This is a genomic window from Helicobacter apodemus (genome assembly GCF_000765745.2).
GTDB classification, from domain to species: domain Bacteria; phylum Campylobacterota; class Campylobacteria; order Campylobacterales; family Helicobacteraceae; genus Helicobacter_D; species Helicobacter_D apodemus.
The window spans coordinates 1-57,671 of sequence record NZ_JRPC02000007.1 but is presented as its reverse complement, the minus strand read 5'-3'; the positions used below and the strand labels follow the sequence as shown (position 1 = coordinate 57,671).

Here is a 57,671-nt window from a genome sequence, read left to right as displayed (position 1 = left end):
CTCTAGCTCAACAATATACTCTCTCTCATCCTTTAAATTCCAACAACTCTCAAAACAAAAATCCCAATAACATTTTTTTATCAAAGTTTTTGATCGCAAATCAATCTCTAAATAATGTCCTGCTTCAAGTAATTTAATATCCGTAAAAAAAGTTTTATTAGTAAAAATATTTTGAAAAGTAAAATATTCCAAAAGTGCTTCACAATCTACTTGTGGATTACTCTCACAATAAGCTAAAATAGCCTTATTCTCACTAGCAAAGATTAAATTGTTTTCATTATCTAATTGATAATAAAGGGGTTTAATTCCATATCTATCACGTATTAAAAAAAACTTCTTAGCAAAATTATCATAAAGTGCTAAAGCAAACATTCCATTAAACTTATTAATACACTCAATCCCCCATTTGGCATAGGCATAAATAATAACTTCTGTATCACTTTGCGTATAAAATTGGTAACCCAATTGCTCTAACTCTGTGCGAATTTCTTTAAAATTATAAATTTCTCCATTATAACTCACCCAAAGATTTTTAGACAAATCACTCATTGGCTGATGCCCTGCAGGAGTCGTATCAATAATAGATAATCTACGATGCCCAAGAAAAATATCCCAATCGTGAGCATTAATCTCTTTAATACTCATAGCTTCCTGAATAGGAGGCAAAAGGGGAGAAAGAGTTTTAAACTTCTCATCACTAAAAGCCTGATAAAAAGAAATTTTTGAACTATGATGCAATCCTGTATGAAAAAATAAATAACCTGCATCATCTGGACCTCTGTGCTTAAGTAAATTAACCATTTTTACAAGATTATTGGTTTTAATAGTTTTGTGCTTTAAAGAAACCACTCCAACAACGCCACACATTAACCAAATACCTTTTTGAATGAATTTATTAAATAATCAAACTCACTCTCACTCATTTGTGGATACAATGGTAAAGATATAGAGAGCCTATCAGCCGCTAAAGAAGTCAAGTAATCATCTTCTTTAAAATAATATTTATCACAATAATATTTTAAGGTATGCACTGCGTGCGTACCTTGTCTTGTAGAAATCCCTAAAGATTCTAATTTTTGCATAAAAATATTTCTTTTTTTATTATATTTAGCAATCATTTCTAAGGTTAATCCCTCATAAGAAGGGGAAAAAAGAACTACATAACTTTGATAGCTGTGTTTAAAATTTTCTGGCGTTTGCGGCAAAAGCAATAAAGGAAAATCGGCTAAAGCTTCATTATACCATTGTGCGATTTTTCTTCTAGCTTGCATAATCTTTTGTGCTTTATTCATTTGTGTTACACCCAAAGCCCCCTGCATATCAGTAAGCCTATAATTGTAACCTAAGATATTAAAATTAGGAAGTAAAGAACCACCTTCTTGAAGATGTCTCTCTAAGTCTGATTTACTTGCTCCATGATCTCTTAAACATCTTACTTTTTCTGCAAGAGTTTGAATACCAGTAACTAGCATTCCTCCTTCACCTGTGCTAATTGCTTTTCTAGGATGAAAACTAAAACAACCACAATCACCAAAACTTCCGCCATGTTTCGTCCCAATCCAAGAATCAAAACCACAGGCACAATCTTCAATAACTTTTAGCTTGTATTCCTTAGCTAACTCCATAATTTTAGGCATATTTGCACATAATCCAAAAAGATGCACAGGCATTATAGCCTTGATATCATTGTTATTAACAACAATATCTTCAAGCTTTTGAATATCCAAATTAAAACTTCTTAAATCAATATCACAAAAAATTGGAGTAGCCCCAACATATTCGATAGCATTTGCAGAAGCTACATAAGTAAAAGAAGGGACTATTACCTTATCACCCCTTTTAATTCCCAATGCTATCAATCCCAAATGCAAAGCCGTAGTACAATTACTAGAAGCAACTGCATAAGGTATTTTTGTATAGGCAGAAAATTTTTCTTCAAATTCTTTCACAAAAGGACCTTGCACAACCCAACCGCTTTGCAAAGGCTTTATTATTATTTTCTCTTCTTCATCATCAAAGTAAGGCTTACTAATAGGGATCTTCATTTTTTCTCCATAAAATTTTATTAAAATTCCTTTTTTTGTAAAATCTTAACAGCAAGACTTTTGTCGCTCATCTTGCTTCAATATAGCGATTCTTAAAAGGATTTTGCACATCATCACACAAACATTTCATAGATAGGATTCTCTAAATTCATAAACACATTATACTCACTATACCAATCCTTTAAGTTTTTAGAAAACTCTAAACTATAAAATCCTGCGAAAAAACCATCATTTTGCAAATAACCCTTTTGTATAATATGATAAGCCATACCGCTACTTGAAATACTACCTATACATATAGACTTAAACTCACTTGAAGAAAATCCACCATTTAAAATAATATCTCTTAAAGATAAATATTGATTTTGTAAATCCACTACAAAAATCTTTCTATCAGAATCAACTAATATCCATTGATTACTCACAAAAACTTCATTTATTACATACCCACGATACCTATTGTTATAGCAATTTAATCCTATAATACGACACAGGATTTTAAGAAAATACAAAATTTTAAAAATACTCGTAGCAATAGAACCACACTCCATCAGTAGATTGCTAAAAACTAGTCTCTGCATCCACTCACTTAAGATACAATTATGGTCTGTATATCCATACATAAATATCCTCAATAGTACAACAAAAAGCTCAAGAATCTTTTCTTGATATACAATAACTTGGAATGAAAGAGAATTGCTATATTATTCATAAAAAAATACAAAACACTAATCATCAATCTACTTTATGTATTAATTTTATTAATTAAAAATTTTATGCACTATTTGCCCATTTTTCTTATTCCACACCTCACCACAAGTATGCCCACTCCACTGATCACAAGGGAAGCATTTTGAATCTGGGTATTCCTCTCGTATTTTTTTCATAACTTCACTATGCCACACTTCTTTAATACTAGCCTCATTCAAATTAATTTCTCTACAAGTTTCCCAAATATGATTACAACGACTAAAATACCCATCACTGCTTACAACAAAAGTATGCACTAATTTTGGGCAAAAATGACGCTTTTTGCCTCTCTCTTTTTGAGTTTTTCCAAACTCTCCACCAATAGTATGTTGCTTATACAATCTAATACTATCAAAACCGAGTAAAATTGAGCTACTAGCACATTCATCAAGATATTTATTGGTTGTCTTTTCAGTATCTACAAAAGAGATTTGAAAAGTCGTTTGACAATTTTTAGGCTTATTCTCTATTAGGGACAAAGCATTTTTATATCCAATGTCTGTATGAATACTAAAAGTTATAAATTCACATTGATAAAATATTTTACAATTTTCCTTACTCATAAAATGCCCGTTGGTAGATAAATGTATCTTTAAACCCTTGTCTATAGCATATTGTAAGAGTATAGAAAACTTCTTATGCAAACAGCTCTCCCCCCTCCAAAAAGGAAGAATAGTTGCTTTTGGGTTCTCTACAACAACTTCATCAATCAATTTTTTAAAAAGACCTTCCTCCATAAATCCATCTTTATCGCCTATATAATGTCTAGGACACATAAAACAAGCAAGATTACAAAGCGGAGTAAGCTCTAAAACAATACGAGAAGGAAAAGATTGAATCATATCTCGCCTAATATCTGTTGAAAATATTAAATAAATACTCTCTACAGTTCATAATAATTTTACTTCAAGAGTTTTAATTATACCATATAATTACAAAAAATAAGTCTCAACTAGTCTCTAAAATTCACCCCTTAGCTATAGCTAAAATTAATAACTTCTTTATTATTGTATATTTTAAGATATTACTAAATGTATCATTTTAAATTTCAATAGAGGAAATAAAACAAGATTTTCAGAAATAATTAATATATTTTTCTGTAAAGTTTCGGCTTTAAAATTATATGACTATAAGGAATTTATTAATGAAAAAAATGATTTTTATCTCTTTGGCAGCAACAACTTTACTCTTTGCAGAAAATACAGAAATGTTTAATCCAAAAGATTCTAAACATATTACTATCAAATTAGATATGCTCAATAAAAGTGAAAGTACACCAATAGGCGAAGTTGTAGCTGTGCAAACAAAATATGGTGTCGCATTCTATCCAAATCTAACAAATTTAGAACCTGGTTTGCATGGTTTCCATGTACATGAAAAACCAGATTGCGGAGCAACAGAAAAAGGCTTAGGCTTGAAAGCAGGAGGGCATTGGGATCCTAAAAAAACAGGAGGGCATTCGTTTCCTTGGGACGACAAAGGACACAAAGGAGACTTACCAGCACTCTATGTTGATAAAGATGGCAAAGCAACCAATCCTGTTTTATCACCAAAAATCAAGACACTCGAAGAATTAAAAAATCATGCTTTAATGGTGCATATTGGGGGAGATAACCATCATGACTACCCAGCTAAACTTGGTGGTGGTGGAGCAAGAATAGCTTGTGGAGTAATCCAATAACACCAGGGATTTGCTAAACAAATCCCCTACCTTTTATGGATATTCTAAACTCTACCCATAACTCTCAATAAAAAAGAAAATATTTTTATCTCATTTTAAAATATTCTGAAAATCTCTAGTGCTAAATATTTGCTGAACCCTATGCAGTTCTTGTAACTCTATAGCAATAGCTTTTGCAATCTTATTCCTAAGTTTAGAATTATCAATCAATGAGGATAAAAACTCTATATATTGGTGAGGGGTATAAGCAAAAGTTTGACGGAATACGCCTGCACTATTACCGCCATCTTCTTCAAAAATATCAGGATATTTAGGAAGAAATACCGCATAAAGATCATTATAAATTTCACTATCTTTATAATAAGGTAAAAGCCTAAAAATAGGTTTTTTGACGAATACCCACGCACCCCCAACAAGATCAAGAGACTTTTCCTTAACTTCTAAAGTTATATCCGTTAAAATTTCAACATTGCAATCATCTTCAACCTCTAAAATTTCACATTTTAACTTTGGGAGTTTTGATAATACTGATCGGTTTTTCTTATGGTAAAGTAATACTATATCATCTAAATCCAATAATTCCCTGAAATTTTTTAAATTCTCATCTATTGCATCCACATTTTTAATATAAGTTAAAACTTTAGTAGAATATTTTAAATCTACAAGCTCTTGAGGATATTTTTGCTCTTGAAATTTATCATAATATCCTCCTAAATCAAGGCATATCCACGCCTTTCCTTTTGCCATAAATTCACTTAAACTCTCTCCTTGTACCAATGGAAAAGTATCACAAAATATATCAATAATATACCCATAAATATGCGGATCTACAAAGCCGGGCATAAAAAATCTCTCACTAATACCTAATTTTTCTACTTTCTCTCTCATTACTGGGATATTCCCTGTGCCTGCTGCAATAAAAATAGTATTAGGATGCTCTTTCATCACTTCAGCGATACATTGCAAATATCTATCACTATCGACCTTTACAAGCCTTCCAATAACTCCAAGCACTATGGTATCTCTTGCAATAGGATATTTAGCTTTTTCTGCATCTATTGCCTCTTTGGTTCGTGGAGGATTATAAAACTTGTCTCTATCCATAGGCACAGCAATTAAATCAAATTTATAGGTTCCATCTAAAGCACAATGGGTCATTCTCTCATCAATACCCACTATATCATATCTACCATTACCATGACTCCAAAAAATTTGCTTAGGCGCACTTCTAGTAGCAAATAAAAAATCACTAGCGTCCATACCCACCGTAGAGATTAAAATATCAATCCCCTCATCAAGAATAGCTTGTCTTAAAAGCATAGCCCTTTGCAAATGGGAGTAATAATAAGTATATTCGCCAACAAGCTTAAAAGCAGGGGAGATTACGGGGATACCTATTTCACAAAAACTTTGCATAATGGATAAAGAATCTTGGCTTTTTTGGATATAAGACATAGAAAAAATAACGATCTCATATTTTCCCCTAAAAGCTTCATCTTGCATTAATGCCTTACATAAAGAATATTCCACCTTATAAGGAGAATTTTCTACAATTCTATCTTTTAAGATCCCAATGCGAATCTTTCTGCCCTTGCTATTATCGATTTTTTCTTTACATTGTGGCAAAGTTTTACCATATTCTACAAAATAAGGTTCAATAAGTTTTATAACCTCATCATTATATTGTTGCCAATCCTCTTGATTTTGTGCGGAATTTCCAAATTTATGGTAAATATAAAACTCCATATACATCGCTAAATCAAGATTCCCCATCTCTAAAAACTTTTTTAAAGTTCCTAACCAGCAAGGATAATTATCTACCCATTTAAGATTATTTAAATAATGTTTCACATTCCAAAAACAATGCATACTCCATAAAAACACACTTTTTTTATGCAAATCATCTAAACTCCAATAATACTCCCCTTCTAAGGCTTCTCTTTGTATTTTTAAAATCCAATCAATGGGAACTTCATAATAAAATAAAAAGCTTGTAACAAAAGGGTCTAGTTCTATCATATAGTTTTCACGAATACTTAAATAAATAATATTAGAAAAAAAGCTCTCTATGGCTTTCTCCCTTTGTCCATTAAGCAAATAAGCAACACTTAAAAAATCTATAAATAAAAGCCGCTCATAATCTGATAAGCTCGTATCCCTTATATAAGTGATACACATTTGTATATATTTATCAAATCTCTCATCCCTTAGAGCCTCATCAAAGATTCCATAAGCCCATAATAAATCTCTCTCTAAAACATCACCTTTTAATAAAACTATTTCTAAAGCTTTATTCCGCAAAAGAGTAATAATTTCCGTTTTTTTTGCCACATCTAATGTTTTTTGCCATTCTTGCCCAAATGCACGAATAAGCATTGAGATTTCTTTTAACTCTTGTTTGTTCGTTGCTACCTCTAAGCGAGTGAGAATTTCTTGTGTTTGCATTGATAATCTTGCCATTTTTGTATTTTTAGTAAAAATTGAGATATTGTAACAAAACTTTAATAATGCTTCCTTTAATTCTTAATTTCTTAAAACTTCTTCTTGTCAACTCTCATAATTATCCCACCAATAGCTTAAAAATAGAAATAAAATAAAAAATGGAATGGCTATTGCTTATTATGTCTTTGAAAAATATTTTTGCAAAGGATGCACAATGAGTTTTAGGATAAATACAAATGTTAATGCACTCAATGCACATACATCTGGTATTGTTAATAACAGAAATATGTCAGAAGCACTTGAAAAATTAAGCACCGGTTTAAGAATCAATAAAGCAGCCGATGATGCTTCAGGTATGGCAATTGCTGATAGCTTACGTTCTCAAGCATCAGCATTAGGACAGGCAACAAGAAATGCTAATGATGCCATTGGTATGATTCAAACTGCCGATAAGGCTATGGATGAGCAAATCAAGATTCTAGATACCATTAAAGCCAAAGCTACACAAGCAGCTCAAGATGGTCAAACCACCACTACAAGAAACGCTCTTCAAAGTGATATTTTACGTCTGTTAGAAGAATTAGACAATATCGCAAATACTACAAGCTTCAATGGTCAGCAAATGCTCTCTGGTGCTTTTACTAATAAAGAATTCCAAATTGGGGCGTATTCTAATACAACCGTCAAAGCTTCTATTCAACCAACACAATCCCACAAAATAGGGCATGTTCGCTATGAAACAGCAGCGGAAATGTCTGTAAGTGCGGGTGCGGGCAGCCTTAATGAAGTTACATTAAAATTCCTCAATACTGATGGAACTAATAATTACTCTATAGAATCTATAAAGATTTCTACAAGTGCTGGAACAGGTATTGGGGCTTTAGCAGAAGCTATCAATAAAAACTCGGATGTTTTAGGCGTTAGGGCTTCCCATAAAGTTATAGGACAAGGAGCACAAGCTATTGGTTCAGGGACTATTAGAGGATTAGTGATTAATGGAGTTGCCATTGGGGATATTAATGATGTTCAAAAAAATGATAATGATGGAAGGTTAATTAATGCCATTAACGCCCAAAAAGAAAGAACAGGCGTTCAAGCCTCTTTAAGCATCTCTGGAGCTTTACAACTTACAAGTAGAGATGGTAGAGCCATTTCTATGCGAGCAACAAGTGGTTCTTCCATCATTGGTGGAGGCTCATTTGCCGGTATTTCAGGGACAACTCACGCTATCGTTGGTCGTTTAACGCTTATTCGTTTAAACGCTAGAGATATTCTAGTCTCTGGAACAAATTTCTCCCAAGTAGGTCTTCACTCTGGTGCAGCAAATATTCAACAAAATTCAGGATTAGCCCAATATACGGTTAATCTAAGAAGCGTTAATGGGGAATTTAATGCCAATGTCGCTTCGGCTATTGGAGCTAATGCTAATACCTCTATGGGGGTAGTCAATGCTAATGGGATTGGAGCAGGAGTTACAAGCTTAGTAGGAGCAATGGCGGTTATGGATATGGCACAATCTGCACAAGAACATTTAGACAAAATTCGTGCGGATTTAGGTTCAGTGCAACAACAACTTGTCGTAACTATTAATAACATCACCGTAACGCAAGTTAATGTTAAAGCAGCAGAATCTCAAATCCGTGATACAGACTTTGCAGAAGAATCATCGAATTTCTCAAAAACAAATATCCTAGCACAATCAGGAAATTTCGCGATGGCACAGGCTAACCAAGTACAACAAAATGTTCTTAGACTCTTACAATAACTCCTAAGCTCTTTTGAGCTTAGACGCCCTACCCAAGGATTCCTATGACTAAATATCTCAACCCAAGATTTGAAAAAAACCTTAAAGCTCTTTATCAAAAAAATCCACTCCTAGCAGCCCAGCTTGAAATCTTAGAACCCAATAAAAAATATGAGGTTTATATCGGTAAAGACCCCCTTAATATTAATATTTATGATAAAGAAAATAAAATTGCTCTTTTTCATAAAGAACCTTTGGTAGAAACACAAGAAAAAATACAAGAGTTTGAACCCTTTAAACTTTATCCTTTTTTGTATTTTTTTGGTATTGGAAATGGAATCTTTTTTAAACTTTTACTCCACGAGAAAAATATTCAAAAAATTTTTATTTTTGAACCGGAATTAGAAATGCTTTATATCGCACTAAATTTTGCAGATTTTGAAGAAGAAATCTTAAGTGAAAAATTAATGATTTTTTGGACAAAAACAAGCAATTTTGGAGTTTTAGACCAATATCTAGTAAAAGATGGGCAATGGATTTATTCTAAGATTTATAACTTACATATTTTTAATAGCTATTATGGCAGATATTCTCAAGAATGCCTTGATATTAACGCTATTATCACAAGAAGTTTTGAACATCATGTGATTTCTGTAGGGAATGATTCAACAGATGCACTTATTGGATTAAACCACCATATTTTAAATCTTCCAGAGCTTATTACCACACCCTCTTTTAGAGAGCTACTTGATAATATCAAAAATACTAATACCGCAATAATTGTTTCAACAGGACCTTCACTCCATAAACAATTACCCCTTTTAAAAGAATATGCCCCTTATATCACTATTATAAGTGTGGATGCCTCTTATCCGATTTTAACCAAATATGGCATTAAACCCGATGTTGTAACAACCCTAGAAAGAGTAGAGCTAACTGCGGATTTTTATCGTAAAACACCGCCACAATCCCAAAAAGATATTATTTTTGCCATTACAAGTATTGTTGATAGTGCCACTACCAATGCCATTACACAGGGTATCAAAACTTATAGTATGCGTCCCTTTGGTTATACCCGTTTCTTTGATTTAAAAGAATATGGTTATGCAGGGATTGGTATGAGTGCGGCAAATATGGCTTATGAAATTGTTGTATTAGCACGATTTGAACGATGTATCTTTATAGGGCAAGATTTATCATTTTCACCCGAGGGAAAAACACATTCTAAAAACTCTCTCTTTGGTGAAAAAGAGGAGCAATACCAACAAAAAGAAAATATTTCAGAAAAACTCCTTATTCCAGCTTATGGAGGAGATGGATATGTAGAAACCACTCCTGTGTGGAAAATGTTTTTAAACTTTTTTGAAAAAGATATTGCAGAAACCCCCTATGAATTAGAGATTATCAACGCAACAGAAGGTGGAGCTAGAATCCAAGGAACTAAAGAAATACCCTTTAAAGAAGCCTTAAAACTACTTCCTAAAAATAAGAAAAAAAGAATTTCTTTAAAACCCCCAACAAAAGAACAGATCAAAGCTAACGAGAAACTTATTAAAGCTAAAATTAAAGATTTTTTAGATTATGGCTATAAAAAGAAAAAAGTTGTTGAAAAGATCTTTTTAAAAGTGATGCAAATGACAGAAGAATTAGAGCAATTAAATAAAAAAAATAAATTAGAAAAAATCAATTTTAAAAAAATGGATAAGTTATTGGAAGAAATTGATGATATAAAAAATCTCTTTTTAGAGGATAAATTTATTAAAATATTTTCTGATGCGGTGCAATCTTACATTGTGCATCAAGAATTAGAATTTGCAAAAATCGCTACGCGTCCAATGAGAACTGCTATTGATAGGCAAGTTAAACAAATTGATTGGCTCTATGCACATAAATTTTGGCTTTTCTCACTTGCAGGAGGAATGGACGCCACCTTAGAAATTACTAAAAAATCCGCTAAAACTTGGATGAAACTTCCTGCAAAATATCAAGATTTAAAACAAGATTTCACTACTTAAGGGGTGGATTAAATCTTACCATATACTCTAGCCATCACAGCACCTTCCCTTAAACCCTCATCTATTACTAAGACTTCCTTAGACCCTAAAACTTCCATAAAAGATAAGAATAACAAAATCCCAAAAGGCACAACATCAGCCTTAAAAATTCCCCACAAAGTTTCCCTCTCCTCTTGGCAAAGCAACAAAAACTTCTGTAATTGCTCCTCAAAATCACTCCTTTGAAGTTCCATCCCAAAAATCTTTTTACTATCATAAACCTTTAACCCAAGCTTCATTGCACACACACTCGTAGGTGTCCCGCTATTAGCCACTAAAAATTTAGCCACTCTGCCCTCTTTAGCGTTTTGTTGCATAAAATCCCTAATAGGGCTTATAATCTCCTCTTTATGGGCTAAAAGATTTTCTATGCTCCCATACCGCTCTTTAACACTTACAATCCCAACAGCAAAACTCTTAGCAAAGATTCCCTGTGGGGTGCAAAAAATAAATTCACTGCTTGCCCCACCCATATCAATAAGTAAAAAACATTCTTGTTGGTATTTCAAAGATTTTTGTGATAATGCTAAAACCGCTCTTTGTGGTGCTAAAGAAGTAATAAAAGATTCCTCCTCCCCAGAAATAACCTGAAAGCTAATCGCAGTCGCTTCTTTAATAGAGCGTAAAATAAAATCTCTATTTTTAGCCTCCCTTAATGCTTGCGTGCTAAGGGCTATGACCTCATCATTTGGAGTAATATTTAAAACTTCCTTAGCCTTTTTTAGGGCTTTAATAATCCGCCCTAACGCCGCTTCCCCTATGACTTTATTCTCTTCTAAACCCTCTGCAGTGCGTATAGTCTCCTCATATTCCCCTAATACCTCAAAATCTTTATTCATCCGCACACACCGCAAAGAATTGCTCCCCAAATCTATCCCTATATATTCTTTCATTAGTTTAACTTCGGCATTAAAAAATAAAAAACATGTTGATTTTCTTGGTATTCATACATAAATTGCATATTATGCAATTCTAAAATCCTACTAACAATACTAAGCCCAAGTCCATAACCTGCTATTAATTCGTGCTTTTTATCCCTATAAAAAGGTTCAAAATACTCTTGTATATCCCTTTGCAATCTCTGCCCTTGATTGCTAACTGCTAGAATAAATCCTCTCTCACTCTCTTTAGCAATAACCCTAATCTTACCGCCACTTTTATATTTTTTCGCGTTTTCAACAAGATTTTTCAAAGCAATGGCTAAAAAATCTAAATCTCCATAAATTTTAAAGTTTGTAGAGATTTCTAAATCCAAATCTTCTTCTTGCAAAAATGAAGCTTCTAAGACTCTCAAGATTAAAGTTTCTACAAAAAAATCTTTTTTATCTAATAAATCCTCTCCCTCTTGAACCTTCTCAAAAGTGAGTATTTGGCTAACAAGCGCATCAAGATTCCTAATGCACTTAATAACGATGGATTTTTGCGGATTTTGTGGCATTAATTCTAGGGCTAATTTTGCTTTGGATAGAGGTGTTTTTAACTCGTGCCCAATATTACGCAAAACAAATTCCCTTGTAATAATAAGCTTTGAAATCTTTATAGTCATAGTATTAAAACTTTTTGCTAAAAGTGCTAATTGTGGTTCTTTGGGAATGGGGACTTTAATATTATAATTCCCTTTTGTAAATTCCTCTAAAGAGAATCGCAAGATCTTCATAGGATGTAAAATAGCTAAAATTATCGCAAAAGTTAAAACCAAAACGAAAAAATCTAACAATATCCATAAATTCGCATCACTACCAATAAATTCTTTAGAAAAATTTTTCTGTGCGATATAGGTATTCCCTGAATATTCCAACATAAAACCATAATTTTTTTGATATCTAAAAATCTTGATTAAAGTTAAATTATTACCATAACCATAAACAATATGTGCATCAGCTTCCATATTTTCTATTCTTGAAAACCCATAATATTTTACAAAGGATTCTACAAGTGTTGTATTGCCATTAATAAATTCAATCATTGATTGCTGGGCTAAAAAGGCAACTTGAGAAATAATGCTTTCCTCATTTTGCCTTAAACTTGCTAAACTAGAATAATAAGCAATCATAGCGTTTAAAATCATAGAAATGCAAAATAAACTATAAATTTGCACAAATAAAGAAGGCATGAATCTAGAAGTTGCTTGCATTTTCACTCACAGAATTTATACCCAATCCCCCAAACAGATTGGATATATTTTGGGGCTTTAGCATCATCCCCTAGTTTTAATCGTAAGTTTCTAATATGGGTATCAATACTCCGCAAAGAAGAATTACTATCAATGCTTGAAATAGCTTGTGCTAAAGATTCTCTAGAATAAGGCTTCCCCTTATGTGTAAGCAAAAGACTTAAAATTTCAAATTCTGCTGGAGTTAAATCTAACAAATAACCTTGCAAACTCACTTTATGCTTAATTATATCTAACTCTAAATCCTTATAAATAATCACAGCATTTGTAGAATAACGTTTTAAAAGTGCATTGATTCGCACAATCAATTCTAAAGGTTCATAAGACTTTGCCAAATAATCATCAGCTCCACATTCAAAGCCTAAAACCTTACTGCTAATATCCCCTCTAGCAGAGGACATAATAATAGGCAAATCATTAATTTTGCGTATTTTTTTACAAAGCTCTAAACCATCCATTTGGGGCAGCATAATATCTAACACCGCTAAATGAAATTTCTCTTTATTCTCTAGCATCTCTAAAGCTTTATTAGGATTATCTGTAGCGACTACTTCCATACCACTTTGCTTAAGATATTCTATAAGCAATCTTTGCATTTCCAAATCATCTTCTACTAATAAGATTCTATACATTACTTCCCTCTATAAATTCTTTATAAGACCTATTTAAGTTTATCGTTAGAATTTTAACATTACATTTTAAAAAAATAAATACCTCCTTTAAAAGAATCCATAAAATCTAATTTTCCCAAAACTAAAATAATTTGTAATTTTCTTTATGGTAGAATCCCCAAGATATTAAAGAAATATAAAGCTTATACTAAAAGGTATTCTATGCTTCGATTTGCACCAAGCCCAACGGGTGATATGCATATAGGGAATTTACGCGTAGCCATTTTTAATTATATCTTAGCACAACAAAAAAATGAAAAGCTGCTTTTAAGGATTGAAGATACAGATACAGCAAGAAATATCAAAGATAAAGATAAAGATATTATGTTCTTGCTTACCCTCTTTAGGGTTAAATGGGACAACCTTATCTATCAAAGTCATAACTTAGAGCATCATCGGCGATTAGCAGAATATTTAATCGCTCAAAATAAAGCTTTTTATTGTTATTGCACTAAAGATTTTTTAGAACAAAAACGGCAGGAAGCTAAAGCTAAACACCAAGCTTTTCGCTATGATGATAGCTGGGCTACACTGCATAAAGCAAGCAACAACAATCCTGTTGTCCGACTAAAAAGCCCTAAGAAATCCCTACATTTTCAAGATATTATTAAAGGACATATAGAATTTGCAGGGGATGAGATTGATAGCTTTGTTATCTTAAAAGAAGATTTAACCCCAACTTATAATTTCGCTTGTGCTGCAGATGATATGCTCTATGATATAGATTATATTATACGAGGGGAAGATCATGTAAGTAATACGCCTAAACAAATATTAATCCATCAATACCTTAATTACTCTAAGCATATATCCTTTGCACATTTACCTATTTTGCTAAACAATGAAGGCAAAAAAATGAGCAAACGCGATAATGCTTCAAGTGTGCGATGGCTACTTGATGAGGGATTCTTACCCCAAGCTATTGCTAATTACTTAATTTTAATAGGAAATAAGACTCCCCAAGAAGTCTTTACGCTAAAAGAAGCCATTGCTTGGTTTGATATTTCCAAAATAGCTAAAGCTCCCGCAAGATTTGATTTAGACAAATTAAAGTTTTTAAATCGTGAGCATTTTAAACTTAGTAATGAACAAGATTTAGCCCTACTTTTAGGCTATAAAGACTTAAGCATTGGGGCTTTAGCAAAGCTTTATTTACAAGAATCTAGCACGCTTAATGAATTGCGTCAAAAAATTGATAAAATCTTTATGAAAAAATCACTTCTTTTAAAAACAGAAAATCCAGAATTTAAAGAAGAGATTCTTGTTTTACAAAATATCCTTTTAGCAATGCTAGAAACTAGTAATCAGCAACAAATTTCTTATGAGGATTTTAAAAAGGAAGCTATGCGACTATCTAATCTTAAAGGCAAAGCATTTTTTAAACCTCTAAGGTTTTTATTAACCGGTTGTAGCAATGGACCAGAACTTAGTGATTTATTCCCTATTTTAAGATTTTTTTTACAAGATATTTTAAGGAGATAAGATGATTTTAGGAACTTTTATTGAAGCAGTTGCACAAATTTTAAGTATGATAATAAATATTTATGTTTGGATTGTTATTATTGCTGCTCTTGTTTCTTGGGTGAGACCCGATCCTTATAACCCCATAGTGCAAATTCTTTATAAACTCACAGAACCGCTTTATGTAAAAATTCGCTCTCTTATCCCCACTATTATTGGAGGGATAGATTTAACTCCACTTATTGTAATTTTAGTCTTACAATTTATTAATTTATTTTTTATCAAATTACTTTTTAGCCTCGCAAGAAGCCTCTAAAGGAATAATAATGAAAAAGCTCTTTATCCTTTGCCCTTTCTTTTTTATCTTTACTTATGCTAACACCATTACTTTAGATTATCTCAAACAACAACCCAATGGAATCTCTCGTGATTTTTATATTTGGCTTTATTTACAACAAAATATTACCCCCCAAGAAGCTTTTGAAGCCTATGAACTTGCTAATAGAAAAAACCAACAACTCTTTGGACTTTATTACAAAAAAGGGGACAATAAAGCACTCTCTTATAAAACGCGTTGTGAACAAATGAATCTACAAACACTCCTTAAACAAGATTCCCAATGCATCGCTAATGCACTTACACTCAAAAAAGCAGAATCTCTTGATAAACAAAGCTTACTAAACTTAGCAAAAAAACTCTCCACTACACATTCTACCCTCTCTAAAAACCTAGAGATTCTTGCTTCTAGCAATGCTTTTAATCGTCTAATACAAACTAATGCTAATAACTTTGCAGATTTTTACCTCAATGTTAGCCCAAACTACCGCACTAAACTCAATCAACCCCTACCTACAAATATCTTAAAAGATTATCTCAAATCCCAAAACCCACTCTTTCAAAAGGTTTTAAGACAGGCTATTTTAAATCCCAATATGCAGAAATTTAATAAATCCTTAACTTCTATCAACCCTCAAGAAATTCTACCCTATATTGATGCTGAAGCTGCTTTTTATTTGGGATTAAATGCTGCAAAATACAATAAAAATCAAGAAGCTTTAACACTTTTTAATCATTCTGCACAAAGGGCAAAATATCCTTTTTATAAAAATCGCGGAATTTTTTGGGCTTATCTTATTAGCCAAGATACGCAATATTTAGACACTCTAGCACAATCTAAAACTTTAGATATTTATTCCCTTGCAAGCTTAGAGCTTACCAATGCTAAAGCTCAATTTACAATTGTTCGTGATATAGACACAAACAATACTTTTGCACAATGGAATACACAAAACCCTTTTGAATGGCAAAGAATTAGAGATTCTTATAAAACTTCGCAAGATAAGGCTAAGCTTTTAGAAAAAGTCAATTATGCCGATACAAAAGCACATTATATTTGGCTAAATAAACAACAAGAGACAGAATATTTCTTAATGCCTTATAGAGAAGTTTTTTCTGCCTTCTCTCCAGATCAACAAGCTCTTTTATACGCATTGGGGAGACAAGAGAGCCTATTTATCCCCACAGCTATCTCAACTTCTTATGCATTAGGGCTTATGCAACTTATGCCCTTTAATGTAACAGCCATTGCTAAAGAATTAGGAGAGAGTGATAAGGTTAGCTATCTTGATATGTTTAATCCTGCTATTAATGTGCCCTATGCGGAATATTTCACGCGTCCTTTGGTGCGTGAATTTAAACATCCCCTCTTTGTCTCTTATGCCTATAATGGGGGACCAGGATTTACGCGTAGGCTTTTAGAGAAAAACTATCTTTTTAAGAAAAATAATCCCCTTGATCCTTGGTATAGTATGGAAATGATTCCCTATGAAGAGACAAGAACTTATGGTAAAAAAGTCTTAGCTAATTATGTAATTTACCAACAAGGTTTTGGTAATGATATAAAATTGCTAGATTTGTTAGAAAAAACCCTCATCTATTAAGTGCTAGCATCACTTAAAACAAATGCCATTAGCACCCTACCTCCAGCCTCCTCTATGCTTCTTTTTGCCTCTTGAAGTGTCAATCCTGTTGTAATAATATCATCAACTAAAATAATCTCCTTGCCCCTAAGATTCCTGTATAAAACAAAATCTCTTGGATTATCTTGACGAAATTTTAAATCTCTCCCTGCATAAGAGACTTCATTGCTTGCAATAAGGGTATGAAAAAGGGGTTTTATCCCTATCTTTTTTAAATGTTTTAAAAAAATCGCATTATGCGCATATCCCTTCAAACCTATTTTATCATCAACACCCACTCCATAAGTATTAAAAGGAACTTTTAAAGAATCTTGCAAATAAGCAACTGCCCTATGGGATAAAACCTCATAAATTCTATGCCCTATGAGATGATATTTTGCTTGTAGTAAATACTGCATATGCAAATATTCATAAAAACTATAAACCCTAAAGTTAAAAGGAAGCTGACGCATTTTTGGAGAGATATTAATTCTATCACGACAAATAGAACAAAGAAAGCTAAAACACCATTTGCCACAGAGCAAACACCGCATTATTCCTCGATAAAAGTGATAATTTTTTGCGTAATTTCCTCTCTTGGTAAAGAGCCATCTAAAATCAAAGCTTGCAAAGATAAATCCTGAATAACACATTTAAATCTTTTTTGAGATTCTAAGAGCTGCTTTAATCCTCTTAACTCTATCTTATCATTCTTTTTATGGCTTAAACGTTTTTTTAATTCCTCTTCTTGTAATTCTAAAAAAACAACTTTATTGGGTAAAATCCCCTGTGTAGCAAAAAGGTTAAAGGTTTTTAAAACCCTCAAATCAAAGTCTTTAGCATAAGCCATACCAGAAATAAGGCTTCTATCAGAGATAACAAGCTTATGAAGATTAGGCTTTATAACCTTAGCAATAAGTTCGGCTCTATCGGCTAAGAAAAGTAACATCTCCACCCTACTATCTAAAAAAATAGAATCTTCTAATAAAATCTCTCTAAGTTTTTCCCCAATCTCTGTTGCTCCTGGTTCAAAGGTAAAAACTGCTTCTTTAAAAATATTTTTTAAAGCCTGTATTTGTGTGCTTTTACCACTTGTATCAATCCCCTCTAAGGCAACATACATTGATCTTCCTTAATAAAATCTCTAACAGATTTTGGAACCAAATGAGAAATATCTCCATTATGCAATAAAATAGATCGAACAACCGTAGAGCTAATAAAGGCATTTTGTAAAGAGGGCATTAGATAAATAGTTTCTAAAGTTTCATTTAAAGAGGCATTGGCATAGCCCATTTGTAACTCATATTCAAAATCACTTACCGCCCTAAGACCTCTTATGAGAATATTTGCCTCCTGATCCCTAGCAAAATCTGCCACAAGATTATTAAAGCTTAATACCTCCACCTTACAACCAACCTCTACGCCCTCTAAAGCAAGATTGACCATAGCAAAACGTTTCTCTATACTAAAAAAAGGATTCTTACTCTCTGATTTTGCCACAGCAATAATTAATCCATCAAACAATAAAGAAGCTCTCTTAATAACATCTAAATGCCCATTGGTAATTGGATCAAAAGTTCCCGGATAAATCGCAATCTTTTGCATTTACGCAACACTCCACTCTAAAGTTTCTCCAGCTAACATCGGCACTACACCATAGCACTCCTGCGGGATTATCATAGGTTTTTTACACAACCTAACATTCTTTTTACTTAAAGGTAATTGATAAATTTTACTAGCATTATAGCTTATAAAAGTTTCTAATTTCTCTAAAGCCCTATTAGATTCAAAAGTTTGCACTAAAAGAGGCAATAAAATAGGTGCGCTAAAAATACCCGCTGCACCCTTTTGCTCTTTTGCGTTTCTTAAATGAGGAGCTGAATCACTCCCAAAAGAAAATTTTGAATGTCCGCTTAGGGCTACTTGTAAAAGGGCTTCTTGATCTTTTTTAGTTTTTAAAATAGGCTTACAAAAATAATGCGGGTTTAGCATACCTCCAGCCACACTGTCTAAACTTAATAACATATGGTGCAAAGTGAGTGTAGCAAAAAGATTCTCATACTTTTCCACTAAAGCAACAGAGCGATAATCACTTAAATGTTCAAAAATAATTCTAAGTTTTGGAAAACTCTTACCTAAAACTTCAAAAACGGGATGAAACTCTACCTCTCGTTCCATAACAAACCCATTACTCTCCCCGTGAATACTTAAGACCATACCCAAGCTCTCAGCAATCCCTAAAATCTCTAAAATCTTAGAATCCAAAACCTCTTTAACACCACTCTGGCTACCTGTAGTAGCACCTTTTGGATAAAGCTTTAGAATAAAAATCCCTAATTCTTTAGCCTTTCTTAATTCTACCTCTGTAAGGGAGGGGGTAAGATAAAGGCTCATAAGGGGCATAAAATCCTCAATCCCTTGCTTCTTACAAGCTTCTAAAATTCTCTGCTTATACGCTACTGCTAAATCCACACTTACAATAGGCAATTCTAAATTTGGCATAACTAAGGCTGAAGCAAAATTTTGTGCGGTATATTTTATAATATTTTCCAACATCTCTCCATCACGTAGATGAAGATGCATATCAAAGGGCGATTTTAAAGTCAATGTCTCCATACTTATCCTTTAATTATTTCTAATAATTCTAGCAATTTTTGTTGATAAACCTCTTTGAGTGTAGGACTTTTTGCTTCAAAACGCGTTACAAGCATGGGCGTAGTATTACTAGCCCGAATTAACCCCCACCCTTCCTTAAAAATCACGCGAATACCATCAATAGTAACAATATCTATTATTTCAGGAAAGTCTTTAGGGGGATTTTTAAGTGATTCTTTAAGTTTATCCATAAGTAGAAATTTCTCCTCATCAGAAGCTGGTATTTTTATCTCATCAGTTGCATAAAGCTTAGGGAGACTAGCAAGAATCCTATCAAACTCCATCCCCTCCTCTTTTAAAAGCTCTAAAACTCTCAAAAGCGTATAAGTAGCATCATCATACCCAAAATATCTATCATTAAAAAAGATATGCCCACTTACTTCAAATGCCATATGGGCATTAGCTTCTTTTAATTTGACTTTTAAGTTACTATGCCCGGTTTTATACATAATGGCTTTGCCTATCTTATTAATGCTTTCATACATATTTAAAGAGCATTTCACTTCCCCAATAACAACAGGATTAGGAATCTTATGGGCAAATATAATGGCTAATTCATCACCTTTATAAACCCTCTCTCCCCTAACAACTGCCAACCTATCACCATCACCATCTAAAGCAAACCCAATACCTCCATTTTTAGCAATATTTTTTTTAACATCCTTCAAGTTTTCTTCTTCACTTGGGTCTGGATGATGATTAGGAAAGTTTCCATCAGGTTCAAAATAAAGCCCCTCATAAGGAATTTGTAATTTATCAAAAATCCCCTTAATCCCAATGCCCGCCACTCCATTTCCACAATCAATACAAAGCGGCATACAAAAGCCCTCTAAATGCTTAAATTCTTTTGCTAAAAATTCTACATATTTATCTAATACATTCAACTCTTTAGGTTTTGTAGCTATAAACTCTAAAGGCTTTAGAGCATTAAACTTCTCCTTTAGAGCATAAATTTCCTCTCCAAAAAAAGGCTTCTTTAAAAAAGTTGTTTTAAAGCCGTTATATTGCGGGGGATTATGCGAACCTGTAATCATCACATTACCATCTAAAACTAACCCATTAAAATCACAAAAAAGCGAAAAATACCCAACAGGGGTTGGAATCTCTCCTAATCCATAAGGGACAGCACCACTTCTAGCTACTCCACTACAAAACCAATCAAAAATTTGTTTAGAATGCACTCTAGCATCATAGCCAATACCTAGATTCTTTCCACCCTGTTTTTGTAATTCTACCCCTAATAAATAACCAATCTTAACGGCATTTTCTTCATTTAATTCTTTTTCAAAAATACCCCGAATATCATATTCCCTAAAAATACTTGATACGCTCATATTTCACTCCCTAAATCAATCTCTTCTCCTGCAATATACAAAGCCTCTGCGGTCCTTGCTTGTAACAACAAAGAAAGGGCAATTTGTTCTCTTGCTTCTACCCTAAACACTGCAAAATCTGGTTTATAACCCACTTGCAAACTCCCTACCTTCATATTACAGCTCTTCCCTGCATAATAAGTAACACCTAAAAGCAATATTTTTGCAAGCTCTTCTACATCATATTCTTTATAAGCATATAAAGCTACCCTTAATTCATCTAAAAGAGAGAGAGAATCATTAGAACTTTTACCATCGGTTGCAAAAATAGGATTTATGCCTAGCTCTTCACAAAGTTTTAAATCCAATAAGGTATTATTTAATAACCGATTAGATTTTGGGCAAGAAATTAAGAATCCCCCTAAGTTTTTAATCTTTTGTAGCTCCTCTTTTGTAGCTTGCAGACAATGCACAAGATAAGGTTGCAATCCTTTAAGGGAATCTAAAAAACTCTCAACACTATAAAAAGGCTGCATTCTCACATTAAAAAACTTTTCAAAAAAATCTTTAAAATAACCACTTTTATGCTCTAACCACTCTCTCTCCTCATAAGATTCTAAAAAATGAATACTAAGGGGTAAATGGTCTTGCTTAGCTAAGGCAAGAATATAAGAAAAAAGTTTAGAATGCACGGAATAAGGGGAATGAATAGCCAATGCAGGAAGGAATTTCTCGGAAGCAAAATCTTTTGATGCCTTTAAACGCGTTAGGGCATTTTGACATAAAACATCTACCATTTCTGCTTTAGAGCCCATAACTTCATTAAAATACAAAACCCTTAAAGGGCTATTAGCTAAAACCTCTAAATCATACCCATAGCTACTTATAGCACCAACAAATCCAACCCCACTTTGCAACAAATGTTTAATTTCTTTTTGCATAGTTTCTTGCAAATCACCACCCATAAGGGTCTCCCTATGAATAATCACACTATCTAGCCAATTCCCAAAATTCCCAAAATTTAAAATTCCCTTGTTTTGACTAAACTCTAAATGTATATGTAAGTTACAAAGGGCAGGAGTTACAACACATTCTTTATAATATTGTGTATTTTGAGGGGATTTTTTTATAAGCTTATCATACTCTCCAATTTCTAAAATCTGCTTCTTATCAAACAAGATTCCTGCATTTTTAAGTATTTCAAATTTTTCATCACATATTAAAAGAAAATCTGCACCCATTAACTTCATTATTGCCCATCTTTAAAACTAGGAAGTTGTGTAGGATTAATATTAATATCAAGTTTATTATAAGGAATTTCAATGCCCCTCTCATCAAAAGCCATCTTAACTTTTTGGGTGAGGATTATCTTAGCCCTAAAATAATCCTCACTTTTCACCCAAAAACGCACGACTAAGTCAATACTACTTGCATTAAGTGCATTGACACCAACAACAGGTTCTGGGTCATTTAATACCATCTCATCTTCTTTAAAGATACCCTCTAAAACCTGCTTTGCTTGCAATATATCACTCTTATAATCTATCCCAAAAATCAAATCCATACGTCTTGTTTGGTTAGCATTAATATTTATAACAGGAGAAGAGATAATAGAAGAATTAGGCAAAATAACCATCTGATTATCTAAAGTTGTAAGTCTTGTTTCAAAAAGATTAATAGAATCTACTTTCCCTGTAATAGAACCCACACTAATGGTATCCCCCCGACTAAAAAACCTCAAGACAACCAATAAAATACCCGCAGCTAAATTTGTCAAAGAATCTTTTAAAGATAAAGCAATAGCTAAACCAGCTGTCCCTAAAACTGCGATAATAGAAGTTGTTTTTACACCAAGATTTGTTAAAGCCGTAACAATAGTTAATAACAAAACACCCACAAAAATAACATTTTTAAAAAAGATTCCTAAAGTTTCATCTTTTGTAATTTTCTTTAAAACTTTGGCAATATATTTTGAAAGAAGCTTTGCTAAAATATAACCAAAGAGCAAAATTAAACTAGCACTCACCAAATTAGGGGCAAAGTTAATAAACCACTCCACAATTTTATCAGACATTCCTATTATTTTTGTTTCCATATTTTACTCCTTATACAGCTTTGCCATTTACAAATAGCTGCTTAACTTTACCATTAAAAATCCAATCACAAAAAGGGGAGTTGGGATTATCAATAATTTGTGTTTGCTTGGTATCAAACAATAATAAATCCGCATCATACCCTTCTTTAATTAAACCCTTATGAGAATCCATACCTAAAGCTTTAGCAGGATTAAGGGATAAAATTTTACTCATCTCTTTTAAAGTCATCCCCTCACTTTTTACAAAAAGACTATAACACATCGGTAAGAAATATTCAATCATATCCACGCCAAAAGCAGCTTCTTCAAATGCTAAATCCTTTTGTGCTAAGGACTTTTCTGATTGCAAAGCAGTAATTAAATCAATCTCTAAATTTTTCACAGCTTTAATAAGCTTTATTCTAGTGGATTCAGATTTTAAAGGGGGTTTTATCTTAGCAGCAGTGTTATAGTTATTACACAAATCCTCTGTTAATAATAAGTGATGGATAGAGGTTTGGATAAAAATACTAGAATTGCGTTTTTTAGCTTCTTGCAAAATCTCTATACTTCTATTTGTTGCGATTGTATTAAAGATTGCTCTTACTTGCATAAAGCAAACAATCTCACTTACCATTGCCACTTCTTTAGTTTCACTTAATGCAGGAATAGAAGGCAGTCCAAGTCTAGCACTAAGCCTACCATCATTCATCACCCCATTAGCGCTTAAAGAAGAATCTTCGCAATTAAAAAACATAGGGATATTCAACATTGAAGCAAACTCGCAAGCCCTACGCAACAAATTCCCATCTTCACTAGATTGAGAATAAATACCCACCGCACCCTTTTTATGTAAAATTGATAGAGGAGCTAAAGTGTATTTACCCTGTTGTAATTCTTCTCCTCTACTGCCTACAACACCTACAATGTTTGCCTTAAAATCACTCTTTAGAGCATTTAAAAGCTCTATTCCTGTCTCTGTGTTTAAAAGAGGCTTGCAATCTGGCATCAAAACTGCCAAACCAATGCCTCCAGCTGAAGCTTTAGCGGATAATTTCAAAAGATTTTCTTTTGTAAAAATAGAATCTTGAACACGAACATTTAAATCTATTGCACTTGGCATTAACACCAAACCTTGAACCTCTAAAACTTCTTCATTAGCTCGAGGTAGAATGCTCCTCTCTACCTTAATTATTTTTCCTTCTTTTATCCTAATATCACCTCTTTGCTCTCCATTAGCATCACAAACCATAGCACCTTTAATAACCATAAATCTAGCCCTACTTTAAAAATTTTTATAATTATCACAAATTTTCTACTAAAAGCTTATTAAATCAATCTTTGAGATAGTATCCAATAGTTGAAATCACCCTTAGTCTTAATATAAAGAGCATTTTATCACGATTAATTATGCCAAATTGCCCTTGAGAGGTTTTCTTAATTTTTCCTAATTAGCTTTTAGAAGCAAATTTCATAGCAGCCTCTCTTGCCTCTCTTGATAGATATTAAATTGCATTAAGCTTAGTGTAAATATATTCTAAATCATACTCTTGTATTTTAAACTATTCCCTACTTTACCAAAACTTAAAAACACCCCCCAAAGCTTTCTTGCTTAAATCTACTTCTTGGGTGAAGCAATACCTTACCTACTCCAACATAAGTTACTTTTTTATTTTGCTCATAAAGTTTCCCTAATCTATCTATAATTTATAGAGATTAAAGACTAATATCCTCTCCTTTAAAGCCCATTGTTTTAAAAAAATTCATATTTTTTTAGTATCTTAATCTAAGTTTTGATAAAGAACATTTAAATCATTATGGGTTTGGGTAAATTCAATAGGGAGTATCATTACATCTGCTTTAACCTCCCTTTGGCTAAGACCTTTAACAACTACACTGCATTCCATAGATTTAAAATCTAATACCACTTAAGAAAAATTCCAAGCAATATAAACACTACAAATAACTAAAATACTCCTATAAAAGACTAACGCTAACTTTACTCACTATTAAACCTTTAAGCAAAAGAAACTAAAAATGTAAAACAACCAAAGATTTTATCGAAAACACCATAGAATAAAACTTGGTGTCCACGATGCGATTTGAACGCATGACCTCACGATTAGGAATCGTGTGCTCTATCCAGCTGAGCTACGAGGACATCGTTATTATTATAAATGAAGATTCCCTAAAAAGGGAAAAGAAGAATTTTTATTTTTTTGCTGCTGCAACAGCGTCTTTAAGACCTTTTCCAGCTTTAAATTTTGGAACAAATTTATCTTTTGTTTTGTATTTTTTATTAGTTCCTGGAACAGTGCCTTCTTTACCTTTTTGAAGAACTGCTTCAAATTTACCAAAACCGACTAATTCAATACTCTCTTTTTTTGAAAGAGCTTTCTCAACAGAAGCTACGAAAGCACTAATAGCTTTTTCAGCATCTTTTTTAGTCTCATACTCACCGACACTCTTAACTAAATCTACAAATTCTGATTTATTCATCCGAAATAACCTCCGAAAATTAAATTTTAGGCAAGTATTCTAACATAAATTTAGGCTTTTTCAAGCATTTTTAAAGGAAAATATTCATTTATTGTCTTGTTTATTGGTTTTAAAGGATATTTTATTTACCATAATGAGTATAGAAAATCGCTTTAATAAGGGGAAATAGATGGCTTTAAGAGTAGCAGTTAATGGAACGGGAAGAATTGGTTTATGTGTTTGTAAAATTTTAGAACAAAAAGAAGATTTAGAGCTTGTTGCTATCAATACCACTATGCCTATTGATACACTTATCCATTTACTCAAATATGACTCCGTGCATAGAAATAGCGAAGTTATAAAAGCCTCTGATGATAAAATCCATATTGGCAAACAAAAAAATATCCAAATTATTAGCTCAAGAGATATTAAGGCATTAAACTTTGGGAATTATGGTGCAAAACTTGTTATAGAATGCACGGGTGCTTTTAATGAGTTTCACAAAGCTAACGCTCATCTTTATGGAGGGATACAAAGGGTTATTATCTCTGCTCCTGCAACAGATACACCTACCTTTGTGTATGGAGTAAATCATACAACCTACCAACAAGAATCCATTATTTCTAATGCAAGCTGCACGACAAATGCTCTGGCACCTATTGCAAAAGTTCTACACGAAAACTTTACTATCACAAGCGGTTTAATGACTACCATCCATAGTTACACTAATGACCAAAATCTTCTTGATTCTAAACACAAAGATCTTCGCCGTGCAAGAGCTGCGGGATTAAATATGATTCCAACCTCAACAGGTGCAGCAAAAGCCATTGGGCTTGTTATGCCAGAACTACAAGGTAAGCTTAATGGCTTTGCTATCCGTGTGCCAACTCCTGATGTTAGTATTGTAGATTTAACCTGTATTGTAGAAAAAGAAGTTACTAAAGAGCTTATTAATGAAACTTTTTTAAAAGCATCAAAAACCACAATGCAAAATCTTATCTTAGTCGATGAAGATAAACGTGTTTCTAGTGATTTTATAGGCTCTCCTTATAGTGCAATTTTGATTCCAGATTGCACAGCAGTTGTTAATAAGAATCAACTTAAAGTCGTAGCGTGGTATGATAATGAATGGGGGTATTCAATGAGACTTGTAGATATAGCAAGTTTTGTAGCAAAAAGTATCCCATAACTATTAAAATAAGTAACACTTACTAAAATTTTACAGAATATTCCTCATCTTATTCATCAAGATAACTTCAAATCTATCACTTAATTTATCTAAAATGGGAATTTCTTTAAGTGTCATTAGGAATTAGTATTGCAAAAATTAAGTAACAATTCTTTATAACAAAGAAAAAAGATGTTTTAAAAAGCATTATTTTCCAAATAATGAAAAATTTTCCTAGTTAATAGGCTTTTCTCTTATTAGGAGAAGATTTTAAGAAAGCTTAATATTCATCGACACAAATTAGGGAAACATCTATTGGGCTTACTTAGAAATATTAATGAAAATCAACTGAAGAAAGATTAGAAAACACAGATTTTGGTAATGAATTTTCTTTTAATCAACCCTATAAAACATTAATAATATAAAATATTACAACAGATTCTATCGCTTTATAAAAATTATGTAAAAAAAGTATTAGGGAATTTTTTATTACGAATTACTTAGCTTTTATGCAAAAATTTTGTTACAAATTTATACATAATCTTATACATAATAATTAACCCGAGGTTGAATCTAGCAAAAAGTTTTAAGGGAAAATTTTACACATTCCAAATAAAATCGCATGTTTTTTACTCATTGGCTAGTTATCTTTAGAATTTTTACTTTACAATATTACAACCAAATTAAATATATAAATAAGGATTTGTTATGGGCTTTCTTAACACTATCAAACAAAAGGCAAAAAGCAATCTGCAAACCATAGTCTTACCAGAAACAACGGATATAAGGACGCTAGAAGCAGCACATAAGATTTTAGAAGAAAAAATTGCTAACCTTATTTTAGTTGGCAATAAAGACACCATAAAAAACTCTGCCCCTCATTTAAAATTAGATAATGCAACTTTCATTGAGCCACAATATTGCGACGAATTAGATAGTTATGTAGAGCTTTTTGTAGAATTACGAAAACATAAAGGGCTTAGTGAAAAATCTGCAAGAGTTCTACTCTTAGAAAATCCACTTTATTTTGGAGTAGCTTTAGTTAAGACGCAAAAAGCAGATGGAATGGTTGCAGGAGCTATTAATTCTACAGCAGATGTTTTACGTGCTTCTTTACAAATTTTAGGGACAAAAAAAGATTCTAAGATTGTTTCAAGTTTCTTTTTAATGTTAGTTCCAAATCACGATTATGGAGAAGATGGTATCCTCTTATTTTCTGATTGTGCATTAGTGCAAAACCCAAATGCACAAGAGCTTGCCTGTATTGCTATTGATTCTGCAAAAAACTTCCAAACCTTTGTTGGTAAAGAACCTATTGTAGCAATGCTTTCACACTCTACCAAAGGAAGTGCTAAACACCCCGATGTTGATAAAGTCATAGAAGCTACAAAAATCGCACAATCTCTAGCACCAGAAATCGCATTAGATGGTGAATTTCAACTTGATGCTGCTATTGTCCCAAGCATTGGTAAATCAAAAGCACCTAATAGTAAAATCGCAGGAGAAGCAAATGTTTTAATATTCCCTGACTTAGATTCTGGAAATATCGGATACAAACTCACCCAAAGACTAGGTAATGCGGAAGCTTATGGACCTGTTACACAAGGTCTAGCAGCACCTGTTAATGATTTATCTCGAGGTTGTTGTAGTGATGATATTGTAGCGGTTGTTGCACTGACTGCTCTACAGGCTCAACAAAACAAAGGATAAACCTATATATTAAAAGTTACAAATTTACCGACAAACAAAAATAAAGGAGAAAAAATGGATATTTTAGTTATTAATTGTGGGAGCTCTTCCCTTAAATACCAAATTATTAATGCTGATACAGAGGCTGTTTTAGCTTCTGGAATGTGTGATAGAATAGGTATTAGTGAGGGAGAGTTTAGCTATAAACCAGCCAATGGAGAAAAACTCTCTAAAAAAGTCGATATGAAAGACCATGAGGTTGCCATTAAGATTGTTTTAGACACTTTAATTGACCCCCAAATTGGCGTTATCAATTCCTTAGATGAAATTAAAGCCGTAGGACATAGAACCGTGCATGGAGGGGAATATTTCACAAAATCAACCCTTATTAATGATGAAGTTATCACACAAATGGAAGAATGCATAGATTTAGCACCTTTGCATAATCCTGCAAACCTATCTGGGATTAGAGCCTGTCAGCACCTAATGCCAAATACTCCTATGGTAGCAGTATTTGATACCGCTTTTCATCAAACTATGCCTCCCAAAGCTTTTATGTATGGTATCCCCTCTGAATATTATGAAAAATATAAAATTCGTCGCTATGGCTTTCATGGGACAAGTCATAGCTATGTTTCTAAAAGAACCGCACAATTTCTAAATATCCCTTTAGAAAACTCTAGAATCATTACTTGTCATTTAGGCAATGGTTCTAGCATCTGTGCGATTGAAAATGGCAAAAGCATTGATACAAGTATGGGATTAACGCCACTAGAGGGACTAATTATGGGAACAAGAAGCGGAGATTTAGATCCTGCTATTGTTGATTATATTTGCCAAAAAGAAAATATAAGCACCAAAGAGATGATGAATATCCTTAATAAAAAATCCGGAGTGCTTGGTATCTCTGGACTATCTAGCGATTTTAGAGATTTATTAACAGCAGAAGAAGCGGGTAATGAAAAAGCAAAATTTGCTAGGGCGACCTTTGCTTACCGCGTTGCAAAATATATTGGTTCTTATACAGCCGCATTAACTACCGTAGATGCCATTTCCTTTTGTGCAGGAGTAGGAGAAAATGCGAAATTTATCCGTGGAATGATTATCTCCCATTTACAATTTTTAGGCATTAAGCTTGATGAGAAAGCAAACTTAGAAACCGTAGGTAAAGAAGGGATTGTATCTACTCCTGATTCTAAAGTTAAAGTTTGTGTTATCCCCACTAATGAAGAATTGATGATAGCACGGGATACAAGAGATATTGTTATGAATTTGTAATTCATAACACCTCAAACCAAACTCCCATATTTTGATAGGAAAATAAACTATCCTTATATTACTATCAATCCCTAGATTAATCTATATATTTAACACAAAAATAAAAATTCCTCTAACCACTATAATAATCCCTTTTATGCTTACATCTAAACTCTTACTGCCTAATAAATAAAAACTAAGAATCTAAATTTCAAAAAATCTTAAAAAGTATTAAAGACTTAAGCCCTAAAAACCTTAAAAACTCACAAACGAGTGTAAGATTCTAGCTTTATTAACAAAGTTCCTTGTTTACTTGCTTGTTTTTAAGCCAAACAAAACAATCTCTAATAACAAAAGCAAAGAAACCATTAACTCCTTTTTTATAGTTGTAGGATAATTCTTAAGCCTAAAAAACTTCATAACTATATTCAAATGCCTTTATCCTTACGCTTTATTACTCTTACACTCTCAATAAATAGCTCACTTTGTTTATCAAATAGGTATCTTAATTAGGACTTCTTTAGATTTACACCTAAATCCTTACCTATACATATAAATCATATACTAAAACCTAAATTTCACAAACAAAAAAGCTTTTTATAAAAAATCAATAAGGTCTAGAAATAAACCTTTATTAAATCCATAGACTTATACTTTCCTATCCTATCAAAAACAATCTTAAGTAGTAAGGGCAGGAATCTTAGAATTTATAAATAAAATCCCTCGAGTATAGATTATCAAAGTTTTTATTCTCTAAAGGTTGCTTAGCAATGAAATAAAATTCGTAACTCTTTTTATTTCTTCTTTAAAATCCATTATTATATAAACTATTTTTTTCTATCTATAAAACTAAGTTAAGAGTCTAAAAATTTTAACACGAAATTATTCCCCAAACATTTCCAATATTCAGAACCCACTAATTATCTTGTCTTTCTAAATACTTCTCATCAAAAAGACTTTTTAAATGCACATTCCCTAAAGCAACTTTCAAAGAAGTAAAAAAGTCAGGATTAAGGGATTCCATCTCTTTTAGCATTTGTTTTGTCCTCTCTCTAGCATAAGGCTTTTTATCATCACTCTGCCACATAATAGGACAATTACAATCAGGGGCGATATAAATATTATTTTTTGCGATAAAATCAATAATCTGTCTCTCTCGCAGAAAAATCAAAGGTCTTATCACATATAAGCCATTCTCTGCTTTATAAATAGGTGGCATAGAACGCAAAGCACCATTATAACTAAGATTCATCATAAAACTCTCTGCAGCATCATCTAAATGATGGGCTAAGGCTATTTTGTTAAACCCTCCCTCTATGGCTTTAGAATACAAAGCCCCTCTACGCATACGAGAGCAAAAGCTGCAATAGATAGTCCCCTCTCTTTTATTCTCCTCTAAGATTTTATAAATATCTGTTCGATAAAGCTCATAAGGGATTCCTAATTTCTCACAATATTCAAAAATATATTCATATTCACCACCCCTACCATAATCTACCGTCAAAGCTTTAAATGCAAAATCAAAAGGCGCATATTGCTTCAATCTCGCTAAAAGGGTTGCTAAAAGTATAGAATCTTTCCCCCCACTAAGCCCCAATAGGACTTTATCACCCTCTTTGATAAGATTAAATTTCGCATTAGTGCTTCCTGTAATTTTCAGGATTTTTTTACTAATTTCAATATTTTCTTTGATTTTATCCATTACTTTCTCACTTAAAACACTCTCATCCTACAATTCCTCTTTAAGGCAAAGCTTAATTTCACAACTAAAATCCCTACTCTGACATCAACCAATCTTTATCCCTCATCTTTACTTCCAATCAAACCCTAAGAGCTATGGTAGCAAAACTTATCTTACATTTGCAGCCTTTATAAATGCCACAATCTCTTCTTCTAATATTAAATGCTTATCATATTTAATAATAACTACACATTCGCACTCATTCACATACCATTCCAATACCCCTTTAAGTGCAGCTAAAGATTCTAATGCTTTAACCTCTCTTAAAGGCAAATAAAGCATCTTTTGGGAGGTTGGGTTAGCTAAAAAAACAAAAGATAAAATCCACAATAAAGAAACTATCGCAACAAAAATACTAATAGAGAGCATTCCAAAAAATTCATACAAATGTGCCCCAACAAGTGCTCCTACAAAAGAACCCAAATACCCAAAAGAAGTAAAAACCCCCAAAGCACTTCCTTTTTGGTGCGCTTTACAATAACGACTAGCAAGACTTTGCATAATAGGTTCATGCATAGAAAAACCAATAAAAAATATTAAAATCCCTACAATAAAAACCCATTTATTAGAACTCAACATCAAAAAATACGCTAAAACAAATAACAAAATACCAAAGATTAGCACACTCTTAAACTTGCCCTTTTTTTCTGCTAAAATAGCTGCTGGTCCCATAGCTAAAAACCCTAAAATAGCAGCAGGGATATAGATTTGATAAAGCTCATCTTTAGACATACCAAATGCTTTAACAAGAGCAATAGGAATAATTAAAAAAGCTAGAGTCATAAAACCTTTTTGCAAAAAATTTGTAAGATTCATAATTTGAAGATTTCTATTTTTTAAAATATGACTAGTTTTATAATCATTTGCATTAAAGCTATAGGTTATTTTGGGGGTATTTGGCACAAACAACACTAAAATAGCTATACCCAATATTGCTAAAATAGAGGTAATTCCAAACAAAGTTTTAACACCAAAGGCTGCCCCTAAAAGAGGTCCTAGGATTAATGCTGCACTAAAGCTTAAAGAAATAATCCCCCCCATTAATGCCATAGCCTTTGTCCTACTCTCCTCTTTTACCAAATCTGCAATCATCGCACTAACAACACCTCCAATGGCACCAGCACCTTGCAATAATCTCCCTATAACCAGTATAAAAATATCATCACTAACTGCACAAATAAAAGAGCCACAAGCAAAGATTAAAAGCCCTATAAAAATCACACTTTTGCGTCCAATTTTATCACTAAGAATCCCAAATGGAACTTGAAATAACACTTGTGTAAGTGCATAACCACCTACAACAACTCCTATTAAAATTGGGGTTACTCCCTCTAAAGACAAAGTATAAAGGGCTAAAATGGGCATAACAACAAATAATCCAAAAAAACGGAATCCTATAATTAATCCTAAAGGGATTGTCTGCTTTAATAAAGATTGCTTTACCATAAAATTCACCAACTTTGTTAAAATACTAATAAAAGCTAGGATTTTATCTAAAATACCATAAACAAGGAATAAAATGCGATTAATTATAGCGACTTCTAACCCAAACAAATTACAAGAAATCCAAGAAATTTATACACCTCTTTATAAAGATAGTCTTCAAATTATGGCTTTTAGTTCTTTAGTGAAACCTTTTGAAATACAAGAAAATGGCACAACTTTTCAAGAGAATGCCCTACTTAAATCAAAAGCAATATTTCAAACCCTAAAAACAAAAAATCTTTTATCCCAAAAAGACATTATCCTTTCAGATGATAGCGGAATTTGTGTAGAAGCTTTGCAAGGGGCTCCGGGAATTTATAGTGCAAGATATAGCGGTGGAGACGATAAAGCCAATTTAAAAAAACTCTTATTAGAAGTTGCTAATCTACCGACAAAAACTTCTCAAGCTTATTATTGTGCTGCTATTGGTATTAGCAGTTTTTATGGGGATTTTAGTGTTCATGGATTTATGTATGGAAAGGTTATAGCAACACCCAAAGGAAGCAATGGCTTTGGGTATGATTCTATGTTTATCCCTCAAGGGTTTAAAAAGACTCTTGGGGAATTAAGCAATCAACAAAAAAATACAATCTCTCATCGCTATATCGCACTAATGCGGGCAAATTATATCCTTAGAGCATTATTGTTCTGCTAGAATCTGCATTTTTCCATTTTTTAACTCAATATAAAGCTCTTTAGCTCCATTAGAGGAATAATTTAAACGACCACCCAAATACGCTTTATAATCTTGGTGATAACTAATCCTAAAAAGATTCCTATCTTCATCATTGGGATAAGGGGAAATATTAATTTGGCTAAACTCTATCCTTTTACTTTCATTTCTCTTAAAAATTCTCCGTTTAGTTTCTGCAAATTCTTTATATTTTTGTCTATCATAACGTATAAATTCCTTGCCATAAAAAGAAAGATAAGCTTCAGTATCATTATTCATCCAAGATTCTCTCCAACTAAATAAATCCGCTAAGATAGTTGCTAAATCCTCTTTAGAGGTTTCTTTGATTTGATTCTCAAAAGTGATTAAAAGAGACTTTCTATAATCTATCATTTTATCCACATCCACTAACAAATCATTTTCAATAGCAATACATCCTTTTGTATTTAAATTTTCTCTATTACCATCTAAGGGCATTCCGTGTATCCAAATCCCATAACCAGTTCGCATTTGTAGCTTGTCATAAAGATTAGGATAAGAAGTAGTTAGAGCTAGAGGCCCATAATATTGGTCTAAATTCGTTAAGCGAGCATTTAGGGTATAAACTCCAATAGGGGTTGCTAAATCCCCTTCCTTTAACTTATCACCTTTTTTAGAACCCACTAAACTATTAGCCTTTAATCTTTCTTGCCATTTATTATTTTCAAATTCATAAAGCTTTAATATAGGTATTTCTTTAGTGGCAAGAAATAAATATTTTAAATTCTCATAATACCCAAAACGGGTATCTTTTTGCTTTAAAATTTCCTGCCAATATTCTTTGGTTTTTAAAGTCGCATCAATCTTTTTCTCTAAAGCTTTCACGCCACCATTGCGATAAATATCAATCCATTCATAGGGATTTGCATAACCTACAAATGTTACAAATAAAACTAACAAAATAATTCTCATAATATCTCCATTTCAATATTCAAAGTTATAACCGATTTTTTTAAGTTTATCTTTTTGTTTATTCCAATTTGGCACCACCTTTACAATAAGTTCTAAATAAATTTTCTTATTCAAAAACTTTTCAATAATTCCTCTTGCTTCTTTTCCTATCCGTTTAAGGGTTGTTGCATTCTTGCCAATGACTACACCTTTTTGACTCTGCTTTAACACAATAATTTCTGCCTTAATATAATCAATATTGAGCTTTTCTTGATAAGCCCTCACTATCACATCGCTCTCATAAGGTAATTCATCACTTAAATTATTAAAACAGGATTCCCTAATCATTTCCTTTACAATTTCCCTTGTAGTATTAGGGCTTAGAATTGCATCATCATAATAAAAGGGATTTTTGGGCATAAATGTAGCTAATACCTCTATAACCTTTTTTAAGCTTCCATTATCTTTAGAGGATATAGGGATAAGTGCTTTATAGAAATCTTGATATTTCTCATAAGCTTTTATTTTTTTTAGAATCTCTTCTTTAGAGGCTGTATCAACTTTGGTTAATAATAGCATATGCGGTTTATCCCCAATATTTTCTAAAAACTCTTGATAAAAATTAATCTTATCGTGAATAGGAGATAAAAAAAGCAAGAAATCACAATCTTGCATAGCCTTCATAGCTTCTTTTAACATAAAGGCATTAAGCATTTTTTCTTGTTTATCTATCCCGGGTGTATCCACAAAAATCATTTGCACATCATCTTTAGTAAAAACCAGATTCATTCTTTTTCTTGTAGCATTTACCTTATGTGAAACTAAAGCTAATTTTTCCCCTAAGAGAGTGTTTAAAAAAGTGCTTTTACCAGCATTTGGACGTCCAATAACCGCTATAAATCCTGCTTTAGTATCCAATTTATTCCTATATTATAAAATATATCGTGCCATATCAACATTCGCAACAATTTCTTCTAACTTTTCTTTAACCAATTCTTTGGTAATACTAACCACCTCACCTTGGTATTTCTCCGCTTTAAAGCTAATATCCTCTAACACCTGCTCTACGACTGTATGCAAACGTCTTGCTCCAATATCCTCTGTTTTTTCATTAGCTTTTTGGGAATAATACGCTAATGCCCTAATGGCTTCCTCATCAAACTTTAAAGTAACTTCCTCTACACCTAAGAGTGCTTCATATTGACGCAAAATAGAATTTTTAGTCTGTGTTAATATCTTATATAAAGCCTCTTCATCAAGACTATCAAGCTCCACCCTTAGAGGGAATCTTCCTTGCAATTCTGCAATTAAATCACTAGGCTTACTAAGGCTAAAAGCACCCGCTGCGATAAATAAAATATGGTCTGTTTTAATGCTCCCATATTTTGTATTTACCACACTTCCCTCTACAATAGGCAACAAATCCCTTTGCACCCCTTCTTTACTAGGGTCCTGTCTGCCTTGGGATTTAGAACTTACCGCAACCTTATCAATTTCATCAATAAAAATAATCCCGCTACTCTCTGCCCTCTTTAAACCTTCTTGTTTGATACTCTCCATATCCAAAAGTGCTTCACTAGCTTCAATTTTTAAAATCTCTTTAGCTTCTTTAATAGTAACTTCTTTTCTGGGATTTTCTTTTGAAGTAACAAATACTTTGGCTATTGTCTCTTGCACCTTAATAAACTCTGCTGGCATATTGCTATCATCTATTTCTAAAGAGCGTTTAGGGGTTTCAATTTCGATTTTTAAAGAATCCATCTCTCCCTTTTCAACACGCATTTTCATCTTTGAAGCAGTTTTTTCATATTCCTCTATCTTTTGCTCACTTGCACCCTTTGGCAAAGGCGGAATAAGCTTTTGAACGATTTTATCTAAAACATATTTTTCTATATCCTCGGCATTTTTTAAGCGATACTCCTCTTTAACAAGATTAATAGAAGCAATCACCAAATCCCTAACCATAGATTCAACATCTCTCCCTACAAATCCTACTTCTGTATATTTACTTGCTTCAACTTTGATAAAAGGCAATCCCATAATCTTTGCCATTCGTCTAGCAATCTCCGTCTTTCCAACACCTGTAGAACCCATCATTAAAATATTCTTTGGCATAATCTCATCTTGTATCTCTTTAGGAAGTTTTAATCTCCTATAGCGATTCCTAAGTGCTATAGCAACGACCTTTTTAGCTTCATTTTGTCCAATAATATATTCATCTAAATAAGCAACAATCTCTTTAGGTGTTAAATTTGCAAATTTTTCCACAATATCCCCTTTAGAGTTCTAAAATTTTGATATTTTCATTGGTATAAATACAAAGCTCACCTGCAATTTTTAAAGATTCCAAAACCAAATCTTTAGGTTCTAAGGGATTACCAAATTTATCTAAAGCTCTAGCAGCACAAAGTGCATAATTTCCTCCACTTCCAATAGCCGCAATTCTACCATCTTCTGGCTCTACAACATCTCCTGTCCCACTTAAGATAAAAATATGCTCCTTATTAAGAACAATCATCATAGCCTCTAATCGTCTTAAATATTTATCTTTACGCCAGGCTTTAGAAAAATCTATTACGGATTTTAATAAATCCCCTTTTTTGTTTTCTAAAATCCCCTCAAACATATCAAAAAGACTAAAAGCATCAGCGGTGCTACCTGCAAAACCACTTAAAATTTTATTATGATAAAGGGAGCGAATCTTTGTAGCATTTCCCTTTAAGACGCAGTTTCCAAATGTTACCTGCCCATCTCCACCAATGACTGCACCCTTTTCATTCCTATATGCAAGTATCGTTGTAGCTTTAAACATTATATCCCCTCAACATCCACTTTTAAAACAGCACAAATGCCCTGCCCTAATTTAACTTCAACTTCATAAACCCCTGTAGATTTAATAGGATTTTTCAATTCTAAGGTTTTTTTATCAATATTTAAGCGGTGATTTTCTAACAAAGATTGTGCAATATCCTCTTTAGTAATTGCTCCATAAAGAGAGCCATTAGCACCAACCTTTTGACTTATCTTTAAAGTGATTTCTGCAATCTTTTTTGCGGTCATTTCCACTAACGCTTTCTCTTCTGCAGCAATCTCTAAAGCTTTCTTTTGTTCGGATCTATAACGATTAATTACTGTATTTGTAGCAAAATCTGCCATTTTTTTTGCTATAAGATAATTCTTTCCATAGCCATCTTTTACTTCGCAAATCTCGCCTTTTTTTCCTAACCCTTTAACATCTTGTAACAATAACACTTTCATTCTCTCTCCTTAAAAACTTTACAATTCTAACATTTTTTAATAAATATAAAAATAACAAACCATTAAATTACAATAGCTCTTTTGCTAAATTAGCTTTTTATCAAAAGATTATTTTTAAATCCATTAAAAACTTATTTATCAAGTCTCCTATACACAACAAGAACTAAACATAAGAGGATAAATTTACAAGGGATTAAGTTTATAAGCTTTTTAATACAAACCTAATGAATGCTAATCACAACTTTTTGTTGCAATAAATGCGCAAAAACCTTAAAAGATTCCAATAAATCCTCTTTATGAATATCTTTAAAGATAAATACTAGCTCCGAACCTCTTTCTTTATCCCAAGTTTTAAGGTGTAAAGGTGGATGAATGATATGCAATACACTATTAATAGCAATAGGATACCCCTCATTCGTATCTAAAATACCCTTAAAGCGTAAAATTTTCTCACCATATTTATATAAAAGCATACTAAGCCATATACTAAAAACACTCCAATCTAAAAGGCCTTGAAAACTTATAGAGAGAGAATAAGTAGTATCTTGGTGCAAATTCCTTTGTAGGGGAATTAAACGTTTGGTCTCTCTTGGGGTTAGAATATCCTTAAAATCTATGCGATTTTTAGGCAGAATTTCAACAAAGGCATTATGATTTGCAACGCAATTTATAATCTCCTCAAAATCCCCCTCAAAAAGCTCTTGCTTAGTTAATACAATCTTATCAGAAATAGCAATTTGTAGCCTTGCTTCCTCTTGCTGTAAATGCGAAAACACATTTAAACAATCCACACAAGTTAGAATCTCATTCACAAAAAAGTGGTGTTGCAAAACACTATCAGTTAGAAGGCTAAAAATAATAGGTGCGGGATTAGCAAGTCCGGTAGTTTCTATAATAATATGCTCTATATCCGCATTATTTAAAATTTCTTTAAGTTGAAGCACCAAATCTTCGCGTTTATTGCAACAAACACAACCACCTTGCAATAAAATCGTTCTTTCTTGTAGGTGATAAATAGCTTGGTTTAAAATAGTATTATCTAATCCTACCTCACCAAATTCATTAACAATAATCGATAATTTTTTATCCGCATTGTTCTGTAAAATCTCACTTAAAAAAGTGGTTTTACCACTTCCTAAAAAACCTGTGATAATAGTAAGGGGTATCTTAGCCATAATGTTCTTGTAAAAACCCCAAAAGTTTTGTATCTAAAACATCAATATCTTTAGAAGTTAGGGAATCTGCCCTCTCCCAAAGTTCTCCTAAATGATTAATAATCTTGGTATTTCCCTTTTTATCACTTAAGACAAATTTAGAAGCATTCCACTCCTTTAGTTGCAAACCATAGAAGCTTAAAACCTTATTCACAACTTGAACCTTTTGCAATCTTTGACGCATTCTATCTCTTTGCTTATCCCCTACAACCACTTCTTTTTCATCAGAGCTTACACCCTCACTCCAATGTATATTAGTAATCAACTCTCCGCATAAAACACACATAATATCTCCTATTAGGAGGGCTTAAGCCTCCTTATTTCTTTCTAGGGCTTCTTTTTAGAAAATCATCTGCCATTTCATTAAGATTAACCCACCTTACACCCTCGTGCTTATTAATATGCTCTATAATCCTCTCATGCATTAAAAGCACTTGCGGACGACCACTTACATCAGGGTGAATAGTCATAGGAAATACCGCATAATCCATATTTTCATACACCCAATCAAATTGATCAATCCACATCTGCCCAATATCACGGGGAGAAACAAACCCAAAACTATTAGGGGATTTTTTAATAAACATCATAGGGGGCAAATCATCAAGATACCAATTTGCTGGAATCTCTACTAAATCTGTCTCCTCTCCCCTAATAAGAGGCTTCATCCAATCTTTTGCCTCTGCACTATAATCAATTTTCGTCCATTTATCACCTACACGGACATAATAAGGCGTGAAATCATTATGCATCAAAGAATGATCATATTTAATTCCGTGTTTTAATAAAAGCTCATTGGTTACATTAGAAAACTCCCACCAAGGAGCGACATAACCTGTGGGCTTTTTGCCTGTTAGATCTTTAATAAGTTCAATACTTTTTAATAAAACATCCTCCTCTTGCTTAGGAGTCATCGCAATGGGATTTTCGTGTGAATACCCGTGTGCTCCAATCTCATGCCCGGCATCAACAATCATTTTCATCTGTTCTGGAAAGGTTTCAATAGAATGCCCAGGTGCAAACCAGGTAGTATTTAAATTATATTTTTTAAAGAGGTTCAAAAGTCGTGGGATTCCAACTTCTCCTGCAAATAATCCTCGTGAAATATCATCAGGAGAATCCTCACCTCCATAACTTCCAAGCCAACCTGCAACTGCATCAATATCTATACCATAACCAACTAAAATTTCTTTTGCCATTTTTACTCCTTAAATTATTTAATCAAAGTTTAATCTAAACTTTGTAGAGCTTTTATTTGCAAAGATACATCAATATCTTGCAAATAAGGAATTGCTTTTCTTTGTTTAGTGCATTCTCCTAAATCAAGCTCACACATCAAAACTTCATTGCTTTTTCTTGCTCTTGCTAAAACCTTCCCTTGAGGATTAATAACTTGAGAATTCGCAGCAAAATGTATTTTTTGATGGGTGAATTGACTATTTTGGCTTTTACTTTGATTAACCGCTAAAACAAAAGCTCCATTTTCTAATGCCCTAGCCCTACTTGCGAGATTCCAAGCATAAAGCCTTGCCCTTCCAAAAGCTGATGGAAATATCAAAATATCCGCACCCTTTAAAGCTAGAATCCTAGCTCCTTCACTAAAGCCTATCTCATAACAAATCTGCAAACCAACTTTAACTTTAAAGCCCCCAAAATCTAAACTAAAAACAGGATAATCTTCACCCCTACAAAAGCGTCTGCTCTCATCCCCCCACAAATAAATTTTTCTATATTTACCCACTAAGCCCTTTTGGTTTAAAATAAAGGCGGTATCATAAAAGGTATTATGTTTGCTATCTCTTTCAATGATGCAGCCTACTACATAGACTTTATGTTGTTGGCAAAACTTTAAAAGAGATTGCAAGGTTTTAGAATCTTTAAAATTTTCAAAATCACTTGCGTATTTACAATCCTCTAATTCCACGCAATAACCACTATCAAAAAGCTCTGAAAATACGATGAGTTTTGAACCATTTTCAACACCCTCTTGGGCTAAATTTAACGCAAGTGCTAAATTACCCTCAACATTTTGTGGGATACTATGCATTTGGATTAGGGAAACTTTTAATTTTTGCTCCATTGCTTGAACTCTCTAACTTCACTCAAACCTAAAATTATCCTAAGATTCTTAAAATTTTTTTCTTTAGGTTAAGATATAGTTTTTATGCTTAAACTTGTATTATTAAAACTGGAATAATACTTGCTTAGGTTACATAAAAACAGATATTATTCATCTCTAAAAGGGGATTTAAAATGAGTATTTTTAGTTATAGTCAAGCAAGAGAGTTAGCACAAGAAGCCCTCGATTATAGAGCTTTGCGTAGAGATATGATTGCAAGCAATATCGCTAATATTTCAACCCCTATGTATCGCCCAAAAGATATAAATTTTGAACAAATGTTAGCAAAAAAATCCGATGAAATATTTAATCGTGAGAGAAAACTAGAATTAAAAGTCGCTATTACCAATGCTAATCATCTCCTGCCTTTAGAACATAAGAATAATAATCATCCAACTATCTTTTATCGTGATGGACACCTAAGTAGAAATGATGGAAATAGTGTTGATATAGATATAGAAACTACCGAAATGGGAAAAAATGATATTATGTATCAAGCTTTAGTTGGTGCTTTAAGGAAACAAGCAGGAATTTATGCTTACGCCCTTGAATCTTCAAGAAATATTTAAGGAGATTTTTAATGTTTTTATCTAGCTTTGATATAAGTGGCTATGGATTATCCGCACAACGTCAAAGAGTTAATTTAATCTCTAGCAACATTGCTAATGCAAATACCACAAGAACTGATGAGGGCGGACCTTATAGAAGACGCGAATTAGTGCTTAAAGCTTTTGATTTTGATAAAGTTTTAAATCAAAAGTATGAAAAAAGTAATAATTTGCTAAAATACGAAGATCCATTAGATGAAATGGATGTTTTTGATAAAGGATTAGAGCCTACGCCTACGCTTATGAGCGTATATGTAGATAAGATTGTCAGGGATGACACACAACCTAAAATGAAATACGAGCCAAACCATCCAGATGCTAACTCGGAAGGTTATGTTGCCTATCCTAATATCAATCCTGTCGTGGAAATGGCAGACTTGATTGAAGCAACTAAAGCTTATCAAGCTAATGTTGCTGCATTCCAAAGTGCTAAAAATATGGCAAGCACTGCTATTTCTATGTTCCAAGCATAAAGGAATATAAATGGAAATTAAAAAATATGGTATGGATTTAGAAAAGCTAGAATCAAAATTACAAAATGTCCCAAATCTATCGCCAAACCATAATTTAAACCCCTCAAATAAAACTTTTGGGAATATGTTAAAAGAAGCGGTAGATGAAGTCAATACCCGCCAAAAAGTTAGCGAAGAGGCTATGGCAGATATGGCAACAGGGCAAATTAAAGATTTGCACCAAGCCGCTGTGGCTATAGGAAAAGCTGAAAATAGTATGAAATTAATGCTAGAAGTAAGAAACAAAGCTATTAGTGCTTACAAAGAGCTTATTAAAACTCAAATGTAATGCACAATTGTGATTCTAAAAAAACAGGAAAAATCCTACTCCTTTTTCTTAGTATAGGGACGGGTTTTTGCTTTTTTTTAGGCACTACCTTTTATCATCTTATCACCGATAGAAAACTCCCTAACTTTCAAGCTAAAAAAATAGAAAGTGCCATTAGAGGTTCTATTTATAGCAGTGATGGATTCCTCTTAGCTTCTAGCAAAAAAATCTATAAAGCCGTTGTGAATACCTACAATATCGACCCTCAAAAAAAAGATTTATTTGTTAGTCTTTTTTCTATTTATAGCAAAATTCCACGCGATGAGATTGAATTAAAACTCCAAGAAAAAGGGAATGTTGTCCTCTCTTATGATATTGATTCTAAAAGTGCAAGTTACTTAAAACAACTCAATATCAAGCTTAACACACTTAATGTATTCCGCTCCTATGAAGATAAAAATGGAAATATTTTCAAATATGGATTATCCATTGTTGAGAGCGGAGAATCTCGAGATTATCTCTATAATGATGCTATGGAGCCAATTCTAGGCTATATCTATAAAGAAAATGATAAGAGAATCACTCGTGTAACAGGAGTTAAAGGAATTGAAAGAAGCTTTAATGAGGAATTAAAACCTATTAACGATTTATTAATGATAGGTAAAAGAGATATTGGCTTTAATGTGATTTTAAACAAAGATTCTAATTTTCAAGATAGAATAGATGGGTATGATATTATCTCAAGTATTCCTCTAAAACTCCAAAAAAAGATTGAACGGCTAACTGATAAAAATAAAATCGCATTAGGAGCAAAAGAAATCTTAGTAGGTATTATGGAAAGCAAAAGTGGAAAAATTATTGCTTTAGCTAGTAGTGCTAGATTTAACCCTAATGCCATTACCAAAAAGGATTATCCCGCCTTAAATGCAAGTGCCGTTGAATACTCTTATGAGCCTGGAAGCATTATAAAACCTATTATTTATTCTATTTTATTAGATAAAAATCTCATTTCTCCTACAGAAAATATTTTTTTAGAAAATGGGCGCTATAAATTACACAACTTTTACATCACCGATACACGCAAACTTCAATCCTCTAGTGTAGAGGAGATTTTGCTCTACTCAAGTAATATAGGAATGGCAAAAATCGCTCAACGTTTAGAACCTCAAGAATATTATGAAAGCTTACAAGCCTTTGGGTTTGGAAAACAAACAGGCATTGATCTTCCTTATGAAAAAAACGGAACCATTCCGGATATAAGACGATTTAGAAGTGAAGTTTATAAAGCAACCGTTTCTTATGGCTATGGTTTAAGAACGACCTTTATGCAAATGCTAAAAGGTTATAACACGATTGTCAATCACGGAATCGCTTATGATCCTTATATTGTAGAATATCTACAAGTTCCTCAACAAATCCGCTATAAACTCAAACACCAAGAACCCCTTAGAATTTTAAGCGATAAGACCGCTATGGAAGTTAAAAATACGCTCATTAAAGTCGTCAAAGAAGGCACAGGAAGAAGTGCTCAAGTTAAAGGGCTAACCATAGGGGGTAAAACAGGCACAGCACATATAGCACAGGGGGGTAAATATGTCCGCAAATATAATAGCTCATTTTTTGGCTTTGTAAGTGATGCAAAAGGCAATGAATACACCATTGGCATTAGTGTTTTTGAACCTAATGAAATAGAAGCCTATTTTGCTTCGATGACAGCCGTTCCACTCTTTAAAGAAGTGGTAGAATTACTCGTCAAAGAAAATTATCTCTATCCCAGTCAATAAAACCCCAATAAATCCCTAAAATACTTTATTTTTGATATATTTTTCAACTTCCTTGCAATCATCAAATTCTAAAGTCTCCTCACCAATAATTTGATAATTTTCATCACCCTTACCCAAGATAAGCAATACCTCATTTAATTGTAGATTTTCTAAGGCTTTTTTGATAGCAAAAGAACGATTTTCTTCTACATAAATATTCCTTTTTTTTCGTAACTCTTCGGGGATTCCTGATAAAATTTCCTCTATAATCTGCAAAGGATTTTCGCTTCTTGGATTATCACTTGTAAGGTAAAGCGTATGGGCATATCTTGCCGCACATAAACCCATTTTTGGACGCTTTAATCTATCCCTATCTCCTCCAGCACCAAAAACAACAACAATTTTCCTATGCAAAAAAGATTCAAAAACTTTCTCCATTCCATCCTCTGTATGTGCAAAATCCACAATAACAAGTGGATTTTCACTAACCACTTGCATACGGCCTTTGACCCCACCAAAACCCTCTAATTTAGCAATAATGCTCTCTAAGGGTAAATCCTCTAATATCTTAACAGCCCCAATAGCTGCTAGAGCATTGTAGAGATTATGCTTACCAAAAAAAGCTACATCAAGAGTAGCCTCTTCTTTACCATGGGTAATTTGTGCAGTAATTCCATTTCTAAGACTATAAGCTTTTACGCTAAAGGTTGCATTAGATTCAATCCCATAAGTAAGCGTATTTTGCAGGGCATATTGAGCTTTTGATTCATCTTTATTAAGTAGCTTCTTATCATTAGGATTCATAAAAAAAGAATTTTTGGTAGCAATATAATTTTCTAAAGTCTTATGATAATCTAAATGATCGCTTGTAATATTTGTTAATATGCGTAAATCAAATATTAAACCCTCTATTCTATTTTGAACAATCGCGTGAGAGCTAACCTCCATAACGAAATATTCACATTTCTCTAACCTCGCTTCATCAATAGCAGAATAAATCTCTAAAAGACTAGGAGTTGTTAAGCCTTTAGGACGCTTTTGCTTTTCATTGATAAAAAATCCCCTTGTTCCTAAAAGCCCTACTTTATAACCCAAATCCAACAAAATGGAATAAATCATCGCAGCAGTTGTTGTTTTACCATTAGTGCCAGTAATACCAATAATTTTCAAATTTAAATCTAAATATTTCCCCAACTCCTGCGGTGTCAAGAAATCTTTAAAACCATTTTCTCTAGCGTGTTGCAAATATTTTTGAGAGCTTTGTGTAACCAAAAACGCACAATCTTTAGAATCTTCCCTTGAATCATCACTAATAAAACAAAAGGTTTTAGGGTTTCGTAGCAAAAACTTCATTAATGCTTTCTATTTTGTAAAATTTCTTTATAAAAATTTAAAAAATCTCTATCAAAAAACAAAAAGCTGCCAGAATTTTCAAAATAATTCATCGCAATATCTTCATAACCAAACTTTACAAGATTTTTAACAAAATATAAAAAATCATTTTTATTGGTAAAAATAATCTTAGAGCTAAACATTAAATCTTCAAAAGCTTCTTTAAATCCAATATCTTTCTCTAATTCTTTAAAGTCTTTATACAAAATTCCATCATTTTTATCAATATCAATATCTTGAATACTCTGTATAACCATACTTAACTCACAGAGATTCTTATCAAAATTCCCAATCATCTCTATAATACTCTCTTCAGCTTGCCAATTATTTTTTGTTTTTGTTACTTGATAATATTCAAATAAAGCCCTTGCTTCCTCTTCGTGCTCTAATGCCATATCTGCAAGCATAGAAAACATTTCAATGGTTTTCATTTCATTGAGTTTAGATTGTTGTTTTACCATTTCAGAATCTAACTCTGCTATAATTTTTGCATATAAATAAGAACAATCTTTCAAAACCTCTAAATAACGCCGTTTAATAAAGTGTTCTTTGATTTTATTTTTCCAGTAATAAGCCATTATTTTTACTTTAAGCAATATTAATAAGCTCTATTTCTGGGTGAATCTCATCCTTTAAAGCCCGTTCAATACCAAACTTCAAAGTCCTAGAGCTACTAGCACAGCCTTTACAGGCTCCCTCTAGACGAACATATACCTTACCTTCTTCAATTTTTAATAAAGTTACATTCCCCCCATCAGCTACTAACATTGGACGCACTTTATCAATTACAATCTCAACAGGCTTTAATAATTCTTCATCACTAAAAGGCATCATTACAATATCTCCTTAACAAATATAATCGTATTCTTTAAAGTAATTTTTTTCTATGCAAATATCCATAACAAGCTGGATAATACTTTTTTATCCTTTAAGTTTCTTTAAAAGTTACATTTTTTATCAACATCCCTAGCCACACAAACATGAATCTTGCACTCTATACTTTAAATATTCAATAAAATTTAATTGATTTTGTCTTATAATTAATGCTCTGTTTTTATAGTTTTAAGCTGAATGTCGTGCGAAAGCACTCAAATATTCCACTTTGGGAGGATTTTATGCAAAATGATGAAGGAATTATCCAAGGTTATTTAAAAATAACTCCAGAGCGCAAAAAAAGCAAACTTCCTGCGCGTTTAGATTTTTGGCAAAGTGCTACAGGCTTATTTCTAGCACTTTTTATGATAGCACATATGTTTTTTGTCTCTAGTATCTTATTGGGTCAAGAAATTATGTATAAAGTAACAAAATTTTTTGAAGGGAGTGTATTCTTAGAAAAAGAACAACCATTCCTCGTTAGCATTGTCGCAATAATTGTAATTGTAGCCTTTGTTGTCCATGCTTTTTTGGCATTAAGAAAATTTCCTATTAATTTTCAGCAATTCAGTATTTTTAAAATACATAAAACCCTAATGAAACACGGCGATACATCACTATGGTGGATTCAAGCCTGTAGTGGCTTTGCGTTATTCTTTTTAGCCAGTGTGCATTTATTTGTGATGCTAACAGCTCCAGATACTATTGGACCTAATGCTTCAGCTTACCGCTTCGTGCATCAACATTTTTGGATTTTATATATCTTTTTACTTTTTGCAGTGGAATTACACGCCTCTATTGGTTTATACCGCCTCTGTGTAAAATGGGGTTGGTTTGAAAACTTAGGTTTAAACACTTTAAGAAATATCAAAAAGGGTATGAGTATTTTCTTTATCACTCTTGGGTTATTAACCTTTGGGGCATATGTAAAAATCGGGCTATCACAAGATATATCCCCTAATACAAGCATTGAAGATATGAAAACTCTAGATCATACACTCTATGGTAAAAAATGAGGAGTTATAAATGAAAATTATATATTGTGATTCACTAGTAATTGGCGGAGGTTTAGCAGGGCTTAGAGCTGCAGTAGCTTGTCAATCAAAGGGATTAAATACTATTGTTTTAAGCCTAATTCCCGTAAAAAGAAGCCATTCTGCAGCCGCACAAGGTGGTATGCAAGCAAGTCTTGGTAACTCCAAAATGAGTGATGGGGATAATGAGGATTTGCACTTTGCTGATACCGTAAAGGGAAGTGATTGGGGTTGCGACCAAAAAGTAGCGAGAATGTTTGTTACAACTGCCCCTAAAGCTATCCGACAACTAGCCGCTTGGGGCGTCCCTTGGACGAGAATCAAAAAAGGGGATAGAACCGCCATTATCAACGCTCAAAAAACAACTATTACAGAAGAAGATTTTCGGCATGGCTTAATCCATTCTAGAGATTTTGGTGGGACAAAAAAATGGAGGACTTGCTACACAGCAGATGCGACAGGACATACTATGTTATTTGCAGTAGCTAATGAAGCCTTAAAACACGATGTTACTATCCACGATAGAAAAGAAGCCATTGCCCTTATCCACAAGGATAAGCGATGTTATGGTGCAATTGTAAGAGACTTAATCACAGGAGAGTTAATCGGCTATGTCGCAAAGGGCACATTAATCGCTACAGGAGGATATGGAAGAATCTATAAAGATACTACAAATGCTGTTATTTGTGAGGGAATAGGAAGTGCCATCGCCCTTGAAACAGGGGTAGCAAAATTAGGCAATATGGAAGCGGTGCAATTCCACCCTACCGCACTTTTTCCTAGTGGTATCTTACTCACTGAAGGTTGTCGTGGAGATGGTGGGGTATTAAGAGATGTTGATGGATACCGTTTTATGCCTGATTATGAACCAGAAAAAAAGGAGCTTGCAAGTCGTGATGTTGTAGCGCGTAGAATGATTCAAAGAATCCGAGAGGGTAAAGGAGTACAATCTCCTTATGGAGAGCATTTATGGCTTGATATTTCTATCTTAGGCAGACAACATATCGAAACGAATTTAAGAGATGTGCAAGAAATTTGTGAGTGCTTTGCAGGAATTGACCCTGCTGAAAAATGGGCTCCTGTTAAGCCTATGCAACACTACTCAATGGGTGGTATCCGCACAAACTACAAAGGGGAAACCGCCTTAGAAGGGCTTTTCTCTGCAGGTGAAGCAGCTTGTTGGGATTTACACGGATTTAATAGATTAGGTGGAAACTCTGTCAGTGAAGCGGTAGTTTCAGGGATGATTATCGGAGATTATTTTGCACAAAGTTGCCAAAACACCTATGCCACAATTGAAACAAAATTGGTGGAAGAATTTATCCAAAAACAACAAACCTACCTTAATAACATTTTAACTAGTGAGGGTAAAGAAAATGTTTTTGAAATTAAAAACAGAATGAAAGAAATTATGGGAGAAAAGGTTGGTATATTCCGTGATGGGACTCATCTTAAAGAAGCAGTAGATGAGCTAGAGCAGCTCTATATCCGCTCCCAAAATATCGCAATTAAAACCAAACGACTAGAAGCTAATCCAGAGTTAGAAGAAGCCTATAGAGTCCCAAAAATGCTTAAAATCGCTCTTTGTGTTGCTAAAGGTGCTTTAGATAGGACAGAATCAAGAGGTGCACATAGCCGTGAAGACTACCCTAAAAGGGATGATGTCAATTGGTTAAAGAGAACTTTAGCTTCTTGGGAAGACCCCAATCAAACCTTACCGACACTCACCTATGAGTCCCTAGATATTGCGACAATGGAAATTGCTCCAGGATTCCGTGGATATGGTGCTAAGGGAATGATTATTGAAAACCCAGAAAGTCTAAGGAGACAAGAAGAAATTGATAAAATACGCTCTGATATGGAAGCACAAGGAAAGGACAGGTATGCCATTCAAGAAGCATTAATGCCTTTTGATTTACAAGCATATTATAAAACCCGCAATGAAAGAATAGGAGATAAACAATGAGTAGAACCACAGAAAATAGCGGTAGAACGCTAACAATTAAAGTATTAAAGTTTAACCCAAATAGTGCGGTTTCAAAACCCCATTTTGTAGAGTATAAACTCCAAGAAGCACATTCAATGACCGTATTTATTGTCTTAAATATGATTAGGGAACAATATGATCCCGATTTAAGCTTTGACTTTGTATGCCGTGCTGGAATCTGCGGGAGTTGTGGAATGATGATTAATGGACGCCCAAGACTTGCTTGTAGAACCCTAACTAAAGACTTTCCCGATGGCGTAATTACCCTTATGCCACTCCCTGCCTTTAAACTTATTAAAGATTTATCTGTGGATACCGGTAATTGGTTTAATGGTATGAGCAAAAGAGTAAAAAGCTGGATTCACGCACAAGAAAAAAGCGTGGAACATATGAGCCAACTAGAAGAAAGGGTAGAACCAGAAGTAGCCCAAGAAGTTTTTGAACTTGATAGATGTATTGAATGTGGTTGTTGTATAGCAGCTTGCGGGACGAAATTAATGCGTGAAGACTTTGTTGGGGCTGCAGGGCTTAATCGTGTTGTGAGATTTATGCTTGACCCACACGATGAAAGAAACAATGAGGATTATTATGAGCTAGTAGGCGATGATGATGGTGTGTTTGGTTGTATGAGTTTGCTTGCCTGTCATGATGTTTGCCCAAAAGATCTCCCACTTCAAAGCAAAATTGCCTATTTGCGTCGCAAAATGGTAACTATAAAATAATCTACCCCTTTTTTGGGGGATATAGAGAGGTGTCCGAGTGGTTGAAGGAGCACGCCTGGAACGCGTGTAAAGTGCAAGCTTTCGAGGGTTCGAATCCCTTCCTCTCTGCCATATACTTTATCACTTCAAATAAATTATAAATGTATTTTCTATCTTCAAAACTCTTTTAAAATCCATACTTTAGAAACTTCACACAAAATTTTTTATCATTTTTTACGAGCCTATAATGCACTCTCAATGATTTTAAATCCCATTACCCAAAGTTCCCCTAAGTCTCTAAACAATATGAGTATAACCGCAAGTGCAAGAGGATAGGTGTGTAATATTTTAGAAATAAACACAACATATTAACAAATCTTTTTTAGGTAAAGATAATAGCAATCTTTGCATTATGCGTAGAAAATGAACTTTATATAAAATAACTCAAAGATTATAAATCAATAAGAATTGGAGGATAAAACTAGAAGTTTCTAGGCAAGTTGCAGCTTACTTTAACCTGCATTCTAAATTTGTAATGATTTTTGTAAATGCTTTAATACGCTTTTAAAGTCACTTTTTAGATGGGTTGCTGTGATTGATTTTGTGATATTTTGTGAAAAAAGCTTTCTTAATTTTTCATTTTAAAACAAAGTGTTTCAAAAAACAAATTACCATTAAAACAAAATCAAGCCTACTCACTTTCTCAATTTAGCACTTTGAAATAAAATACCACCTTATATAAATTATTATCCTAAAAAGGCTATTCACGCCACTTTAGAATCAATCTTATCCCCTTAAAGCCATTGAATGCTAAAGGTAAATTAAGTTTGTGAAATCTTATTGACTTATTAACCCCTTTTTATAATTTTATTGTAATCAATAAATCACTAAGGATTCTAGCCTTATAACAAACCCTAAAATAGTTAAGTTCAATATTCTATTAGGCTTATTAAATCCCATTATAAGGATTGAAGATAAATTTAAACCTATTAATGATTTTACACCCCTAAAAACTCTAAAAGGTTTGCAATGAAACTTTGTAGAGAAGTTTGCGGATAATAATCAAAATATAAAGAGGGTTCAATGAGTTCCACTTCGCTAATCAAAGCTCTTTGACTATCTTGGGGCAACAAATCAACACGCACATAACAAGCCCTAAAAGGGAGATTTTCCACAACCTTTTTTGCAATCTCCACCCATTGATCGCTAGGTTCTATTGCGTGAATAGTTGTCTTATAATGAGAATTAGCCCTCCACTCACTAAGAGCGGGTTTCCTATGGATAGCGTATTGGTATTCTTGGCAAAAGAACACCAAACAAACTTCCCCTTGTGTATAAACACTCTCTATAAAGGGCTGAACCATTGCCCCTAAGGGATAATCCATTTGCCTCAAAGGTTGTGTATTGAATCGCACTACTCCCATTCCACTTTGCCCAACTAGAGGCTTAATAACAGGATTGCTCCATTGTTTTTGCCCTATCCTCTCCTCCCAAAAAGGTGTATGGGGATAAAGAACCAAACTAGGGATAATAGGTAAATCCCTCTTTTGTAGATCCAATAAATAATCTTTTTGTAAATTCCACAAAATCAATGCAGAAGGATTTACAATCCTTAAAGAAGATTCTTCTATTTTCTCTAAAAATTCTAAAAAAAGCGAATAATGTAGGGAATAATCCCAAATGGCTAAAGGCAGAATAATAGTCTTAGTATCTAAATAATCTAGGGGTATTTCTTGCCAATTTTGCAACCAACAAGCAAACCCCTTTTGCTCCAAAGCCATTTTTAGCTGCACTAACCCCTCATTGCCTTGTGGATATTGAGCACAAGTAGCAATTAAAAAAGAATAATCCCTACTCTTTGATAGCTTTTGCGTATTCAATCAATCGCCCCCTATTAACTTGCGCTCTCCTATCTAACTTAGGCACAGAATCTCTAATCTTTTGAATATTAAGCGCATTACCTACTTGAATAATACCTACCATATTCATCATTTGATGGGGAGGACACACATAAATATAAACCCCTTCTTTATCAAATTTAAAGGTAGCTCTTTCATCTAGCTCACTCAAAAAATGCTCCGCATCATCAGGGATTAACTTACTTTGCACATAATGGGTTTTATGCGTTGGGACAAAGGTAATAGTATCTCCGGGTTGTATTTGGATAAACCCCGGTTCAAATACCATAGTATTCCCCTGTTTATCTAAATCTAGCATTTTCACCTCATAATCTTTTGCATAGGCTACACATATTGCGAATAACAATAAAATAAATCGCATAATAACTCCTTAAATTAAATCGCTTCTTTAGCAACCACAACAGGAAAATTCCTATCATCATAAAAGATATTTGCCAAAACCTTATAGACTTTTTCTATCAGCTCTTGCGTTAAAACACATCTCGCACTTCCTTTAGCTGCTATCTTAGAATCAGATAAAACGATTAATTCATCAGCAAATTGTACCGCTAAAGAAATATCGTGCAAAATCATTAGGGTAATCAAATCTTTTTTAATAGTATATTTTCGCACATAATTAAGTAAGATACATTGATAACGCATATCTAAAGCACTCACGGGTTCATCTAGCAAAAGGAGTTTAGGATTCTTCACTAAAACTTGTGCGAACATCACCATTTGCCTCTGCCCTCCAGAGCAATCCATAATATCCCTTTGGGCTAGATGAATAATGCCTAATTCTTGCATAATTTTAGCAGCTAAACGCACTTTCTCATCCTCTATATAAACACCCAAAGAATCCATTAAACCCAATAAAACTACTTCTAAAACACTTAAGCTAACATCGACATTATTATCTTGAGGCATATAGCCAATGGATTTTCTCCAAGTATATTGTTGCAAAAAATTCAAAGTCTCTCCTGCAAAGCTTATCTCACCCTTATGCTTAATTTCCCCAAAAATTGCTTTCATCAAAGAAGATTTTCCAGCTCCATTTGCACCTAAGAGTGCATAAACCTTTCCCTTTTGCAAACTAAGATTAGCACCCTCTAACACACAAAACTTACCGCGATAAATACTTAAATCCTTTAAAACTAGCATACTAACTTCCTTTTTGAGAGAATAATCCAAAAGAAAAAGGGAACTCCCACAAAAGAGGTAATAATCCCAACAGGAAATAAAGCTCCAGGAATAATAACTTTAGAAAGCACAGAAGCTATAGATAAAAAAGCAGCCCCCACTAGCATAGCACTAGGCAAAAAGAATCGTTGATCTTCACCCACTAAGATTCTTGCGATATGGGGTGCAACCAACCCAATAAATCCAATAACACCGACAAAACTAATAGCCGTAGCCGTCATAATAGAAACAAATACTAAGACCTTAAAACGCAATCTACTAAGATTTACCCCAATACTCATAGCCCTACTCTCACCTAAACGCAACGCAGTTAATGCCCAAATATCCCTAAAAAGTAATAAAATACAAACAAAAGTAACCATAAAAACAACCACTACATTGACCCAATTAGCCTTTTGCAAACTTCCAAATAGCCAAAATAGAATCTGTTGGGAAATTTCTGGTGAAGATACATACTGCACCAAAGACAGGAGCGATTGAAAAAGAAATAATAAGGCAATCCCTACAAGCACCAATAAGGAGGAATTAAATTGCTTTAAACCCGCAAAACCAAATAAAATACTCGCACAAACCATCGACATTACAAAAGCCCCCAAAGGCACAGCTATAATTAAAGGCAACCCAAAAGAGCCAAAGGCAATCACTAAAGAAGCTCCAAACCCCGATGCGGCTGCTAACCCTAAAGTATAAGGAGATGCCATAGGATTATTTAAAAGCGTTTGAATCTCTGCCCCACCTACCCCCAATGCTGCACCAACAATTAATGCCATTAATGCCATAGGTAACCGCAAATCATTCACAATCATTAAAGAAATTTTATCAATCTCCTCTTGTGGAAAAATAGGATGAAATAAAGCCAAAAAAACTTCTTTAATAGGCAACATAGAAGGACCTGTAACAATATCAAAAACTAAAGATATAAAAGCAATCACTAAAAAGCTAAGAATAATTACCAAACGGCGGTATTCACTTTTTCTATGATTTTTTAAAGTTTCTTCAATTTGCTTAGACATAAATAGACTCTATTATTGACTTGCTCTAATCCCAAAAGTCCCTTCTGGAACAATGGGAAGATATTTCTTATGATAATCAATGTAAGTTTGAATAGGGTCTATATCTTCAAATAAAGTAGGGTATAAAGCCTTAGCAATATATTCAATCATTGCCGCATCCGCTAAAGTCCTAGAAGCCCCCATATAAAGACCATAAAGACGATTATTAGAAATTGCATTTAAGGATTTCCACCCCGCCCTTTTCTTATAAGCGTTTAATCTCCTTAAAGCCTCTTGATTGCTAATACCAATCCCCATAACCATAGATTCTTTGTTTTTCTCTAATTCCGTCTCTCTACCAGTAATCATAATAACATCAGGATTTGAAACGATAATTTGTTCAGGATTGATAGGTGCCCATTTCTCTACAAAAGGAGCCGCTATATTATCTCCCCCTGCTAAATCAATCAAGGAGCCCCACATATCTTTACCATAAGTAAAGCCATATTCATTAGGACCCTTATTTCCAAATTCTATATAGATTCTAGGCTTAGGAAGATTTGCTTTAGCAATTCTACTCGCAACTTTATTGGCAATATCCTCATAAAATTTTGCTAACTCCTCTGCCCTCTTATTCTCTCCCGTAATTTTCCCTAAAATCATAGTGCTAGCGATATGCAAAGGCACAAGCTCACGATTATAATCTAAAACCACAATAGGAATCCCTGCCTTTTCAATAGGCTCTAAATCTAATTCTAACACTTGATACTGCCAATTTGCCAAAATTAATAAATCAGGTTTTAAAGAAAGCACTTTTTCAATAGAAAATGTCCCAACCTCCACTTCTCCAAAATCCTCTAACCGATGAAGTTGCGGGAGTTTTTTACTATAAACTTCCCAACTAGCTGGAGTCCAATCCGTCCAAACAGACTTAGAAAATCCCACAACATTATCTAATGCCTTGACCCCACCAACTGCTAGATAATCGGTATAATAAAACCCTAACGCAATGCGTTTTGCTGGAAGATTAACTTTTACCTCCCTACCCAAAACATCAACAATAACCTCCTCTTTAGCAAAGGAAATTCCGCCAAAGAACATTAAAAACCCTAAAAATAATCGCCATAAAAATTTCATCTCTAAAACCTCACTATTCATTTTTACTTATGATAATAATTACTATTATATTACTTCTTAAGCTGTAAGTCAATATAATCCCTTCAAAAGTTTTTAAGGAGTTTCAAATGTCAAAAAAATTCTTATTAATTTTAGGATTAGGATTTGGGCTAGTCTCTACAAGCCCAGCACAAGATCTACAAAATGCTATTAAAAACATAGATGTTAGAGGGATGTTGCGTTATCGCTATACAGATGACCGCTATAAAGACCAAAACTACATTAAAAATAATAATGGAAATGGAAGAGCAAGGCATCAATACCGAGCAGCGATTGATTTTAAAACTGCTCCTGTTAATAATATAAGTTTTAATTTAGGATTGCTCTATCACAATCCTTTACAAAATGTCAATCACGGAAAAGGGTTGCCAGAATCCAATCCTCCAACTAATGGAGCGGGTGCTTTTCTAGGGAGAGGTTTAGGAGCAGGTGCAGATTCACACTTTGGGATTTCTAATTTCAATATGACTCTAACCCCTACAGATACTACTAGCATTAAGCTAGGCAAAATGGTTCTCAACACTCCATATAGCGATGTTTTACACGATAGAGCAACAGGAGCTATCATCACAAATTCAGATATACAAAATTGGACTTTTATGGCTTCTATTTTTGATTCTTGGAGTGTTGATGATATGTATATTGGGTATCTTGGGGATAATCGCTCCATTGATAAATCATTCTTTTCTTTAGCCGCATTAGGAAATTATCAAACAAAATATGGAAATTTTCATGCACAAATTTGGGGATTCCACATTAAGGATCTCTTAAAAGCTGGACTTTATACACAACTCTCTTGGGAAAGAGGAATTTTCTTTTATAATGGATTTTACTCTTTTGCTAATCTTGATAATAGCAGCACAAGTATTCTCTACCCTCTCTACAACAATGAAAAACTCAATCCACAAACTAACAAATTCAAAAACAAAGCAGATTTATTTGGGATAGAATTAGGTGCTAAATTCCATAAATTCCATATTCCTTTGAGAGTAAGAATAGGATATTGGGGGAACACACAAGATAGCTACACGGTTTCTTTAGATAACGAGGGTTATTATATGAGTGAGCCAATTGGGAGAATCTTTTTTGAAAACTCTGCTACAGGGATGACGATTTCTATGCTACCAAATACCGGCACACAAACCCCTGCTAGAAATGAAAGTAACTCATTAAATCTTTTCTATATTAACCCCACTTATGAACTCACAAAAAAATTAAAAGTAGGGATAGAATACACTAAAGGAGCAACAAAATTCCAAAGGGGGAGAGGCAATGATAACTATAATGCACAAATCAAATTCCAAGAAATTACACCTATTCTTTACTACCAACATACCAAACAAATGCGTATTACGATGTTTTATATGTTTTTAAATACCAAAAGTGATAAAGAAATCTTTCTAAAGAAAAAAGATACTTCCGTTTGGGATGACAATAAACAAAGCCAAGAAGAACAACGAAAGAGATTCCGCTTAGAGCTTCGCTATAATTTTTAATTTCTATAAAAATGAATTGTTTATTTTAACCTTTACTTAAGCTAAATAGGTTATTAAATCCCTAACTATATAAAATGCCTAAATTACACAAAGAAATCCTTGCGTAATTTTAATACAACCAATAATCCTAATATTATTTAATAAAGTTTAAATTTTATGCTATACTAGGAATGTTAAAAATAGTTTATGACAAATACATAATAAAAATGCCTAAATCTCCTAATATAATAATATATTAGGGGGGGGGGGGCAAAAAAGGAGAAATTATGAGTAATAAATCTTTTTATGTAAGCCCTATTATAAATTCTATGGGGGGGGGGGGCAATAATACTCCTCTAAGAAGCCAAGTCTTACATTCTAAAACAGATTCTAAAGTCAATGCTAAAACTGCAAATACTATAACTTTACAATCCCATACAAAAGATTCTACTTTAGAATCTAAGAGTAATCTTAAAGTTTATATTCCTAATTCCTTAACTTTTAATGCCCATAAACCCTTTACTCCCTCTTTTCTCTCTTTAATCTGTGCAAGTGTTTTATTAACACTGCCTTATAATGTTGTAGCTAAAGATAATTGGGTTTTATTAGGAAATACTGGTTTAGATACAACTGATGCTAATACCAATAAAGTTACATCATCACTTACTAATAAACAAATCTCTGCTTCCCAAAATAAAGAATATAAAAACTTAGAGATTACTAATAGTGGGAGTATTACTAATACCAATGCTAACTATG

56 protein-coding genes and 2 tRNA genes (1 of these 58 running past the window's edge) are annotated in these 57,671 nt (G+C 33.2%); 20 read left to right on the top strand and 38 right to left on the bottom strand.

Features of this window, described 5'->3' with window-relative positions; genetic code table 11:
• The 4 genes from asnB to LS72_RS03605 all read right to left on the bottom strand — a co-directional run.
• Nucleotides 1-867, bottom strand: the 5' end (the start) of a protein-coding gene (gene asnB / locus LS72_RS03620) for an asparagine synthase (glutamine-hydrolyzing) (protein WP_034554144.1). Its footprint begins 1,155 nt before the window's first position; the window shows 867 of its 2,022 coding nt (coding positions 1-867); its start codon is at nucleotides 865-867; the stop codon falls past the left edge of the window.
• Nucleotides 867-2,045, bottom strand: a complete 1,179-nt coding sequence (locus tag LS72_RS03615) for a DegT/DnrJ/EryC1/StrS family aminotransferase (RefSeq protein WP_034554146.1) — start codon at nucleotides 2,043-2,045, stop codon at nucleotides 867-869. The genes asnB and LS72_RS03615 overlap by 1 nt, the downstream gene beginning before the upstream one ends.
• 113 nt (nucleotides 2,046-2,158) lie before the next feature.
• Complete coding sequence (locus tag LS72_RS03610) at nucleotides 2,159-2,668, bottom strand: hypothetical protein (RefSeq protein ID WP_034554147.1); 510 nt, start codon at nucleotides 2,666-2,668, stop codon at nucleotides 2,159-2,161.
• A 138-nt stretch (nucleotides 2,669-2,806) separates the two neighbouring features.
• Entirely contained in the window at nucleotides 2,807-3,637 is an 831-nt protein-coding gene (locus LS72_RS03605; RefSeq protein ID WP_034554148.1) for a radical SAM/SPASM domain-containing protein, read from the bottom strand.
• A gap of 302 nt (nucleotides 3,638-3,939) precedes the next feature.
• Between LS72_RS03605 and LS72_RS03600 the strand changes: the two genes are divergently transcribed.
• The gene (locus tag LS72_RS03600; protein WP_034554150.1) at nucleotides 3,940-4,476 is read left to right on the top strand and encodes a superoxide dismutase family protein; all 537 of its coding nucleotides are present in this window, start codon (nucleotides 3,940-3,942) and stop codon (nucleotides 4,474-4,476) included.
• 90 nt (nucleotides 4,477-4,566) lie between these two features.
• Here the strand turns inward: LS72_RS03600 and LS72_RS03595 are convergent, their stop codons facing one another.
• Nucleotides 4,567-6,936, bottom strand: coding sequence for a glycosyltransferase family protein (locus LS72_RS03595; RefSeq protein ID WP_138155037.1), 2,370 nt, complete (start codon nucleotides 6,934-6,936; stop codon nucleotides 4,567-4,569).
• A 196-nt stretch (nucleotides 6,937-7,132) separates the two neighbouring features.
• Between LS72_RS03595 and LS72_RS03590 the strand changes: the two genes are divergently transcribed.
• Both LS72_RS03590 and LS72_RS03585 read left to right on the top strand, forming a co-directional pair.
• On the top strand, nucleotides 7,133-8,683 hold the full coding sequence (locus LS72_RS03590) for a flagellin B (RefSeq protein WP_034554151.1): 1,551 nt from the start codon (nucleotides 7,133-7,135) through the stop codon (nucleotides 8,681-8,683).
• Between the two features lie 44 nt (nucleotides 8,684-8,727).
• The gene (locus tag LS72_RS03585; RefSeq protein WP_138155035.1) at nucleotides 8,728-10,677 is read left to right on the top strand and encodes a motility associated factor glycosyltransferase family protein; all 1,950 of its coding nucleotides are present in this window, start codon (nucleotides 8,728-8,730) and stop codon (nucleotides 10,675-10,677) included.
• A gap of 8 nt (nucleotides 10,678-10,685) precedes the next feature.
• Here LS72_RS03585 and LS72_RS03580 read toward each other — a convergent pair whose 3' ends face one another.
• From LS72_RS03580 to LS72_RS03570, 3 genes are read right to left on the bottom strand one after another with little or no spacing between them, the layout of a single operon-like run.
• Nucleotides 10,686-11,609 (bottom strand): Ppx/GppA phosphatase family protein, encoded by a 924-nt coding sequence (locus LS72_RS03580; RefSeq protein ID WP_034555128.1) that lies wholly within the window; start codon nucleotides 11,607-11,609, stop codon nucleotides 10,686-10,688.
• Nucleotides 11,609-12,814, bottom strand: a complete 1,206-nt coding sequence (locus tag LS72_RS03575) for an ATP-binding protein (protein WP_238700688.1) — start codon at nucleotides 12,812-12,814, stop codon at nucleotides 11,609-11,611. Before LS72_RS03575 ends, LS72_RS03580 begins: the two co-directional genes overlap by 1 nt.
• A gap of 38 nt (nucleotides 12,815-12,852) precedes the next feature.
• Complete coding sequence (locus LS72_RS03570) at nucleotides 12,853-13,521, bottom strand: response regulator transcription factor (RefSeq protein WP_034554705.1); 669 nt, start codon at nucleotides 13,519-13,521, stop codon at nucleotides 12,853-12,855.
• A gap of 201 nt (nucleotides 13,522-13,722) precedes the next feature.
• On the opposite strand from LS72_RS03570, the gene gltX reads away from it, so the two are divergent.
• Genes gltX through LS72_RS03555 form a run of 3 tightly spaced genes read left to right on the top strand, consistent with a single transcriptional unit; the run spans nucleotide 13,723 to nucleotide 16,961 of the window.
• Nucleotides 13,723-15,042, top strand: a complete 1,320-nt coding sequence (gltX, locus tag LS72_RS03565; RefSeq protein ID WP_034554706.1) for a glutamate--tRNA ligase — start codon at nucleotides 13,723-13,725, stop codon at nucleotides 15,040-15,042.
• A 1-nt stretch (nucleotide 15,043) separates the two neighbouring features.
• Nucleotides 15,044-15,337, top strand: coding sequence for a YggT family protein (locus LS72_RS03560; RefSeq protein ID WP_034554707.1), 294 nt, complete (start codon nucleotides 15,044-15,046; stop codon nucleotides 15,335-15,337).
• A gap of 10 nt (nucleotides 15,338-15,347) precedes the next feature.
• Entirely contained in the window at nucleotides 15,348-16,961 is a 1,614-nt protein-coding gene (locus LS72_RS03555; protein WP_034554708.1) for a lytic transglycosylase domain-containing protein, read from the top strand.
• Here the strand turns inward: LS72_RS03555 and LS72_RS03550 are convergent.
• From LS72_RS03550 to LS72_RS03500, 11 genes are all read right to left on the bottom strand, one after another.
• A complete protein-coding gene (locus tag LS72_RS03550; RefSeq protein ID WP_034554709.1) occupies nucleotides 16,958-17,533 on the bottom strand; it encodes a ComF family protein in 576 nt (191 codons plus the stop codon). The two genes, LS72_RS03555 and LS72_RS03550, sit on opposite strands and share 4 nt — an antisense overlap.
• On the bottom strand, nucleotides 17,533-18,102 hold the full coding sequence (tmk, locus tag LS72_RS03545) for a dTMP kinase (RefSeq protein WP_034554710.1): 570 nt from the start codon (nucleotides 18,100-18,102) through the stop codon (nucleotides 17,533-17,535). Before tmk ends, LS72_RS03550 begins: the two co-directional genes overlap by 1 nt.
• On the bottom strand, nucleotides 18,087-18,584 hold the full coding sequence (gene coaD, locus LS72_RS03540; RefSeq protein WP_034554711.1) for a pantetheine-phosphate adenylyltransferase: 498 nt from the start codon (nucleotides 18,582-18,584) through the stop codon (nucleotides 18,087-18,089). Before coaD ends, tmk begins: the two co-directional genes overlap by 16 nt.
• Nucleotides 18,585-19,595, bottom strand: coding sequence for a dihydroorotase (gene pyrC / locus LS72_RS03535; RefSeq protein WP_034554712.1), 1,011 nt, complete (start codon nucleotides 19,593-19,595; stop codon nucleotides 18,585-18,587).
• Between the two features lie 2 nt (nucleotides 19,596-19,597).
• Complete coding sequence (locus LS72_RS03530) at nucleotides 19,598-20,968, bottom strand: phosphomannomutase/phosphoglucomutase (RefSeq protein WP_138155032.1); 1,371 nt, start codon at nucleotides 20,966-20,968, stop codon at nucleotides 19,598-19,600.
• Nucleotides 20,965-22,197 (bottom strand): aminofutalosine deaminase family hydrolase, encoded by a 1,233-nt coding sequence (mqnF, locus tag LS72_RS03525; RefSeq protein ID WP_034552521.1) that lies wholly within the window; start codon nucleotides 22,195-22,197, stop codon nucleotides 20,965-20,967. The genes LS72_RS03530 and mqnF overlap by 4 nt, the downstream gene beginning before the upstream one ends.
• The gene (locus tag LS72_RS03520; protein WP_034552523.1) at nucleotides 22,197-23,042 is read right to left on the bottom strand and encodes a mechanosensitive ion channel family protein; all 846 of its coding nucleotides are present in this window, start codon (nucleotides 23,040-23,042) and stop codon (nucleotides 22,197-22,199) included. The genes mqnF and LS72_RS03520 overlap by 1 nt, the downstream gene beginning before the upstream one ends.
• A gap of 10 nt (nucleotides 23,043-23,052) precedes the next feature.
• Nucleotides 23,053-24,291 (bottom strand): amidohydrolase family protein, encoded by a 1,239-nt coding sequence (locus tag LS72_RS03515; RefSeq protein WP_034552525.1) that lies wholly within the window; start codon nucleotides 24,289-24,291, stop codon nucleotides 23,053-23,055.
• A 511-nt stretch (nucleotides 24,292-24,802) separates the two neighbouring features.
• Nucleotides 24,803-24,949 carry a hypothetical protein gene (locus LS72_RS11345; RefSeq protein WP_238700686.1) on the bottom strand — a complete coding sequence of 49 codons (147 nt, stop codon included), beginning with the start codon at nucleotides 24,947-24,949 and terminating at the stop codon, nucleotides 24,803-24,805.
• 156 nt (nucleotides 24,950-25,105) lie between these two features.
• Nucleotides 25,106-25,182 (bottom strand) — tRNA-Arg (locus LS72_RS03505).
• Between the two features lie 50 nt (nucleotides 25,183-25,232).
• On the bottom strand, nucleotides 25,233-25,520 hold the full coding sequence (locus tag LS72_RS03500) for an HU family DNA-binding protein (RefSeq protein ID WP_034552528.1): 288 nt from the start codon (nucleotides 25,518-25,520) through the stop codon (nucleotides 25,233-25,235).
• 169 nt (nucleotides 25,521-25,689) lie between these two features.
• Here LS72_RS03500 and gap point away from each other — a divergent pair, with 169 nt between their 5' ends.
• The 3 genes from gap to LS72_RS03485 all read left to right on the top strand — a co-directional run bounded on the left by gap (nucleotide 25,690) and on the right by LS72_RS03485 (nucleotide 29,634).
• Nucleotides 25,690-26,688, top strand: a complete 999-nt coding sequence (gap, locus tag LS72_RS03495) for a type I glyceraldehyde-3-phosphate dehydrogenase (protein ID WP_034552529.1) — start codon at nucleotides 25,690-25,692, stop codon at nucleotides 26,686-26,688.
• A gap of 687 nt (nucleotides 26,689-27,375) precedes the next feature.
• Nucleotides 27,376-28,377 (top strand): phosphate acetyltransferase, encoded by a 1,002-nt coding sequence (gene pta, locus LS72_RS03490; protein ID WP_034552531.1) that lies wholly within the window; start codon nucleotides 27,376-27,378, stop codon nucleotides 28,375-28,377.
• A gap of 54 nt (nucleotides 28,378-28,431) precedes the next feature.
• Entirely contained in the window at nucleotides 28,432-29,634 is a 1,203-nt protein-coding gene (locus LS72_RS03485) for an acetate/propionate family kinase (protein ID WP_034552534.1), read from the top strand.
• Nucleotides 29,635-30,529: 895 nt separating this feature from the next.
• On the opposite strand, the gene LS72_RS03480 is transcribed toward LS72_RS03485, so the two are convergent.
• Together LS72_RS03480 and LS72_RS03475 are read right to left on the bottom strand one after the other, a co-directional pair.
• The gene (locus LS72_RS03480) at nucleotides 30,530-31,315 is read right to left on the bottom strand and encodes a tRNA 2-thiocytidine biosynthesis TtcA family protein (RefSeq protein WP_238700684.1); all 786 of its coding nucleotides are present in this window, start codon (nucleotides 31,313-31,315) and stop codon (nucleotides 30,530-30,532) included.
• 147 nt (nucleotides 31,316-31,462) lie between these two features.
• Nucleotides 31,463-32,800, bottom strand: a complete 1,338-nt coding sequence (locus tag LS72_RS03475; RefSeq protein ID WP_034552588.1) for an MFS transporter — start codon at nucleotides 32,798-32,800, stop codon at nucleotides 31,463-31,465.
• A 73-nt stretch (nucleotides 32,801-32,873) separates the two neighbouring features.
• On the opposite strand from LS72_RS03475, the gene rdgB reads away from it, so the two are divergent.
• Nucleotides 32,874-33,494 (top strand): RdgB/HAM1 family non-canonical purine NTP pyrophosphatase, encoded by a 621-nt coding sequence (gene rdgB, locus LS72_RS03470; RefSeq protein WP_034552536.1) that lies wholly within the window; start codon nucleotides 32,874-32,876, stop codon nucleotides 33,492-33,494.
• On the opposite strand, the gene LS72_RS03465 is transcribed toward rdgB, so the two are convergent.
• The 9 genes from LS72_RS03465 to LS72_RS03425 all read right to left on the bottom strand — a co-directional run bounded on the left by LS72_RS03465 (nucleotide 33,480) and on the right by LS72_RS03425 (nucleotide 40,994).
• Complete coding sequence (locus LS72_RS03465) at nucleotides 33,480-34,463, bottom strand: L,D-transpeptidase family protein (RefSeq protein ID WP_034552539.1); 984 nt, start codon at nucleotides 34,461-34,463, stop codon at nucleotides 33,480-33,482. The two genes, rdgB and LS72_RS03465, sit on opposite strands and share 15 nt — an antisense overlap.
• 12 nt (nucleotides 34,464-34,475) lie before the next feature.
• The gene (gene era, locus LS72_RS03460; RefSeq protein WP_034552541.1) at nucleotides 34,476-35,360 is read right to left on the bottom strand and encodes a GTPase Era; all 885 of its coding nucleotides are present in this window, start codon (nucleotides 35,358-35,360) and stop codon (nucleotides 34,476-34,478) included.
• Nucleotides 35,361-35,372: 12 nt separating this feature from the next.
• Nucleotides 35,373-36,713, bottom strand: coding sequence for an HslU--HslV peptidase ATPase subunit (hslU, locus tag LS72_RS03455; protein ID WP_414458060.1), 1,341 nt, complete (start codon nucleotides 36,711-36,713; stop codon nucleotides 35,373-35,375).
• A 7-nt stretch (nucleotides 36,714-36,720) separates the two neighbouring features.
• The gene (gene hslV, locus LS72_RS03450; RefSeq protein WP_034552549.1) at nucleotides 36,721-37,254 is read right to left on the bottom strand and encodes an ATP-dependent protease subunit HslV; all 534 of its coding nucleotides are present in this window, start codon (nucleotides 37,252-37,254) and stop codon (nucleotides 36,721-36,723) included.
• Entirely contained in the window at nucleotides 37,254-37,700 is a 447-nt protein-coding gene (rplI, locus tag LS72_RS03445; protein WP_034552552.1) for a 50S ribosomal protein L9, read from the bottom strand. The genes hslV and rplI overlap by 1 nt, the downstream gene beginning before the upstream one ends.
• A gap of 221 nt (nucleotides 37,701-37,921) precedes the next feature.
• Nucleotides 37,922-38,875 carry a CobW family GTP-binding protein gene (locus LS72_RS03440; protein WP_034552555.1) on the bottom strand — a complete coding sequence of 318 codons (954 nt, stop codon included), beginning with the start codon at nucleotides 38,873-38,875 and terminating at the stop codon, nucleotides 37,922-37,924.
• On the bottom strand, nucleotides 38,868-39,200 hold the full coding sequence (locus tag LS72_RS03435) for a hypothetical protein (RefSeq protein ID WP_034552558.1): 333 nt from the start codon (nucleotides 39,198-39,200) through the stop codon (nucleotides 38,868-38,870). Before LS72_RS03435 ends, LS72_RS03440 begins: the two co-directional genes overlap by 8 nt.
• A gap of 31 nt (nucleotides 39,201-39,231) precedes the next feature.
• Nucleotides 39,232-40,113 (bottom strand): polysaccharide deacetylase family protein, encoded by an 882-nt coding sequence (locus LS72_RS03430; RefSeq protein WP_034552560.1) that lies wholly within the window; start codon nucleotides 40,111-40,113, stop codon nucleotides 39,232-39,234.
• 29 nt (nucleotides 40,114-40,142) lie between these two features.
• Nucleotides 40,143-40,994, bottom strand: coding sequence for a carbon-nitrogen hydrolase family protein (locus LS72_RS03425; RefSeq protein ID WP_034552563.1), 852 nt, complete (start codon nucleotides 40,992-40,994; stop codon nucleotides 40,143-40,145).
• Between the two features lie 173 nt (nucleotides 40,995-41,167).
• Here LS72_RS03425 and flgB point away from each other — a divergent pair, with 173 nt between their 5' ends.
• The 4 genes from flgB to LS72_RS03405 are packed head-to-tail and all read left to right on the top strand — an operon-like array spanning nucleotide 41,168 to nucleotide 44,205.
• Nucleotides 41,168-41,602, top strand: a complete 435-nt coding sequence (gene flgB, locus LS72_RS03420) for a flagellar basal body rod protein FlgB (RefSeq protein ID WP_034552567.1) — start codon at nucleotides 41,168-41,170, stop codon at nucleotides 41,600-41,602.
• A gap of 11 nt (nucleotides 41,603-41,613) precedes the next feature.
• Nucleotides 41,614-42,114, top strand: a complete 501-nt coding sequence (flgC, locus tag LS72_RS03415) for a flagellar basal body rod protein FlgC (protein ID WP_034552569.1) — start codon at nucleotides 41,614-41,616, stop codon at nucleotides 42,112-42,114.
• Nucleotides 42,115-42,124: 10 nt separating this feature from the next.
• The gene (fliE, locus tag LS72_RS03410; RefSeq protein WP_034552571.1) at nucleotides 42,125-42,442 is read left to right on the top strand and encodes a flagellar hook-basal body complex protein FliE; all 318 of its coding nucleotides are present in this window, start codon (nucleotides 42,125-42,127) and stop codon (nucleotides 42,440-42,442) included.
• On the top strand, nucleotides 42,442-44,205 hold the full coding sequence (locus tag LS72_RS03405) for a peptidoglycan D,D-transpeptidase FtsI family protein (protein ID WP_034552573.1): 1,764 nt from the start codon (nucleotides 42,442-42,444) through the stop codon (nucleotides 44,203-44,205). Before fliE ends, LS72_RS03405 begins: the two co-directional genes overlap by 1 nt.
• Nucleotides 44,206-44,220: 15 nt before the next feature.
• Here the strand turns inward: LS72_RS03405 and LS72_RS03400 are convergent, their stop codons facing one another.
• The 3 genes from LS72_RS03400 to LS72_RS03390 are packed head-to-tail and all read right to left on the bottom strand — an operon-like array spanning nucleotide 44,221 to nucleotide 46,410.
• A complete protein-coding gene (locus LS72_RS03400) occupies nucleotides 44,221-45,537 on the bottom strand; it encodes a UDP-N-acetylmuramoyl-L-alanyl-D-glutamate--2,6-diaminopimelate ligase (RefSeq protein WP_034552575.1) in 1,317 nt (438 codons plus the stop codon).
• On the bottom strand, nucleotides 45,537-46,154 hold the full coding sequence (locus LS72_RS03395; RefSeq protein WP_034552591.1) for a hypothetical protein: 618 nt from the start codon (nucleotides 46,152-46,154) through the stop codon (nucleotides 45,537-45,539). Before LS72_RS03395 ends, LS72_RS03400 begins: the two co-directional genes overlap by 1 nt.
• Before the next feature lie 10 nt (nucleotides 46,155-46,164).
• Entirely contained in the window at nucleotides 46,165-46,410 is a 246-nt protein-coding gene (locus LS72_RS03390) for a NifU family protein (protein ID WP_034552577.1), read from the bottom strand.
• A 281-nt stretch (nucleotides 46,411-46,691) separates the two neighbouring features.
• Between LS72_RS03390 and LS72_RS03385 the strand changes: the two genes are divergently transcribed.
• The 4 genes from LS72_RS03385 (at nucleotide 46,692) to LS72_RS03370 (ending at nucleotide 50,303) form a co-directional block, all read left to right on the top strand.
• The gene (locus tag LS72_RS03385; RefSeq protein ID WP_034552580.1) at nucleotides 46,692-47,465 is read left to right on the top strand and encodes a fumarate reductase cytochrome b subunit; all 774 of its coding nucleotides are present in this window, start codon (nucleotides 46,692-46,694) and stop codon (nucleotides 47,463-47,465) included.
• A gap of 10 nt (nucleotides 47,466-47,475) precedes the next feature.
• On the top strand, nucleotides 47,476-49,449 hold the full coding sequence (locus LS72_RS03380) for a fumarate reductase flavoprotein subunit (RefSeq protein WP_138155031.1): 1,974 nt from the start codon (nucleotides 47,476-47,478) through the stop codon (nucleotides 49,447-49,449).
• The gene (locus LS72_RS03375; RefSeq protein WP_034555148.1) at nucleotides 49,446-50,192 is read left to right on the top strand and encodes a fumarate reductase iron-sulfur subunit; all 747 of its coding nucleotides are present in this window, start codon (nucleotides 49,446-49,448) and stop codon (nucleotides 50,190-50,192) included. Before LS72_RS03380 ends, LS72_RS03375 begins: the two co-directional genes overlap by 4 nt.
• 23 nt (nucleotides 50,193-50,215) lie before the next feature.
• A tRNA-Ser gene (locus LS72_RS03370) sits at nucleotides 50,216-50,303 on the top strand.
• Between the two features lie 866 nt (nucleotides 50,304-51,169).
• On the opposite strand, the gene LS72_RS03365 is transcribed toward LS72_RS03370, so the two are convergent.
• The 5 genes from LS72_RS03365 to LS72_RS03345 are packed head-to-tail and all read right to left on the bottom strand — an operon-like array spanning nucleotide 51,170 to nucleotide 55,362.
• Nucleotides 51,170-52,051, bottom strand: coding sequence for an ATP-grasp domain-containing protein (locus tag LS72_RS03365; RefSeq protein WP_052087376.1), 882 nt, complete (start codon nucleotides 52,049-52,051; stop codon nucleotides 51,170-51,172).
• On the bottom strand, nucleotides 52,023-52,451 hold the full coding sequence (locus LS72_RS03360; protein ID WP_138155029.1) for a plastocyanin/azurin family copper-binding protein: 429 nt from the start codon (nucleotides 52,449-52,451) through the stop codon (nucleotides 52,023-52,025). Before LS72_RS03360 ends, LS72_RS03365 begins: the two co-directional genes overlap by 29 nt.
• A 14-nt stretch (nucleotides 52,452-52,465) precedes the next feature.
• Complete coding sequence (locus LS72_RS03355) at nucleotides 52,466-53,230, bottom strand: ABC transporter ATP-binding protein (protein WP_034555158.1); 765 nt, start codon at nucleotides 53,228-53,230, stop codon at nucleotides 52,466-52,468.
• Nucleotides 53,224-54,282, bottom strand: a complete 1,059-nt coding sequence (locus LS72_RS03350) for a FecCD family ABC transporter permease (RefSeq protein WP_034555156.1) — start codon at nucleotides 54,280-54,282, stop codon at nucleotides 53,224-53,226. The genes LS72_RS03355 and LS72_RS03350 overlap by 7 nt, the downstream gene beginning before the upstream one ends.
• A 12-nt stretch (nucleotides 54,283-54,294) precedes the next feature.
• Complete coding sequence (locus LS72_RS03345; RefSeq protein WP_414458059.1) at nucleotides 54,295-55,362, bottom strand: ABC transporter substrate-binding protein; 1,068 nt, start codon at nucleotides 55,360-55,362, stop codon at nucleotides 54,295-54,297.
• A gap of 143 nt (nucleotides 55,363-55,505) precedes the next feature.
• Between LS72_RS03345 and LS72_RS03340 the strand changes: the two genes are divergently transcribed.
• Together LS72_RS03340 and LS72_RS03335 are read left to right on the top strand one after the other, a co-directional pair.
• Nucleotides 55,506-56,933, top strand: coding sequence for a major outer membrane protein (locus LS72_RS03340; RefSeq protein ID WP_138155025.1), 1,428 nt, complete (start codon nucleotides 55,506-55,508; stop codon nucleotides 56,931-56,933).
• Between the two features lie 266 nt (nucleotides 56,934-57,199).
• Nucleotides 57,200-57,671: hypothetical protein (locus LS72_RS03335; RefSeq protein ID WP_138155023.1), on the top strand; the 472-nt coding region annotated here is incomplete at its 3' end.

Bases quoted from the DNA above. Each gene is read 5' to 3' on its own strand.
- LS72_RS03615 (WP_034554146.1), bottom strand. From the start codon at position 2,045: ATGAAGATCCCTATTAGTAAGCCTTACTTTGATGATGAAGAAGAGAAA.
- LS72_RS03610 (WP_034554147.1), bottom strand. From the start codon at position 2,668: ATGTATGGATATACAGACCATAATTGTATCTTAAGTGAGTGGATGCAG.
- LS72_RS03605 (WP_034554148.1), bottom strand. From the start codon at position 3,637: ATGATTCAATCTTTTCCTTCTCGTATTGTTTTAGAGCTTACTCCGCTT.
- LS72_RS03600 (WP_034554150.1), top strand. From the start codon at position 3,940: ATGAAAAAAATGATTTTTATCTCTTTGGCAGCAACAACTTTACTCTTT.
- LS72_RS03595 (WP_138155037.1), bottom strand. From the start codon at position 6,936: ATGGCAAGATTATCAATGCAAACACAAGAAATTCTCACTCGCTTAGAG.
- LS72_RS03590 (WP_034554151.1), top strand. From the start codon at position 7,133: ATGAGTTTTAGGATAAATACAAATGTTAATGCACTCAATGCACATACA.
- LS72_RS03585 (WP_138155035.1), top strand. From the start codon at position 8,728: ATGACTAAATATCTCAACCCAAGATTTGAAAAAAACCTTAAAGCTCTT.
- LS72_RS03580 (WP_034555128.1), bottom strand. From the start codon at position 11,609: ATGAAAGAATATATAGGGATAGATTTGGGGAGCAATTCTTTGCGGTGT.
- LS72_RS03570 (WP_034554705.1), bottom strand. From the start codon at position 13,521: ATGTATAGAATCTTATTAGTAGAAGATGATTTGGAAATGCAAAGATTG.
- gltX (WP_034554706.1), top strand. From the start codon at position 13,723: ATGCTTCGATTTGCACCAAGCCCAACGGGTGATATGCATATAGGGAAT.
- LS72_RS03560 (WP_034554707.1), top strand. From the start codon at position 15,044: ATGATTTTAGGAACTTTTATTGAAGCAGTTGCACAAATTTTAAGTATG.
- LS72_RS03555 (WP_034554708.1), top strand. From the start codon at position 15,348: ATGAAAAAGCTCTTTATCCTTTGCCCTTTCTTTTTTATCTTTACTTAT.
- LS72_RS03550 (WP_034554709.1), bottom strand. From the start codon at position 17,533: ATGCGGTGTTTGCTCTGTGGCAAATGGTGTTTTAGCTTTCTTTGTTCT.
- tmk (WP_034554710.1), bottom strand. From the start codon at position 18,102: ATGTATGTTGCCTTAGAGGGGATTGATACAAGTGGTAAAAGCACACAA.
- coaD (WP_034554711.1), bottom strand. From the start codon at position 18,584: ATGCAAAAGATTGCGATTTATCCGGGAACTTTTGATCCAATTACCAAT.
- pyrC (WP_034554712.1), bottom strand. From the start codon at position 19,595: ATGGAGACATTGACTTTAAAATCGCCCTTTGATATGCATCTTCATCTA.
- LS72_RS03530 (WP_138155032.1), bottom strand. From the start codon at position 20,968: ATGAGCGTATCAAGTATTTTTAGGGAATATGATATTCGGGGTATTTTT.
- mqnF (WP_034552521.1), bottom strand. From the start codon at position 22,197: ATGAAGTTAATGGGTGCAGATTTTCTTTTAATATGTGATGAAAAATTT.
- LS72_RS03520 (WP_034552523.1), bottom strand. From the start codon at position 23,042: ATGGAAACAAAAATAATAGGAATGTCTGATAAAATTGTGGAGTGGTTT.
- LS72_RS03515 (WP_034552525.1), bottom strand. From the start codon at position 24,291: ATGGTTATTAAAGGTGCTATGGTTTGTGATGCTAATGGAGAGCAAAGA.
- LS72_RS03500 (WP_034552528.1), bottom strand. From the start codon at position 25,520: ATGAATAAATCAGAATTTGTAGATTTAGTTAAGAGTGTCGGTGAGTAT.
- gap (WP_034552529.1), top strand. From the start codon at position 25,690: ATGGCTTTAAGAGTAGCAGTTAATGGAACGGGAAGAATTGGTTTATGT.
- pta (WP_034552531.1), top strand. From the start codon at position 27,376: ATGGGCTTTCTTAACACTATCAAACAAAAGGCAAAAAGCAATCTGCAA.
- LS72_RS03485 (WP_034552534.1), top strand. From the start codon at position 28,432: ATGGATATTTTAGTTATTAATTGTGGGAGCTCTTCCCTTAAATACCAA.
- LS72_RS03480 (WP_238700684.1), bottom strand. From the start codon at position 31,315: ATGGATAAAATCAAAGAAAATATTGAAATTAGTAAAAAAATCCTGAAA.
- LS72_RS03475 (WP_034552588.1), bottom strand. From the start codon at position 32,800: ATGGTAAAGCAATCTTTATTAAAGCAGACAATCCCTTTAGGATTAATT.
- rdgB (WP_034552536.1), top strand. From the start codon at position 32,874: ATGCGATTAATTATAGCGACTTCTAACCCAAACAAATTACAAGAAATC.
- LS72_RS03465 (WP_034552539.1), bottom strand. From the start codon at position 34,463: ATGAGAATTATTTTGTTAGTTTTATTTGTAACATTTGTAGGTTATGCA.
- hslV (WP_034552549.1), bottom strand. From the start codon at position 37,254: ATGTTTAAAGCTACAACGATACTTGCATATAGGAATGAAAAGGGTGCA.
- rplI (WP_034552552.1), bottom strand. From the start codon at position 37,700: ATGAAAGTGTTATTGTTACAAGATGTTAAAGGGTTAGGAAAAAAAGGC.
- LS72_RS03440 (WP_034552555.1), bottom strand. From the start codon at position 38,875: ATGGCTAAGATACCCCTTACTATTATCACAGGTTTTTTAGGAAGTGGT.
- LS72_RS03435 (WP_034552558.1), bottom strand. From the start codon at position 39,200: ATGTGTGTTTTATGCGGAGAGTTGATTACTAATATACATTGGAGTGAG.
- LS72_RS03430 (WP_034552560.1), bottom strand. From the start codon at position 40,113: ATGGCAAAAGAAATTTTAGTTGGTTATGGTATAGATATTGATGCAGTT.
- LS72_RS03425 (WP_034552563.1), bottom strand. From the start codon at position 40,994: ATGGAGCAAAAATTAAAAGTTTCCCTAATCCAAATGCATAGTATCCCA.
- flgB (WP_034552567.1), top strand. From the start codon at position 41,168: ATGAGTATTTTTAGTTATAGTCAAGCAAGAGAGTTAGCACAAGAAGCC.
- flgC (WP_034552569.1), top strand. From the start codon at position 41,614: ATGTTTTTATCTAGCTTTGATATAAGTGGCTATGGATTATCCGCACAA.
- fliE (WP_034552571.1), top strand. From the start codon at position 42,125: ATGGAAATTAAAAAATATGGTATGGATTTAGAAAAGCTAGAATCAAAA.
- LS72_RS03405 (WP_034552573.1), top strand. From the start codon at position 42,442: ATGCACAATTGTGATTCTAAAAAAACAGGAAAAATCCTACTCCTTTTT.
- LS72_RS03400 (WP_034552575.1), bottom strand. From the start codon at position 45,537: ATGAAGTTTTTGCTACGAAACCCTAAAACCTTTTGTTTTATTAGTGAT.
- LS72_RS03395 (WP_034552591.1), bottom strand. From the start codon at position 46,154: ATGGCTTATTACTGGAAAAATAAAATCAAAGAACACTTTATTAAACGG.
- LS72_RS03390 (WP_034552577.1), bottom strand. From the start codon at position 46,410: ATGATGCCTTTTAGTGATGAAGAATTATTAAAGCCTGTTGAGATTGTA.
- LS72_RS03385 (WP_034552580.1), top strand. From the start codon at position 46,692: ATGCAAAATGATGAAGGAATTATCCAAGGTTATTTAAAAATAACTCCA.
- LS72_RS03380 (WP_138155031.1), top strand. From the start codon at position 47,476: ATGAAAATTATATATTGTGATTCACTAGTAATTGGCGGAGGTTTAGCA.
- LS72_RS03375 (WP_034555148.1), top strand. From the start codon at position 49,446: ATGAGTAGAACCACAGAAAATAGCGGTAGAACGCTAACAATTAAAGTA.
- LS72_RS03360 (WP_138155029.1), bottom strand. From the start codon at position 52,451: ATGCGATTTATTTTATTGTTATTCGCAATATGTGTAGCCTATGCAAAA.
- LS72_RS03355 (WP_034555158.1), bottom strand. From the start codon at position 53,230: ATGCTAGTTTTAAAGGATTTAAGTATTTATCGCGGTAAGTTTTGTGTG.
- LS72_RS03350 (WP_034555156.1), bottom strand. From the start codon at position 54,282: ATGTCTAAGCAAATTGAAGAAACTTTAAAAAATCATAGAAAAAGTGAA.
- LS72_RS03345 (WP_414458059.1), bottom strand. From the start codon at position 55,362: ATGTTCTTTGGCGGAATTTCCTTTGCTAAAGAGGAGGTTATTGTTGAT.
- LS72_RS03340 (WP_138155025.1), top strand. From the start codon at position 55,506: ATGTCAAAAAAATTCTTATTAATTTTAGGATTAGGATTTGGGCTAGTC.